A 57,062-nucleotide genomic window follows, 5' to 3' on the forward strand; every position below is an offset into this window, starting at 1 on the left:
CGGCGGCCAGCGCGCCGGCCGCCGGCCTGCCGGCCACGACCGTGCGTCTGCCGTTCGCGTCGCTCGGCGCGTTCGATCCGCTGCGCCTGCGCGGCGCCGACGACGCCCGCACGATCAACGCCGGCGTGCGGCTCGACCGCGTGGTCACGGGCGCGCGGCTGCGCCTGACCTACGCGTATTCGCCGTCGCTGATATTCCCGATGTCGCACCTGAAGGTGTCGGTGAACGGCGAGGTGATCGCGACCGTCCCGTTCGACGCCGCGCGCGCGGGCCGCACGGTCACGCAAGAGATCCCGATCGATCCGCGCTACTTCTCGGATTTCAACCAGCTCGGCTTGCGCCTGATCGCCCATTACACGCTCGACCATTGCGAGGATCCGGCGAACTCGGCGCTGTGGGCCGACGTGAGCCCGACGAGCGAACTGATCCTCGACGAATCGCCGGTGCGCCTGCCGAACGATCTCGCGCTGCTGCCTGCGCCATTCTTCGACCGGCGCGACAACGGCCGCGTGCGGCTGCCGTTCGTGCTGCCGGCCACGCCCGATTCGGCGACGCTGCGCAGCGCGGGCGTGCTCGCGTCGTGGTTCGGCGCGCTGGCCGACTATCGGCATGCGCGCTTCCCGGTGTCGTCCGGGCTGCCGGCCGACGATCAGGCGGTGGTGGTCGGCACGGCCGCGACGCTGCCGGCCGGCCTCGCGCTGCCGTCGGTCAACGGCCCGCTGCTCGCGGTCGCCGACAACCCGGCCGCACCGGGGCGCAAGCTGCTGGTGGTCACGGGCCGCACGGCGGCCGAAGTCGACGACGCGGTGGCGGCACTCGTGCTCGGCCGCGCGGCGCTGTCGGGGCCGGCGGCCACGGTCGCGCACGTCGATCTCGGCGCGCCGCGCAAGCCGTACGACGCGCCGCGCTGGCTGCCGGTGAACCGGCCGATCACGTTCCGCGAGCTCGTGAACGATCCGCGTCAGCTGGAAGTGCGCGGCACGACGCCCGATGCGATCCGGCTGAACCTGCGCGTGCCGGCCGACCTTCACTCGTGGAACGGCGCGGGCGTGCCGATCACGCTGCGCTACCGCTACACGGCGCCGACCGTTCAGGACAACTCGACGCTCGCCGTCGAGATCAACGATCAGCTCGTGAAGTCGTACCGGCTCGGGCCGGCCCAGGCCGAGGACGCGCGCGGCCGCATGCAGCTGCCGCTGCTGTCGGTGCCGGAAGGGCGCGTGACGAGCGATGTCGACATTCCTGCGTTCCGCGTCGGCAGCGGCAACCAGCTGCAGTTCCGCTTCACGCTCGATTCGCAGAAGACGGGCCTGTGTTCGAGCACGGCCACCGAGCCGCAGCGCGCGGCGATCGATCCCGATTCGACGATCGACTTCTCGCACTTCGTCCATTACGCGCAACTGCCGAACCTCGCGTTTTTCGCGAACAGCGGCTTCCCGTTCACGCGCTTCGCGGACCTGTCGCAGACAGCCGTCGTGCTGCCCGACCGGCCGTCGCCGCAGGAGCTCGAGGCCTACCTGACGATGCTCGGCCACATGGGCGAATGGACCGGCTTCCCGGCGCTGCGCGTGCAGGTCGCGCGCCCCGGCGACGTTGCCGCGTTGGCGGGCAGCAAGGACCTGCTCGTGATCGACGGCTCGCCTGCGTCGCCGCTGCTTGCGCACTGGCGCTCGGCGCTGCCGCTCGCGATCGGCGAGCAGGGCGGCGCGGGCGGCGGCGCGACGCGCGTCGCGTTCACGGTGAAGGAGCGCTGGCGCAACGGCGTCGGGCTTGCCGACGGCGGCGCGCATATCGAACAGAGCGGCCCGCTCGCGGCGCTCGCCGGTTTCGAGCTGCCGGGCAGCCGTGGCCGCAGCGTCGTCGCGCTGACGGCGACCGACCAGCCGCGCCTCGGCGATCTGCTCGACGTGTTCGAGAACGCCGGGCTCGTGTCGCAGCTGCAGGGCGACCTCGCGGTGGTGCGGCCGGGGCAGGTCGACAGCCTGCGGGTCGGCGAGCCGTACGTGGTCGGCTTCGTGCCGTGGTATGCGCGCGTATGGACGCATGCGGCGCGGCATCCGGTCGCGCTCGGCGCGGTCGGCGTCGTCGCGGGGCTGCTGCTCGCGCTCGGCGTGTTCAGCGTGCTGCAGAGAATCGCTGCGCGTCGACGGGGGATGTAACGGATGGCGCGGGCAATGACGAAGCGACGGGCAGCGCAGCCGGCGCGGCGTGTCGGCGCGACACTCGCGCTCGCGGTCGCGGTGACGTGCGCGGCGGCCGGCGTGGCCACGCGCGCGCACGCCGCGGGCGCCGCCGCGCCCGATGCGGGATGCAGCGCGGCGTGGCCGCGCTGGGACGCGTTCAAGCGCGATTTCATCTCGGCCGACGGCCGCGTGATCGACGTCGGTTCGGCCGATTCGCGCACGGTGTCGGAGGGGCAGGCGTATGGGCTTTTCTTCGCGCTGGTCGCGAACGACCGGCGCATGTTCGACACGATCCTCGCATGGACCGAGAACAACCTCGCGCAGGGCGACCTGAGCGCGCACCTGCCCGCGTGGCTGTGGGGCCGCGCGCCCGACGGCGCGTGGCGCGTGCTCGACGCGAACGCGGCATCGGACGCCGATCTGTGGATCGCGTATGCGCTCGTCGAGGCCGGGCGGTTGTGGCGCGAGCGCAGCTATACGGCACGCGGCGCGCTGCTCGCGAAGCGCGTGCTCGACGACGAGACGGCGGCCGTGCCGGGCCTCGGCCTCACGCTGTTGCCGGGGCCGACCGGGTTCAAGCTCGCCAACGGCCAGTTCCGCGTGAATCCGAGCTATTCGCCGCCGCAGGTGATTCGCGCGCTCGGCGCGCGCCTGCCCGACGACCGGCGCTGGGCCGCGCTGGTCGCCAGCACCGGGCGCGTGCTGCTCGACACCGCGCCGAAGGGTTTTTCTCCCGACTGGGCGCTGTATCGCGCGGGCACGGGCTTCGGGCCCGATCCCGAAACGCATGCGGAGAGCGCGTACAACGCGATCCGCGTGTACCTGTGGGCCGGCATGCTCGATCGCACCGAACCGCTTGCCGCGCCGCTGCTCGCACGCTTCGCCCCGTTCGCCGACTACATTGCCGCGCATGGCGCACCGCCGGAGAAAGTCGATACGACGACGGGCGTCGCGGGGCCGAACGACGGCAATGGCGGGTTTTCGGCGGCGGCCGTGCCGTTCCTCGACGCGCGCGGCCAGCGTGCGCTCGCGGATGCGCAGGCGGCCCGCGTCGAGACGCTCGCGCGCCAGTCGGCGCCCGGCTATTACACGAGCGTGCTGACGCTGTTCGGCCTCGGCTGGCGCGACGGGCGCTATACGTTCGGCGCGGACGGCACGCTCGACACGCGCTGGGGAGGCCGCTCGTGCGCCGCCCGCTGAAACGCGCCGTGCCGCACGTCGCGGGATTCGCGTGGCTCGCGTCGTCGGTGTGCGCGGCGGCGCCGGGCACCCCATCCGGCGGCACGGCGATGGCGAACCCCGCGGCGCCGGCGACCTCCGCTTCCGCCGACGCGCTGCGTCAGCTCGACACCGCGCGGATGTGGGGCACCAAGCATCGCGACGACCTTGCCCGCGATGCATTGCGCAAGGGGCTGCTGATCGCGCCGGGCGATCCCGAATTGCTGGCCGAACAGGTCCGCGTGCTGCTGCGGCTGGGCGACGCGAAAGGCGCGCAGGCATCGCTCGCGCTCCTGCAGGCGCAGTCGCCGAATGCGCCCGCCACGCGGCGGGTGGCCGACGAATACCGCGTCGCGACGAGCGGGCGCGGCGAGATGGCGCAGATCCGCCTGCTCGCGCGCAGCGGCCGTGCGGACGAGGCGGCCCGGCGGATCGTCGCGCTGTTTCCGAACGGCGCGCCGTCCGGTGCGCTCGGCGCCGAGTACTACCAGATCGTGTCGAATGGGCCGGGTGGCCGCGAGCCGGCGATCGCCGCGCTGCGTCGCGCGGTCGCGGCCGATCCGCAGGACACGAGCGCGTCGATGGCGCTCGCGCGGCTCTTGAACCAGCGCGCCGACACGCGCCCGGAAGCGAACCGGATCGCATGGTCGCTCGCGCAGCGCGCCGATGCCGACCATACGGAGTCGATGGCGCTGTGGCGCCGCGTGTTGCAGTCGGCCGGCAACGATCCCGCGTATCTCGATGCGTTGCGCGCGTATCTCGCGCTCGTGCCGGACGATACCGAATTCCGCGACCGCATCACGGCACTGGATCGGCAGCGCGATGCACAGCGCCGTCTTGAACGCGATCCCGACTACATTGCGCAGCAGCGCGGGTTGCAGGCGCTGTCGCGCGGCGACCTGGCCGCCGCCGATCCGCTGCTCACGCGGGCCGCGCGGACGCGCGCGGACGATGCCGATGCGGTCGGGGGGCTCGGCCTGCTGCGCCTGCGCGAAGGGCGGCACGACGAAGCGCGCACGCTGTTCGCGCGGGCCGCGACGCTCGCGACCGACCAGCGCGGCAAATGGCAAAGCCTCGCGCGTACCGCGCAGTTCTGGGGACTGCTCGCGCAAGGCCGCGAAGCGGCCAATGCGGGACGTCCGCAGGATGCCGAACGCGCAGCGCGGGCGGCGCTCGCGATGCAACCGGGCAGCCCGGACGCGAAGCTGCAGCTTGCCGATGCGCTGCTCGCCCAGCGCGACTGGGCGCACGCGGAGCCGTTGCTGCGCGAGTTGCTGGCCGCGCGTTCGCCGAACCTGTCGGCCATCCGCGGCACGGCCACGCTGTATGAAAACACCGGCCGCGCAGACAAGATCGGCCCGCTGCTCGACGCGCTGCAAGGGCGTGTGACCGGGCACGACGATCGCCGCGCACTCGACGGCCTGCGGGCCGACCTGCTCGCGAACCAGGCGCGCGCATTGGCCGACAAGGGCGAGCGCGGGCCCGCCGCGCAACGCTACGAAGCGGCCGTGCGCGCGGCGCCCGACGCGGCGTGGACGCGTTTCGCGCTCGCGCGCCTCTATCGCGACATGGGGCTGCCGCAGCTCGGCCGCACGGTGATGGACGACGGGCTGGCGCAGAGCGATACGCCCGAGATGCGCTACGCGACCGCGCTGTACCGTCATTCGCTCGACGATGTCGCGGGCGCGCAGGCTGCGCTTGCTCCCGTCGACGACGCGCATCGTTCGGACGGGATGCGGGCGCTTGCGCGCAAGCTCGAAGCCGAACGCGCGCTGGCCGACGCACGCGGCGCGCTCGCGCGCGGCGACCGCACGGCCTTTGCCGCGTCGCTCGCGCAGGCGCGGGCGAGCGCGCCGGACGATCCCGACATGCTCGCCGCGATTGGCACGCAGTGGATCGACGCGGGCGAACCCGATCGCGGTCTTGCACCGCTGCACGACTGGATCGCCGCGCATCCGCGCGAAGCCGATGCGGACGTGCGGCTGCGCTACGGCGACCTGCTCGGCAGCGCGGGGCGCGACGACGCGCTCGCCGCGTGGCTCGATACGCTGCGCCGCGACCCGTCGCTGACGCCTGCGCAGACGACGCGGCTCGAGGATCAGTCGCTGCGGCTCGTGCTGCGGCAGACCGACGACGCGATCGCCCAGCGGGACTATGCACGGGCGCGCACGCTGCTCGATCGCGCGAGCCCGGCCGGCCGCGCGGACAAGCGTTATGCGCTCGAACGGGCCGATCTCGAACGCGCGCAAGGCCATTACGGCGCGGCGCGCGACGCGCTCGCGCCGGTCGTTGCGCGCACGCCGGACGACGCCGATACCCAGCTCGCGCTTGCACGGATCGACGAGGACAGCGGCAACCGGGCCGCCGCGCTTGCACGTGTGCAGGCGGTCCTCGCACGCACGCCGGACGACGACGTCGACACACAACTGTCGGCCGTGCGCCGCCTGAACGCGCTGCGCCGCGCCGACGAAGCCGCGCAGGTGACCGACCGGCTGCACGCCGCTTATCCGGAGCGCGCTGACGTGACGGTTGCGGCCGGGCGCGTGGCCGAGGCGCGGGGCCGCTACGACGACGCGGCGTCGCTGTACCGGCTGTCGCAGTCGCAGGAACGCGCGACGGGCGTGAGCCCGGGCCGCGACGGGCTCACGCCCGCGCAGGCCGCGTTCGCGGATCTCGAGCAGCGCCGCAATCCCGAGATCGAAACCGGCTGGACGCCTGCGTACAAGTCGGGCGACGAAGGCATCTCGTCGTATCGCGCGCAGCAGGTGCCGATCTACCTGCAGATGCCGATCCGTTACGACGGGCACGTGTTCGCGCAGATCGACACCGTGCATCTCGATCCGGGCACGCTCGACACGAGCGACCCGAACGCGTATTCGCTGCAGACGTTCGGCACCTACGCAGCGCTCAAGGGGCTGAACGGGCTGCCGCCGCCATTCCAGCTGAATCAGCCGGCCGCCGCCCTGATTGCGAATCCGCCGGGCTCGCTGCACCAGTCGATGACGGGCGTCGCGCTCGGCGCGGGCTACCTGTCGGACGCATGGCGCTTCGATCTGGGCACGTCGCCGCTCGGGTTTCCCGTGCACTACCTCGTCGGCGGCGTGCGCTACCGCTTTGAAGCGGGCCCGGCGAGCTTCAGCGTGAATGCGTCGCGGCGACCGGAAACGAGCAGCGTGCTGTCGTATGCGGGGATGCGCGACCCGTGGTCGGGCGCGGTCTGGGGCGGCGTGCGCCGCGACGGCGTGAACCTGCGCGCGTCGGTCGACGTCGGCCGCACGAACCTGTTCGCGGAACTCGGCGCGGGCGTGCTGTCTGGCCGGAACGTCGAACGCAACGCGGAAGTCACGCTGCGCACCGGCTTCACGGTGCCCGTGTACGAGCGCGCGACGATGAAGGTCAGCACCGGGCTCGTCGGCAACGCGTGGCACTACGCGCAGAACCTGCGCTATTACACGTACGGGCAGGGCGGTTATTACAGCCCGCAGCGCTACCTGTCGCTCGGCGTGCCGATCGAATGGGCGGGGCGCCACGATGCGCTGTCGTGGGACCTGACTTTCACGGGCGGGATCTCGAACAGCTACGAGAAGGATTCGCTGTATTACCCGACGTTCAAGGACCTGCGGGCCGAGCAGGTCGCGGCCGGGTTCGTGTACGCGGGCAGCTCGACGCGCGGCGTGTCGTTCTCGTACGGCTTCAACGGCATCGTCGAGTACCGCGTGAATCCGCACCTGAGTGTCGGCGCGCAGTTGCATATCGACCGGTCGCACGACTATGCGCCGAGCTCGGCGCTCGTGTACCTGCGCTATGCGTTCGAGGCGCGCGCGCAGCGCAGCTGGCTCGTCACGCCGACGCCGGTGCGGCTTTATTCGGATTACTAGGGGCTGTTTCCGTATGGAACACACATGCGAATGCCCGAAATCGCTCGTCCCGCAACGGGACTTCCGGCGGGGCGTAGGGCAGGAAGTGAGGCGCGCCGGTTGGCCGCGCCAAACAAGCGACGAGCGCCGCCGCCATACGGGCGATTTCGGGCCTTCCCGCGGAATGAATTTTTTGATCAGGGGTTGCCGCGAGAACGGCTGCTCGTCGCGTTGCGCGCCTTGCGAATACGTCGGTATTCGTGGCGTCACGCGCCGCGCGAGCGGCCGTTTTCGCGGCAACGCATGGGTGTTCCAGATGGAAACAGACCCTAGGGGAACGTCGTGAATACGGAAATCGATGCCACCCGTCCCGCGCTCGGCGCCGCCGGCTTGCTGGGCCGCCTGCGCGCGCTGCTGCGCATGGGGCCGGCCGGCGGCCGCATCGGCACGCTGAGCCGGCTCGCGATCGACGGCCTGCCCGACACCTGGACGCAACTGGAGGCGGGCGGCCTGTACGCGATCTATGCGGCCGGCGGCACGCCGGCGTGCGATGCGCTCGTCTGGGAAAGCGCGCGGCAGGCGCGCACGCGCGACGTGACGGTCGTGCTCGCGCGCGATGCGGCACGCGTGGCCGACCAGATGGAAGCGCTCGGATTCGCGGGCGGCGCGCAGCCGGCCGGCTGGCCGCGCAACCTGAACGTGCTGGCGATGCCGCCGGCGGAGGAGCCGGCCGACGATGGCGCCGGCACGACCGGCGCCGCGCCGCGCCGCGCGGCACCGGGCCCGTTCGCGCGGTTGACCGGCGGCCTGCGCGCGATGAAGCGCTACGGTTTTCGCGCGCGTTCGCTGTATTTCGTGGAAGGGGCCCAGCGCTGGTTCAGCTGGGACGATCCGGTCGCACTCGCGGAAGAAGCACACGCGCTGGCCGACTGGTGCCGCACGCGCCGGATCGCGCTCGTGCTGCTGCTCGACCCCGAAGCGGCGCGTGCGGGCGACGACGCGCGCACCGACGATGCGCCGCTCGTGCGCGATGCGGACCGGACGCCGCGCAGCGGCTTCCACGGCATCTGCTCGGGCGTCGCACAGTTGCAGCGCACGCACGGCGAACTGCTGTGGATCGTCGATTTCTGGCGGGCGGGCGACACGCTCGCGGCCGGCGAAGTGCGGCCGCTGCGCTTTGCGCCGGGCGGCCGGTTGTCGGCGAGCATCGACGGCGGTGCGACCGAACCGGCGCACCGGATGAAGCTCGCGAGTGACGAGGATCGTGTCATCGTCAGCCGCGCGGTACTCGACGGCACGAATCGCATGCCCGGCGACTGGGAAGTCGTCGAAGACAACGCAGCCGTCGTCGCGGCCTGCGCGCACGCCCAGGCCGCAACCGCGGTGCTCGCGTTCCGCTCGCATGCGCAGCTCGAGGCGTTGTGCGCGGACGTGCATGCGCTGCGCCGGCAGTGCGGCGGTGCGCTGAAGATCGCGGTCGTCGAGCGCGGCGAAGTGCTGCGCCAGCAGTTCGAGATGCTCGTGCTGAGCGTCGGCGCGAATCGCGTCGTCGCGCGCGATTTGCCGGTCTCGCGAATGCAGGCCGCCGTGCATGCGCTGCGTGGCCAGCTCTACGCGCGGCCTGTCGCACCCGACTATCGCGCGGCGCTCGCGGCCGCGCTCGGTGACTCGGTGCTCGGCTATCTGCCGGTCGGCGCGTTCTGCCTGCGCATTCGCGCGGTGCTCGATCGCGGCGCCGTGCTCGCGTTGCCGCACACGCTCGCGAAGATCACGCTGCTGCCGGGCGTGTCGCACGTCGACGCGTTGCGGCACTGCCGCCCGCGCCGCGCGGGCGACGTCGTGACGGCCGATCCCGGGCACCTGTTCGTGTTCCTGTTCGCGTGCGAACCGGTCGACGCGGAAGACGCGCTCGCGCGGATCTTCGACGTGCCGGTCGATACGCTGTCCGACCGCGTCGTGTGTCTTGGGCAGGGCAGCATCAACTCCGAGCTCGATGCGTTGAAGGCCGAGAACCGGCGTGCGCCGATCGCCGACTACAGCGACCTGTTCGCGGCGCCGCACCCGGCGGGCAGCGTGCGCAAGCCGCCCGCGGGCGCCGATCTCGGCGTGACGCCGGCAGAAGCAAGCGAGGCGATCGAAGCAATCGATGCCATCGTCGCGCTCGAGGCGATCGGTGAGACGCCGGCGCCCGAAGCCGTCGACGCACCGACGCCGCATCCCGTCATTCCCGCCGCGCGTGCGCGCGGCGCCACCCGCAGCGTGATGCCGCTGCGCAAGCAGGAGCGCGCATGATTGCCGTACTCGTCACCGGTTTCATCGTCGGCATCGTGGTTGCGGTGCCGGTGTGGATCGTCGCGCAGCACCTCGGCATCGGCCGCGGTTTCCATGCCCCGCGCGGGATCGACCGGCACGGCGCGGTGCCGTGCGAACTCGTGCCGGTCGCGCTGCGCGGCCGGTTGCTGCCCGGCGCCGGCGCCGACAAGGCGGCGCGATGAAGACGATTGCCATTACGTCGACGACCGGCGGCGCGGGCCGCACGACGCTTGCGGCCGCGCTCGCGGTGCTGCTCGCGCGCCGTGGCCGGCCGGTCGTCGCCGTCGAACTCGATCCACAGAACCTGATGGGCGCGACGCTCGGCCTCGACACGCTGGCCGAACACGGCCTCGCGCAGAGCGTGCTCGGCGGCGCCGAGCCGTGGCATGCGCATACGTGGCGTAATGCCGACGGCGTGCTGTTCGTGCCGTACGGGCACGTCGATGCCGCCGGTGCGGCCGCATGCGATGCGCGGCTCGTGGCCGATCCCGCATGGCTGTCGCGTGCGCTGGACGAGATCGGGCTGCCGGCCGACGGCGTCGTGCTGGTCGACACCGCGCGCTATCCGTCGCCGCAGGCCGAGCAGGCGATTCGCTGCGCGGACCTGACGCTCGTCGTCGTGCCGCCGGAGCCGATCGCCTGCGCGACGACGGCCGCGCGGCTCGGTGCGCTCCGGGCCGGCGCGGGTGAGCTGCAGATCGTCGTGAACCGGCTGAACCCGGCGCGCGACATGCAGCGCGACGCGCTCGCGATGCTGCGCGCGGTCGCGGGGCCGGCATCGATGCTCGAGCAGCGCATCCACGTCGATGCGGCGGTGCCCGAAGCACTAGCGCGCGGCAGCTGGATCTTCGACGACGCCCCGTATTCGCAGGTGTCGCACGACCTGAACGGCATCGCGAACTGGGTCCATGCGTGGCTGACGGCCGTCGCCGCGGGCCGCACCGGAGCGGTGCGATGAAGGCCGCGTTCGCGTCGCGACTGCGCACGCTCGGCCGCCGTGCGGCCGACTGGTGCGCGCGCGGCATCGGGCTGCCGGCGGAACGTACGCTGGTCGACTGGCTCGTGCGGCTGTTCTTCCACGCACCGCCGCCCGGCCGGCCCGATCACGTGCGCCGCTGGGTGCGCGTCGGGTTCCTGCGGCTCGCGCACGACTGGGGCGTGCTGCAGCCGCTCAGCGTGCGCGAATGGCTGTGGCGTGCGATCGTGCGTGCGCCGCGCGCGGCCGACGGCCGGCCCGCGCGCGATCCGCTCGCGTGGTTCGACAAATACGTGGTGCCCGTCTACGTGGCCGGGCGCGCGGTCGCCCGGCGCATCAACGCGCTGCTCGAACGTTTGCCGTGGGTGCGCTGGGGCGAGTGGCTCGATGCGCGCGCGAACGGCGTCGGCCGGCACCGCTGGCTCGCGCCGCTGCTGCTCGTGGCCGGTGCGGTGCTGTGGGCCGCGGCCGGGATGTCGCCGCTGATGCCCGGTGCGCAGTTCGCCTTCTTCGCGATCGTCGCCGTGCTGGCGCTCGCGCTGCGCCGCCTGCCGGGCCACCTGCCGACGCTCGCGCTCGCGTCGCTCGCGCTGCTCGCGACGGTGCGCTACGTATGGTGGCGCACGACGCAGACGCTCGATTTCCGCAGCCCGGTCGAGGCCGTCGCGGGCTACCTGCTGTACGGCGCCGAAGCCTATACGTGGATGATCCTGCTGCTCGGCTTCGTGCAGACCGCGTGGCCGCTCGACCGGCCGATCGTGCCGCTGCCCGACGATCCCGACACCTGGCCGACCGTCGACATCTATATCCCGACCTACAACGAACCGCTGTCGGTCGTGAAGCCGACGGTGTTCGCCGCGCAGAGCATCGACTGGCCGACGGCGAAGCTGCGCGTGTACCTGCTCGACGATGGCCGGCGCCCCGAGTTCGCGGCGTTCGCGGCCGAGGCGGGCATCGATTACCTGACGCGCGACGACAACCGCCACGCGAAGGCCGGCAACATCAACCGCGCGCTGCCGAAGACGCACGGCGAATACATCGCGATTTTCGACTGCGATCACGTGCCGACGCGCTCGTTCCTGCAGACGACGATGGGCGTGTTCCTGCGCGACCCGAAGTGCGCGCTCGTGCAGACGCCGCACCATTTCTTCTCGCCCGATCCGTTCGAGCGCAACCTCGGCACGTTCCGCGAGATCCCGAACGAGGGCAACCTGTTCTACGGCCTCGTGCAGTCGGGCAACGACCTGTGGAACGCGACGTTCTTCTGCGGCTCGTGCGCGGTGCTCAAGCGTACCGCGCTGGAGGAGGTCGGCGGCGTCGCGGTCGAGACCGTGACCGAGGACGCGCACACGGCGCTCAAGCTGCACCGGCGCGGCTATACGTCGGCGTACCTGCCGACCGTGCAGGCGGCCGGCCTCGCGACCGAAAGCCTCGCGGGCCACGTGAAGCAGCGCACCCGCTGGGCGCGCGGGATGGCGCAGATCTTCCGCATCGACAACCCGTTCTTCGGGCGCGGGCTCGGCCTGATCCAGCGGATCTGCTACGGCAACGCGATGCTGCACTTCTTCTACGGGATTCCGCGGCTGGTGTTCCTGACGATCCCGCTCGCGTACCTGTTCTTCCACCTGTATTTCATCAACGCGTCGTCGCTCGCGCTCGCGAGCTACGTGATCCCGTACCTCGTGCTCGCGAACGTCGCGAACTCGCGGATGCAGGGACGCTACCGACATTCGTTCTGGGCCGAGGTTTACGAATCGGTGCTCGCGTGGTACATCGCGCTGCCGACCACCGTTGCGTTCTTCAGCCCGAAGCATGGCAAGTTCAACGTGACCGACAAGGGCGGCAAGATCGACGAAGGCTATGTGGACTGGTCGACGTCGAAACCGTATCTGGTGCTGTTCGGGCTGAACGTGCTCGCGATCCTCGCCGGCCTGTGGCGGCTGGTGGCCGACCAGGGCGACGAGGCGTCGACGATCCTGATCACGCTCGGCTGGACCGTGTACAACCTCGCGATGCTCGGCGCGGCGCTGGCCGTCGCGCGCGAGACCAAGCAGGTGCGCGTCACGCACCGGATCGCGATGCGCGTGCCGGCCATGCTGGTGCTCGCCGACGGGTCGACCGCCGCGTGCTTCACGAGCGACTATTCGACCGGTGGCCTCGGCCTCGAAGCGGTGCCGGGGCTGCCGCTCGCCGTCGGCGACACGGTGACGGTGTGCGTGACGCGCGGCGACCGGGCGTTCCCGTTCCCGGTCCGCGTGACCCGTGTGACACCGACCCATGTCGGCGTGAGCTTCGAGGAACTGACGCTCGAACAGGAACGCCAGCTCGTGCAGTGCACGTTCGGCCGCGCGGATGCGTGGCTCGACTGGCACGAAGGAGAGCGTCTCGACACGCCGCTCGGCGGGCTGAAGGAAGTGCTGCGGATCGGGCTCGACGGTTACGTACGGATGTGGAAGGGTGCGGCGCGCGGCGTGCAGGCGATGCTCGCGCCGAAACTCGATCGGGCGCGCGACTGACGCGGCGCTCATCATGGAGCGGTTTAGATGACATTCTGGAATCTGTATTTCATCCTGAAGTTCGCGCTGTTCGCGACCGGGCACCTGCAGCCGTTCTGGCTCGCAAACCTCGCGTTCGCGGTGGCGCTCGTGGCAAGCGCGCCGATCCGGCAGCGCGCGTGGCGCATCGTCCGGCAGGTCGTGGCGATCGCGATCGCGGTGCCGCTGCTCGCGCGCGAAATGCATGCGCCGCCGCTGGCCCGTCTCGTCGATGCCGCGCGCGAAGTGAGCACGTTCCGCCTCGACTACTGGATGGAACTGCTGCCGCGTCTGCTGCCGCCGTTGCTGGTACTCACGGTCGTCGGCGCGCTGATCGTCTATTTCATCGTCAACCGCTGGCTGCGCGTCGCGACGTTCGTGCTGGCCGTGCTGATCGTGATGCCGCTGTGGCAGGCCGGCAGCGGGTTGATGGCACGCGTCGTCGCGCCGGCCCAGCAGCAGGCGAACGCAACGGGCGCCACGCGCGCCGACCAGCCCGAGGATCACAACGCGGCGCTCGCGACATTCCGTGCACAGGAGTCGCAGCGGCAGGTTGCGTTCGGTCATCTCGGCGACGATCCGGCCGCGCAGTTCGACGTGATCGTGCTGCACATCTGCTCGCTGTCGTGGGACGACCTCGATGCGGCCAAGGTGCGCAACCACCCGATGCTGAGCCACTTCGACTACCTGTTCACGAACTTCAGCACGGCGGCGAGCTACAGCGGCCCGGCAGCGATCCGCGTGCTGCGCGCGAGCTGCGGGCAGGAAGCGCACGCGGACCTGTACAAGCCCGCGCCGCAGCAGTGCTATCTCTTCTCGCAACTGGCGCGCGCCGGCTACTCGGTGCAGTCGCTGCTGAACCACGACGGTCATTTCGACAACTTCCTGCAGGTGATCCACGACAACATCGGCGTGCCCGATGCGCCGTTGATCTCGAACGCGGCCGCGCCCGTCGCGATGCACGCATTCGACGGCTCGGCGATCAAGGACGATTACTCGACGCTCGCGAACTGGTACGCGCAGCGCGCGTCGGTGCCGGGGCCCGTCGCGCTGTACTACAACACGATCAGCCTGCACGACGGCAACCGTGTCGTCGGCAGCTCGCTGACGAGTATCGACTCGTATCCGCAGCGCGCGACGAAGCTGATGAGCGACTTCGACCATCTTGCCGACCTGATCGCGCAATCGGGCCGTCGTGCGGTGATCGTGTTCGTGCCCGAGCACGGTGCCGCGCTGCGCGGCGACAAGAACCAGGTCGCGGGGCTGCGGGAGATCCCGACGCCGCGCGTCGTGCACGGGCCGGTCGGCGTGCGGCTCGTCGGCTTTGCGGGCAACCACGGCGCGACGACCGTGATCGACCAGCCGACCAGCTTCCTCGCGCTGTCGCAGTTGCTGTCGAACCTGGTATCGAACAGTCCGTTCAAGCCGGGCACGACCCTCGCGCAATACGCGGCGGACCTGCCGCGCACGCGGATGGTCGGTGAGAACGAGGGCACGGTGACGATGCAGACGGCCGCGGGCTACGCGGTGAAAACTCCGGACGGCGTATGGATCGACGAACAGTAATCCTTCCCGGCGACGGCGACCTCGATCGCCTGTCGCAACCGAACGACGTGATCGGTCTCGCGCGGCATCTGCCCGCGCTCGATCCCGAGCGTTATGTCGACGAGCAGGCGCGCCGCGCATTCGTCGAGTCGCTCGACCGCTGGCCGACGCTCGCGAAGCTGATGGGGTTGACGCCGTAAGCGAACGACGGCCGGCGTGGGTGCCGGCCGTCTTCGGTGGGGCGGGCGACCCCGCTTACTGCGCCTTGCGTTCCGGCTGGCGGGTCCATTCGTTTTCTTCGCCCGGTACCTTGCCGAACGTCTGAGCGGCCCAGGCAGCACGCGCCGCGTCGATCTTGGCACGCTCGCTCGAGACGAAATTCCACTCGATGAACCGCTCGCCCGGCAGGTGTGCACCACCGAGCAGCATCACGCGCGCGCCGTTCGCGCTCGCCAGCGCCACGGTCGCGCCCGGTTCGAGCACGGCCATCGTCGCGGGGGCGAGCGGCGTGCCGTCGATGCTCAGATCGCCGTCGACGAGATAGATGCCGCGTTCGTCGTGCTCCGCATCGAGCGCGAGTTGCCCGCCCGACGCAAATTCCGCATAGGCGTAGAGGGTCGGCGAGAACACGGCGACCGGCGACGTGAGCCCGAACGCGGTGCCCGCGATCACGCGCACGTTTACGCCGTTGCGCGTGAACGACGGCAGCGTGTCGGCGGCATGATGAACGAACGCGGGCGTCGTGTCCTCATGCTCGACCGGCAGTGCCACCCAGGTCTGGATCCCGTGCACCGGCTGATCGTGCGGCCGGTCTTCGTCGGGCGAGCGTTCCGAATGCACGATGCCGCGACCGGCCGTCATCCAGTTCACGTCGCCCGGCACGATTTTCTGCCGGAAACCGAGGCTGTCGTGATGCATCAGCGAGCCGTCGAACAGGTAGGTGACGGTCGCGAGCCCGATGTGCGGATGCGGCAGCACGTCGATGCCGCGGCCGGCCGGCAGCACGGCCGGGCCCATTTCGTCGAAGAAGATGAACGGGCCGACGAGGCGCGCGGCGCGTGCGGGCAGCACGCGGCGCACGACGAGGTTGCCGATGTCGCTGTCGCGCGGCGTGAGCAGGGTCTTGATCGAGGCGGACATGATGGGGACTTTGTGGTCGGTGCGGAAAGCGTCAGGCGATCGCCGTGTCGATCGTGATCGGGTGCGTGAGGATCTTGTGCACCGGGCATGCGTTGGCGATCTGCAGCAGACGCTCGCGTTGCTCGTCGGTCAGGTCGCCGTCGAGCGTGATGCGGCGCACGATCGTGCTGCCCGCGCTGCCCGATTCGTGTGCGAGCTTCACGTGCACTTCGGCGAGCGGCCAGCCTTTTCGTTGCGCATACATCTTCAGCGTGATCGCGGTGCATGCGCCGAGGCTCGACAGCAGCAGCGCGACGGGCGTCGGTGCGGCATCGCCGCCGCCGAGCGACGCCGGTTCGTCGGCGCGCCACTGGTGGACGCCATCGCTGAAGTGGACGAGGTAATCGACCGAGCCGATGCTCGCTTCGACGGACAGTTCGCTCATTGCAGTTCCAGGTGGGGAAAGGGGGCGGGGCCGGCGGCGTGGCCGGCCGGGCGTTACGGTTCGAGCAGCCGCTGCAGCCGCAGTTCCTCGAAATCGAGTTCCGATTCTATGCGGTGCAGCGTCGCGTCGTCGACCTTGCCGTCGCGATGCAGGTCGAGCAGCGCGCGCCGCGACACGCCGACGAGTTCGAGCTCGACGCGCAGCATGCGGGCCCGCACGCCGGCGGGCTCGGCGCCTTGCCGGTGCGCGCGTTCGTTGAACGTGACGCGGTTGCGGTATTCGGCGAGCAGGCGGTCGAGCGACTGGCGTTCGAGATCCGACCCGCGCTGCTCGCGCGCGTCGAGTTCGGCGAGCGCCGCGCCGAACGTGTGCGCACGCACCGCATGCTCGGACATCGTGTGGCGCGCGGCCGGGCGCAGCTTCAGCACGCGGATCAGCGGCGCGAGCGTGCCGCCCTGCACGACGAGCGTCGCGATGATCAACAGGAACGTGCTGAACAGGATCAGGTCGCGACCGGGGAAGTTGCCCGGCAGCGCGATCGCGGCCGCGAGGCTCACGACGCCGCGCATGCCCGACCAGCCGAGCACGACGGCTTCGCGCCACGACCACGGCGTGTGACCCGCGCGCGGCGCGCGCAGGCGGCCCGGCAGCCACATCGCGACGAATACCCACACGACACGCGCGCCGATCGCGGCGGCGGTGGCGGGCAGCGCGACGCGCAGGCCGGCCATCAGCACCGCGCCTTCGTGGTTCACGCGCGCGAGGATCGCGTGCAGTGCGAGACCGATCAGGATGAACACGAGGGCGTCGAGCACGAACACGATCGCTTCCCACGTCGCTTTCGCCTTGATCCGCATGTCGGCGTCGAACACGCGATGCTGGCGCACGCCGAGCACGAGGCCGCAGGTGACGACCGACAGCACGCCCGAGCCGTCGACGGCCTCCGCGATCCCGTAGCTGCCCCACGCCATCGCGAAGGTGACGACGATGCCAAGCATCGGGTCGCGCAAGCGCGGTAGCACCCAGCTCATCGCATGGCCGCACGCCAGGCCGACCGCGATGCCGATCAGCGTGAGCGAGAAGAACAGGCCGGTGGCGCTCGCGGCCGTGATCGACACCGCGAGCGCGGCCGATACGGCCATCTGGTAAAGCAGCAGGCCCGATGCGTCGTTGACGAGGCTTTCGCCTTCGAGCACCGCGACGAGCCGTGCGGGCAGCGGGTGGCGTTGCAGGATCGCCTTCGCGGCGACCGCATCGGGCGGCGACACGATCGCGCCGAGCGTGAAGCACGCGGCCCACGGCAACGCCGGGTTCGCCGCATGCACCGCGAGGGCGACCGCGACGGTCGTGAACGCCACCGCGCCGAGCGCGAGCGACGCGATCGATGCCAGTTGCTCCCGGAATTCCTTCCACGCGGTGTAGAACCCGCTCGACATCAGCAGCGGCGGCAGCACGGCCGCGAGCAGCAGCGCCGGGTCCATGTCGGGCACGCGCTTGCCGGCGATCGCGATCACGCAACCGCCGAGCAGCAGGACGACGGCCGGCGGAATCGAAATCCGTTCGGCGAGCCACGTGAGCGCGCCCGCGCCGCAAATCAACAACAGCAGGTAATGGAACAGTTCGACGTTGGTCATGCGCGGCGGGTCGTGAAAGAGGGCATCACGACGGCTTGCGGTCGTTCGTCGTGCCGCCCGGCAGCGCGCCGAACATGTGCTGGCTGCACTGCGCGTCGCGCCATGCGGTATTCAGCCGGTGGCCCGACAGCATCCGGCGCGCGACCGGCAGGATCTGTTCGCCGGCCAGCATGCCGAGCAGGCCGGTGAGCGCGATGATCGGCGGCGCCGGCGAGTTCACGCCGAGTGCGCCGTAGATGACGCCGGCGAGGATGCCGGCGAGCAGCGACAGGAAATACGGTTTCATGGTGAGCCTCCCGTGATGGCGGACGAGCGGCGCAGTGCACGTCGTCAAGGTCTTGAAAGCGTATCGGGTTTGCGTGAAGAAAAAAAGGGCGGGGCGCCCCGATCGGGCATCGATTCCGGAATCGGATCGATTCCGTTTCTTGGGTGTTCGCGCCGCGCGTTTGCGGATTAAATATTTCGAGCCGGATGACGATCCGGCGCCGACGTACCCCGGCTCCTCCCGTTTTCACGGTCGAGGCAGGCCCCCCTTTTTTCGTTCACAGGACACCTTGCGCCATGAGCAATCCGAAACTTGAAGTACTGACGCCGCAGAACAGCCAGCTGATCTTCATCGACCAGCAGCCGCAGATGGCGTTCGGCGTGCAGTCGATCGATCGCCAGACGCTGAAGAACAACGTCGTCGGGCTCGCGAAAGCCGCGAAGGCGTTCAACATTCCGACCACGATCACGACGGTCGAGACCGAGAGCTTCTCGGGCCATACGTTCCCCGAGCTGCTCGACGTGTTCCCGAACCAGAAGCTGCTCGAACGCACGTCGATGAACTCGTGGGACGACCAGAAGGTCCGTGATGCGCTCGCCGCGAACGGCCGCAAGAAGGTGATCGTCTCGGGCCTGTGGACCGAGGTCTGCAATACGACGTTCGCGCTGTGCGCGATGCTCGAAGGCGGCTACGAGATCTACATGGTGGCCGACGCATCGGGCGGCACGTCGCAGGCCGCGCACGATTTCGCAATGCAGCGGATGGTGCAGGCCGGTGTCGTGCCCGTCACGTGGCAGCAGGTCGTGCTCGAGTGGCAGCGCGACTGGGCGCGCCGCGATACGTACGACGCGGTGATGTCGCTCGTGCGCGAGCACTCGGGTGCGTACGGGATGGGGGTCGACTACGCATACACGATGGTCCACAAGGCAGCGCAGCGCACCGCGACGCCGCACGAGTCGCTCGCGGCAGTCCCGGCGAAGTAACGCCGCCGGCTGCGATCGTCGCGCGGGATGCGGCGATCGCCTGCCATCGGCCATCGCGCGATCAGGTGTTGGGCAGCGCCCACGGCGCGTGCGCGAAGTGCTCCGCGAGGAAGTCGAGCAACACCGTCACGCGCGCGGCGCGCAGCATGCCGGGCGGCGTGACGAGGTTCACGTTGATGTCGGCGATCTTCCAGTCGTTCATCACTTCCTCGAGCTCGCCGCGCTGCATCGCATCCCACACGAGGAATTCGGGCTGCAGTGCCAGGCCGTGACCGGCGACGAGCGCGGGAAGGATCACGTCCGCGTTGTTGGTGCGAATCCGTCCGTGGACGGACACGCCGACTTCGTCACCCGAGGCCGGGTGACGGAAGCGCCAGTGCTCGGGTGTCGGCAGGTTCGTGTAGGTGAGGCACACGTGCTGTTCGATGTCGCGCGGGTGCGCGGGGCGGCCGCGCCGGTCGAGGTAAGCCGGGGCCGCGACGAGCGGCCGGCGTACTGCGCAGAGGCGGCGCGAGCGCAGCGACGAATCGTTGAGTTCGGCGATGCGGATCGCGACGTCGAAGCCGCCGGACACGATGTCGACGATGTGGTCGGTGAGCACGAGGTCGATGTCGATGCGCGGATAGCGTTCGAGAAACGCGGGCAGCACCGGCGACAGGTGGCGTAGCCCGAACGACATCGGCGCGTTCACGCGCACGAGGCCGTGCGGTTCGAGCGCCTGCGCGGACGCTTCGTTCTCGATCAGCTCCGCGTCGGCGAGCAGGCGGATCGCGCGGTCGCGCAGCAGTTCGCCGGTCGGCGTGAGCGACAGCTTGCGCGACGTGCGGTACAGCAGCATCGCGCCGAGACGCTTTTCGAGGCGCGCGATCGCCTTCGACACGGTCGGTTGCGACACGCCGAGCAGGTCGGCGGCTTTCGCGAACGAACCGGTCTCCGCGACGCGCGCAAAGATGGCCCAGGCTTCGAGATCAGGAAGGAGTTGCATGGTCGGAATGAATGGCAGGGAAGCGAAACGGATGCGACGTGCCGCGAAGGCGGGCGCGCGATGCAGGTGATTCTAATCCGGCCGGGAGAAAAATCGTTATGGAATCGTATCTACTTTCGTTGGGCGCCGGCGTGTTGATCGGCGTCGTATACAGCGTGATCAAGGTGCGCTCGCCGGCACCGCCGCTGATCGCACTGGTGGGCCTGGCCGGCATGCTGGTCGGCGCGCAGGCGATTGCGCCGGTCCGTCACTGGCTCGGCTTCTGACCGCATCGAGGACACTTCATGAGCGCAACCGATACTCAACCCGATCTCATCCTGCACAACGGGCGCATCACGACGCTCGATCGTGCGAACCCGGTCGCGACGGCCGTCGCGATCAAGGACGGCCGCTTCGTCGCGGTCGGCGGCAACGCGGACATCGTACCGCTCGCAGGCCGCGCGACGCAGGTCGTCGACCTCGATGGCCGTACCGTGCTGCCGGGCCTGATCGACAACCACACGCACGTGATTCGCGGCGGCCTGAACTACAACCTCGAACTGCGCTGGGACGGCGTGCGTTCGCTCGCGGTCGCGATGGAGATGCTGAAGCGCCAGGTCGCGATCACGCCCGCGCCGCAGTGGGTGCGCGTGGTCGGCGGCTTCACCGAGCACCAGTTCGCCGAGAAGCGCCTGCCGACGATCGACGAACTCAACGCGGTGGCACTCGATACGCCCGTGTTCATCCTGCACCTGTACGACCGCGCGCTGCTGAATGCGGCCGCGCTGCGGGTGGTCGGCTATACGAAGGACACGCCCGAGCCGCCGGGCGGCACGATCCTGCGCGACGCAGCAGGCAACCCGACCGGGCTGCTGCTCGCGAACCCGAACGCGACGATCCTCTACGCGACGCTCGCGAAAGGACCGAAGCTGCCGTTCGACTATCAGTACAACTCGACGCGCCACTTCATGCGCGAGCTGAACCGGCTCGGCGTGACGGGCGTGATCGATGCGGGCGGCGGCTCGCAGAATTATCCCGACGATTACGAAGTGATCCGCAAGCTGCACGACGCGGGCGAGATGACGGTGCGGATCGCGTACAACCTGTTCACGCAGAAGCCGAACGCGGAGAAGGAAGACTTCGTGAACTGGACGAAGAGCGTCACGTATCACGACGGCACCGACTACTTCCGCCACAACGGCGCGGGCGAGATGCTGGTGTTCTCGGCGGCCGACTTCGAGGATTTCCGTGTCGCGCGGCCGGATCTGCCCGCGCAGATGGAAGACGATCTCGAAGGCGTCGTGCGCGTGCTCGCCCAGAACCGCTGGCCGTGGCGCATGCATGCGACGTACGACGAAACGATCAGCCGCGCGCTCGACGTGTTCGAGAAGGTGAACCGCGATATTCCGCTCGACGGACTGAACTGGTTCTTCGATCATGCGGAGACGGTCTCCGATCAATCGATGGACCGGATCGCCGCGCTCGGCGGCGGCATTGCCGTGCAGCACCGGATGGCATACCAGGGCGAATACTTCGTCGAGCGTTACGGCGCGCAGGCGGCCGAGGCGACGCCGCCCGTCGCGAAGATGCTCGACAAGGGGCTCAAGGTGTCGGCCGGCACCGACGCGACGCGTGTCGCGTCGTACAACCCGTGGGTGTCGCTCGCGTGGCTCGTGACGGGCAAGACGGTCGGGGGCTTGCGGATGTATCCGCGGCGCAACCTGCTCGATCGCGAGACCGCGCTGCGCATGTGGACCGAGTACGTGACGTGGTTCTCGAACGAGGAGGGGAAGAAAGGGCGGATCGCGGTCGGTCAGCTTGCCGACCTGATGGTCCCGGATCGCGATTTCTTCACATGCGCGGAGGACGATATCGTGGACACGTCCGCGCTGCTGACGGTGGTCGGCGGCAAGATCGTGTGGGGCGCGGGGCCGTTCGCATCGCACGACGCGCCGATTCCGCCCGCGATGCCCGACTGGTCGCCGGTGCGCGAGTATGGCGGTTACGGCGGTTGGGGGGCGACGCGGCGCAACGGCGCACCGCTGCAGCGTGCAGCAGCGGCGGCCGCCGCGTGCGGCTGTTCGAGCGCGTGCAACGTGCACGGCCATGCGCATGCCGGTGCGTGGGGGCGTGCGTTGCCGACGTCGGATGCAAAGGGCTTCTGGGGCGCGTTCGGCTGTTCGTGCTGGGCGGTCTGACATGGCGACTCCGACCCATTCCGTCGGCGTCGGCAACCCGGCGTGGGTGCGCATGCTGCTGGCGCGGCCGGCGGTCCTGCCGCTCGTGCGTCTGGCGCTGGTGTCCGCGTACCTGATCGGCGGCGTCGCGAAGGCGCTGGACTTCGACGGCGCGGTTGCGGAGCAGGCGCATTTCGGTCTGCATCCGGCCGCGCTGTGGGCGGCGCTCGCGATCGCGGTCGAGATCGCCGGCTCGCTGTGCGTGGTGTTCAACCGCTTCACGTGGCTCGGCGCCGGCAGCCTCGGCATGTTGACGCTGGTCGCGATGGCGGTGGCGAACGACTTCTGGAACCGCACGGGCGCCGAGCACTTCATGGCGCTCAACAGCTTTTTCGAGCATCTCGGACTGATCGCGGCACTCGTGCTCGCGACGCTGCTTGCCGATACGAAGCACGCGGCCGGCGACGGCCGCACCACTCGATGACGATAAAACAACCAGGAAACCCCTTCATGAAAATCATTCGTTCCGTGTTGCTCGCCGCGATGATCGCGGGCGGTCTCGCCGTCGCGCCTGTCGCATTCGCGAAGACGCCGGTCGCAAAGGCCGTCACGACACCGGCCGTCGCGGTCGGCCCGCAGTACGACACGACGCACGTGTGCGTGTCGCCCGACGATTTCGACCGTTTCACCGACAGCTTCGTCGCGACGTTCGGCGGCAAGAAATCGAAGCAGGGCGTATTCCAGGTCACGCCGACGCCGAGCCAGACGATGTCGCAGCTCGTGCTCACGCCGGTCGGCACGATCTCGGTGTTCGGTTTCAAGACGCCGATCCCGTATCCGTTCTGTGCGGAGCGCACCGGCTATCTCGTCACCGATCTCGACGTCGCGGTGAAGTCGGCGCGCGCGCACGGCGCGGACGTGGTCGTCGACACGTTCCCCGATCCGATCGGGCGTGACGCGATCATCCGCTGGCCGGGCGGCGTGAACATGCAGCTGTACTGGCATACCGAAGCGCCGCACTACGACGCGCTGGAGACGGTGCCCGAGAACCGCGTGTATGTGTCGCCGGAAAGCGCCGACACGCTCGTGCGCGACTTCGTCGCGTTCTCGCACGGCAAGGTCGTGTCCGACGTGCGCAACGCGCCGGGTGTCGAGATCGGCCGGCCGAACGACACGTACCGACGCATCCGCATCGAATCGGGCTTCGGCAAGATGACCGTGCTCGCCACCGACGGCCATCTGCCTTACCCGTTCGGCCGCGATATGACGGGGTACGAAGTGCCCGATCTCGCCGCGACGCTGAAGAAGGCGCAGGCCGCGGGCGTGACCGTGCTCGTGCCGGCGTTCACGTCGGCCGGCCGCGACGCGGCGCTCGTCCAGTTCCCGGGCGGCTACGTCGCCGAGATCCACGCGGGCGCAGCGCGATGAAGCACGAGGACACGATCCTTGCGGCGGTGGCCGGATTCGTCGACACGCTGAGCTTCGTCGCGCTGTTCGGGTTGTTCACCGCGCACGTGACGGGCAACTTCGTGCTGATCGGCGCAGGCATCGCGGGCTTCGGCCAGGGTGTCGTGCTGAAGCTCAGCGTGTTTCCCGCATTCGTGTGCGGCGTGATCGCGAGCAGTCTGATCGCGCGGTCGATGTCCGCGCGGCCTGCGTGGCAGGGCACACGTGCGCTGCATGCGGTGCAGGCCGTGCTGCTGCTCGGTTTCTGCGCGGCCGGCGTGTGGGCGACGCCCGTCACGCAGCCCGACAGCCTGCCGGCGCTCGTGGCCGGTATCGTCGGCACGTTCGCGATGGGCGTGCAGAACGCGCATCCGCGCGTGATCCCGCGTGCCGGCGTGCCGAACACCGTGATGACCGGCAACGTCACGCAGGCGATCCTCGACGTCGTCGACATGCTGTCCGCCGGCACGGCCGACAACGTGCGCGCGGCCGCACGCGCGCGCTTCGCGAAGATGCTGCCGGCGATCGTCGCGTTCGCGCTCGGCGCGGCGTGCGGTGCGCTCGGGTTCCGCTACGTCGGGTTTCTGGCGCTGCTCGCGCCGGTCTGCGCGCTGGCGGCGCTCGCGCTGTGCGCGTCGCAAGGAGCCGGCACCGTCAAGCAGGAGCGCGCATGAGCCGGTGGCGGGAACGGAATCGCCGCGCGCGCCGCTTCGGCCGTGCGGCACGTGCGTCGGTCGTCGCAGGTCTGCTGATCGCGGGGGCCGATGCTGTGTTCGCGGCCACCGCAACGGCAACGGCAACGGCAACGGCAACGACAGCGGCACCGGCACCGGCACCGGCCTCTGACGGCACCGCGTCGACGTGTACGGCCAAGCGGCCGACCGTACTGTTCAACCGCTGGCAGGAAGACTGGTCGGTGCTCGCGAATCCATGCGTGCCGCGCGCGCCGCTCGACGGGTTGAAGTACATTCCGCTCGGCAACGATCCGGCCTCCTATCTGTCGCTCGGCGTGAACCTGCGCGAGCGCCTCGAAACGAACGACGCGCCGCTGTTCGGCATCGGCTCCGCTCAATCGGATACGTACCTGATCCAGCGCGTCGAAGTGCATGCCGATGCGCATCTCGGCCAGCACTGGCAGTTCTTCGTGCAGTTGCAGGACGATCGCGCGTACGGCAAGAACACCATCTCGCCGGTCGACAGGAATCCGCTCGATCTCGAACAGGCGTTCGCGACCTACACGGGCGCGCTCGGCGGCGGCACGTTCAAGTTCCGCGTCGGCCGTCAGGAGATGGCGTTCGACCTGCAGCGCTTCATCGCCGCGCGCGACGGCCCGAACGTGCGGCAGGCGTTCGATGCGGTGTGGGCGGACTACGAGTACCAGAAGTGGCGTTTCATCGCGTATGCGACGCAGCCGGTGCAGAACCGCACCGTGTCCGCATTCGACGACGTGTCGAACCGCGACCTCACGTTCAGCGGCGTGCGTTTCGAGCGGCAGTCGGTCGGGCCCGGCGACCTGTCGGGCTACTGGTCGCGCTACAACCGCGGCAACGCGCGCTTTCTCGACGCGAGCGGTGCCGAGCGGCGCGACGTATGGGACGTGCGTTACACCGGTACGCAGGGCCGCTTCGACTGGGACTTCGAAACGATGCTGCAGACGGGCACGGTCGGCAGCAGCTCGATCCGCGCGTGGGCAGTGGGCTCGATCGCCGGCTACCGGCTCGACGCGCCGTGGTCGCCGCGCGTCGCGCTGCAGGTCGATGCGGCGTCGGGTGACCGCAATCCGCACGACGGCCGCGTCGGCACGTTCAACCCGCTGTTTCCGAACGGCTATTACTTCACGCTGGCGGGCTTCACGGGCTACTCGAACCTGATCCACGTGAAGCCGTCCGTGACGCTGAAGCCGTCGCCGAACCTGTCGCTGCTCGGCGCGCTCGGCTTCCAGTGGCGCGAGACGACCGGCGACGCCGTCTACCAGCAAGGCAACGTGGTGGTGCCGGGCACGGCAGGCAAGGGCGGGTTGTGGACGGGGATGTACGTGCAGCTGCGCGCGGACTGGACGATCGCCGCGAACCTGATCGGTGCGATCGAGGCCGTGCATTTCCAGGTCGGCGATGCGATCCGGCAGGCGGGCGGGCACAATGCCGATTACGTCGGTGTCGAGCTCAAGTACGGCTGGTAACCGGCACGCGTGCGCATGAAAAAGGGCGGCCCGGAGGCCGCCCTTCGTGCGCTCGGGCCGGCGATGCCGCCGGCCCGTTCGTCGCGATGCCGTTACAGGTTCGGCGACAGCGCGAGCGCGTTCGTCAGGTCGCCCATCGGCTGGCCGCCGTTCGCCTTCAGCGCGTCGTCGCGCTGCTGCAGGCCCGCGAGGCGCGGCAGCGAGAAGCGGCGCGTGATGAAGCGCAGGATCGACGCGGTGTCGTACTGCGTGTGGTCGACGAAACCCTTCTTCGAGAACGGCGACACGATCAGCGCCGGAATACGCGTGCCCGGGCCCCAGCGATCGCCCTTCGGCGGCGACACGTGATCCCAGAAGCCGCCGTTTTCGTCGTACGTGACGACCACGACCATGTTCTTCCACTGCGGGCTTGCCTGCAGGTGGGCGATCAGGTTCGCGATGTGCTGGTCGCCGCTCGACACGTCCGTGTAGCCCGCGTGTTCGTTCAGGTTGCCCTGCGGCTTGTAGAACGCGACTTGCGGCAGCGTGCCCGCGTCGATCGCCTTGATGAACTCGCTGCCGTCGGTGCCGCCGTCGAGCAAGTGCTGCGCGCGGCTCGTGCTGCCCGGCGCCTGATTCGCGTAGTAGTTGAACGGCTGGTGGTGCGGCTGGAAGTTCGGCGCCGTCATGTTCGGGCCGTAGATCACGTTGGCCGTGCCGCTTTGCGCGGCCTGCAGTGCCTGGTTCCATGCACCGCCGTACCATGCCCACGACACGCCGGCGTTGGTCATCAGGTCACCGATGTTCTGCTGCGACTGCGGCGGCAGCGTCGACGCGGCCGACGGATCGGCGAGGTTCGGATTGCCGCCGGAAGCCGCCTTGTTGCCGCTCGGCTGATACGGCGGCTGCATCGTGTTGATCGCGTAGAAGTCCGGCGTCAGGTTGCCCGAGTTCACGAACTTCGGAATGCCGTCGAGTGCGGACGCCGGCGAGTTGGTCGCGAGCTGCAGCGACTTGCCGTCGGCGGCGACGGCCGAGATCGACCCCGCGGCCGGGCTCTTGTCCGCATTCGCGTAGAACGGCGCGCAGGCGCAGATCAGGTACTGGTGGTTCAGGAACGAGCCGCCGAACGCGCCCATGAAGAAGTTGTCGGCCAGCGTGAACTGCTGCGCGATCTTCCACAGCGGCAGCTTCGTCGCGTCGGGCGTGTAGTGGCCCATCACGAGGCCGCCGGAGTCGGCCCAGGCGGCGAACATGTCGTTCTTGCCGCCGTTGATCTGCATCTGGTTCTCGTAGAAGCGGTGATACAGGTCGCGCGTCGTCACGCTCATCGGCGTGTTGAAGCCGCTCGGATCGTCGATCGCGAACGGTGCGTTCGGCAGGTTCGCCGTCATCGCTTCCGTCACGGCCGGCGTCACGCCCTTCGCGGTCAGGCCGCCCCAGACCTTCGGCAGCGTCGCGAGCGGCTGGCCGTTGCGGTCCTTCTGCTGCGCGCTGGCCGCGGTCACGTTCTGCAGACCGTTCGCGCCCGGGAAGTTGCCGTACAGGTTGTCGAAGCTGCGGTTTTCCGCGTAGATGACGACGACGTTCTTCACCGTCGACAGGCCCTGCTGCTGCACGTCGTCTCCGCCGCAGGCGGTGAGGGCGGCGGCCGCGGCTACGGCGATCGGTGTAAAGCGAATCCAGGCGTGGTTTTTCATCCGTTGTACTCTCTATCTCTCTCTTGTCGCGTGGGGAACCGGCGCATTCGTGTACCGCCGGTTCGCGAGGTGACCGTGGCATGTCCGGCTGCACGCATTTTGAGGGTGCGATTTGACAGGCGGGTGTAGGCGTCCTTTCGATTAGCTGTCGGCGAGGCGTCATGTAACGGTCATGCGGCTGACATAAACTCCGGCCGCTCATGAACCCACTTTCCGACGAATCGATGAAGCCTCGCCAACCGACAGCCGGCGCGTTCGCGCGTTCGTGGCTGCATCTCGCCGGCGCATTCGCGCTGGCCACCACGCTCGTCACCCTTGCCGGCTGTGACGGACAGCCCGGTGCCGGCACGCCGTCCGCGCAAGCCGCCAGCGCGGCGAGTGCGCCGGGCGCTGCGAGCCTGGTTGCGTCCGCAACGGTTGCCGCGAGCGGCGCCGTGGTCGCGACGAACCAGCCGCAGACGCGGGCACAAGTTTACGAAGGCGTGCGCCGGATGACGGCGCTCGGCAAGCAACTTTTCTTTGACCCTACGCTGTCAGGTTCCGGCAAGCTGGCGTGTGCGTCCTGCCACAGCCCCGATCACGCGTTCGGGCCGCCCAATGCGCTCGCCGTGCAGTTCGGCGGCGACGACATGAAGCGGCCGGGCTTTCGTGCGGTGCCGTCGCTGAAGTACCTGCAGGGCGTGCCGCAGTTCACCGAGCACTTCCACGATTCCGACGACGAAGGCGACGAGAGCGTCGACGCGGGCCCGACGGGCGGCCTCACGTGGGATGGTCGCGTCGATACGGGCGCCGAGCAGGCGCGCATTCCGCTCACGTCGCCGTTCGAGATGAACAGCTCGCCCGCGAAGGTCGTGCAGGCCGTGAAGGCTGCGCCGTATGCGGACGAGTTCCGGGCGGTGTTCGGCGTGAAGGTGCTCGACGACGACGCGGCCACGTTCAAGGCCGTGTTGCGCGCGCTCGAAACGTTCGAGCAGACGCCCGAGCTGTTCTCGCCGTATACGAGCAAGTACGACGCGTATCTCGCGGGCCGTGCGCAGCTCACGCCGGCCGAGCTGCGCGGGCTGCAGCTGTTCAACGACGAGAAGAAGGGCAATTGCGCGAGCTGCCACATCAGCCAGCGCGCGCTCGACGGCACGCCGCCGCAGTTCAGCGATTTCGGGCTGATCGCGATCGCGGTGCCGCGCAACCGCGCGCTGCCCGTCAACCGCGACCCGCGCTTCTTCGATCTCGGCGCGTGCGGCCCCGAGCGCACCGACCTGAAGGGCCGCGACGAATTCTGCGGACTGTTCCGCACGCCGTCGCTGCGCAACGTCGCGCTGCGCAAGACCTTCTTCCACAATGGCGTGTATCACACGCTCGAGGACGTGATGCGCTTCTACGTCGAGCGCGACATCCATCCGGAGAAGTTCTACCCGGTCGTGCACGGCAAGGTGCAGATCTACGACGATCTGCCGAAGCGCTACTGGTCGAACATCAACCGCGAAGCGCCGTTCGACCGCAAGCGCGGCGAGCCGCCGGCGCTGAACGCGGCCGAGATCAAGGACGTGATCGCGTTCCTCGGCACGCTGACTGACGGATATCCGCAAACGGCCGCGCCGGCCGGGCACTAGACATTGCAGCACGCATGCTATGCTCGCTCGCTGACGGGCGCGGTGCGTGCCGGTTCGCCGGCCTGCACCGCGCCGTTCGACCGAACATCCAAGGAGAACAACATGTCGATGCGTGCATCCCTTTCCGTCGTCACGCGTGTGCTGGCCGGCGCCGCGTGCGCAGCCGCGATGCTGCCTGCCCATGCGCAGAACAACCTGAACTTCCTGAACGACACGCCGATCAGCTATTTCAGCAAGACCGACCGTGCGTCGCTTTCGAAGGCAGTCGTGCAGGCGCGCGACGAGGGCAAGGACGGCGAAGTCACGACGTGGCAGAGCAGCGGCCGCGGCACGCAGATCGACGCGAAGCTCACGCCGGCCACGACCGAGACGGATGGCAAGACCTGCCGCGAAATCACCACCGAAGTCACCGCGAAGGGCCAGACGATGACCCTCAAGCCCGTCTACTGCAAGACGGGCGCGGGCAAGTGGCAGCTGCAGAAGCGCTGAGCACGCGTGCGATGAAGCGGGGCGGCGCGCCGCGCACGGTGTCGTGCGGCGTCGTGATCCTCGACGCGGCGGGTCGCGTGTTCCTCGCGCACGCGACGGATACCACGCACTGGGATATCCCGAAGGGGCAGGGCGAGCCCGGCGAGACGCCGGCCGACGCCGCGCTGCGCGAACTGCTCGAGGAAACCGGCATCGAGTTCGCGCCCGCGCGGCTGCTCGATCTCGGCCGCTTCGCGTACCGGCACGACAAGGATCTGCACCTGTTCGCGGTGCAGGTGGCCGAAGGCGAGATCGATCCCGCGCAGTGCACGTGCACGTCGCTGTTTCCGAGCCGTCGCGACGGCTCGATGATTCCCGAGATGGACGCGTACCGCTGGACCGTGCTGGCCGACATCGACGCGTATGCGAGCCGCAGCCTCGCGCGGCTGTTTCGCACGAAGCTGTCGCTGGCGGACCTGCATCGGCGGTTGTCGGGCGGGTGAATGTTCCGCTTCGATGCACGCAATGAAAAACCGGCCCTTGGGCCGGTTTTTTATTGGTCGCGCGACGGCGGCTGTCGAAGCCGCCCGCCGCCGTGCGGAGCAGGCCGTCAGGCCGGCTTGCCCCAGCTGTCGCGCAGCCCGACGATCCGGTTGAACACCGGCTTGCCCGGCTTCGAATCGACCCGGTCGGCAACGAAGTAGCCGTGGCGCTCGAACTGCAGGCGCGTTTCCGGCGCAATGTCGCCGTTGCCCGGCTCGACGTACGCCTGCACGATCTTCTTCGAATCGGGGTTCAACGCCTCGAGGAAGTTCGCGCCGCCCGCGTCCGGATGCGGCTCCTTGAACAGGCGGTCGTAGATCCGCACTTCGGCCGGCTGCGCATGCTTCGCGCTGACCCAGTGGATGTTGCCCTTGACCTTGTACGTGTTCGCGCCTTCCGTGCCCGACTTGCTGTCCGGGAAGTAGTTGCAGTGCACGGCCGTCACGTTGCCTTCGGCGTCCTTGTCGAAGCCCGTGCACTCGATCACGTAGCCGTAGCGCAGGCGCACCTTGTTGCCCGGGAACAGGCGGAAATAGCCCTTCGGCGGGTTTTCGACGAAATCCTCGCGCTCGATCCACAGCTCGCGCGAGATCGGGAACGTACGCACGCCGCGATCCGGGTGGTGCGGGTGCACGGGCGCCGTGCACGCTTCCTCGAGGTCTTCCGGATAATTGTCGATCACGAGCTTCAGCGGATCGAGCACCGCGACCGTACGCGCGGCCTTGTCGTCGAGGTCGTCGCGCAGCGCGCCTTCGAAGATGCTCATGTCGATCCACGAATCGATCTTCGTCACGCCGATCCGTTCGCAGAACAGGTGGATGCTCTCCGGCGTGAAGCCGCGGCGGCGCACGCCGACGATCGTCGGCATCCGCGGGTCGTCCCAGCCGTCGACGTGGCCTTCGGTGACGAGCTGCAGCAGCTTGCGCTTGCTGGTGATCGCGTACGTGAGGTTCAGGCGCGAGAATTCGATCTGTTGCGGCAGCGGGCGCGTGAACATGCCGGCTTCCGCGAGTTCGTTCAGCACCCAGTCGTACAGCGGGCGGTGATCCTCGAATTCGAGCGTGCACAGCGAATGCGTGATGCCTTCCAGCGCATCCGAGATGCAGTGCGTGTAGTCGTACATCGGATACACGCACCATGCGTCGCCGGTGCGGTAGTGGTGCGCGTAGCGGATCCGGTAGATCACCGGGTCGCGCATGTTCATGTTCGGCGAAGCCATGTCGATCTTCGCGCGCAGCACGTGCTCGCCTTCCTTGAACTCGCCGGCCTTCATGCGGCGGAACAGGTCGAGGTTTTCTTCCGGCGTGCGCCCGCGGAACGGCGACGGCTTGCCGCCTTCGGTGAGCGAGCCGCGGTTCGCGCGCATTTCATCGGCGCTCTGGCTGTCGACATACGCCTTGCCGCGCTTGATCAGCAGCTCGGCGAACTCGTACAGCTTGTCGTAGTAGTCGCTCGCGAAATACTGATGATCGACCGCGTCCTTGCGCCAGTCGAAGCCGAGCCAGCGCACCGCGTCGACGATCGAGTCGACGTACTCGACGCTTTCCTTTTCCGGGTTCGTGTCGTCGAAGCGCAGGTGGCACACGCCGCCGTAGTCGCGCGCGACGCTGAAGTTCAGGCAGATGCTCTTCGCATGGCCGATGTGCAGATAGCCGTTCGGCTCCGGCGGGAAGCGCGTCTCGACGCGGCCGCCCCATTTGCCGGTGCGGTTGTCGTCGTCGATGATGTTGCGGATGAAATTGGAAGCCGCGGGGGCGTCGTTGCGTTCGGTGCTCATGCGGTTGGCGTCAGGTTGTGTCGGCGCGTCGCGCCGGTTTAATCCTGTAATTCTACCTGACCGGGGTCCGTCCCGCGCGGGTTGCGGGTCCGGCACCCTGCGTTCGCAATGCGTAACGCAATATATCGAGTCTGTGTCGGCTGTAACACGACGTAAATCGGATTGCCCGCGCCGTTCGGGTTTTCCTATGATGGCTTTACCGATACAACGCCGCCAGTCGTATTTTTTTCCGGGCGGAAGGAAGCCAATAACCATGATGAAGAAGACCACTTTTCTCGTTCGTACCGCAGTGATCGTCGCGGCCCTGTCGCAACTCGGCGCATGCGCGATGACGCATACGCAACGTAATGCCGGTATCGGCGCGGCCGCGGGCGGCGCGCTCGGCTACCTGATCACGGGTGGCCCGGTCGGCACGGTCGCCGGTGCGGCGGCAGGCGGCCTGGTCGGCGCCGGCGTACGCTGATCCCGGCCGGCGGATGCCCGCGACGCGGGCGCCGCTGAACGCCGGCCGGTCGTGACGCCGGTCTGAACGCGTCACGGCCCGCATGAATTTCACGCACATCCCCGGATTTTGACAGGCAGCATCAGGGAGAGGAGGGTGTGCGACACTTCGTCGACGCTACATCACGATTCCATTCGTCGACGAACCCTCCATGAGCGACCCCTTCGTTTTCGTCCTGCCGGGCTACGGCAATTCCGGCCCGCTTCACTGGCAAAGCCGCTGGGAGCGCGCCGATGCGCGCTTTTCGCGTGTCTCGATGCCCGACTGGGACCGCGCGTTCCGCAACGGCTGGTGTCTCGCGCTCGACCGCGCGGTCGAAGCCGCGCGCGGGCCGGTACTGATTGCCGGCCACAGCCTCGGCACGCTGACCGCCGCATGGTGGGCGACGCGCTATGCGCGCCCGGCCGCGCTCGCGAAAGTGCGCGGCGCGCTGCTCGTCGCGTTGCCCGATCCCGCCGGGCCGGCGTTTCCGGCCGGCGCGCACGGTTTCGGCCCGGTGCCGCACGAGCGGCTGCCGTTTCCGACCTGCGTCGTCGCGAGCAGCGACGATCCGTACGGTTCGCTCGCGTTCGCGCGCGGCTGCGCGCACGCGTGGGGCAGTGAATTCCGTGAAATCGGCCCGCGCGGCCACATCAACGCGGACAGCGGGCTCGGCGACTGGCCGGCCGCGCGCGGCTGGCTCGACGCGCTCGCGCGGTAGGCGGGCCGTCCGCCACCGCGCGAGCCTGGCACCTCAGATCGCCTGCTTCGCCTTCAGCGCGGCAATCTGCGCGTCGTCGTAGCCGAGCATGTCGCGCAGCACGTCGCCGGTCTGCGCGCCGAGCAGCGGCGGGGCCGTGCGCGCGTCCGGCGGCGTCGCGCTCATCCGGATCGGGTTGCGCACGAGCTTCACGTCGGCGCCGCACGGGTGCGGCAGCGACACCTGCATCCCGCGCGCGATCACCTGCTCGTTGTCGAACACTTCGTCGAGATCGTTGATCGGCCCGCACGGCACGCCGGCCGCTTCGAGCACGGCGATCCAGTCGGCCTTGCCGCGCGTCTTCACCATCTCCGCGAGGATCGGCACCAGCGTGTCGCGATGGCGCACGCGCGACGGGTTCGTCGCGAAGCGCTCGTCGTCGGCCAGTTCGGGCCGGCCGCCGGCCTCGACGAACTTGCGGAACTGCCCGTCGTTGCCGACCGCGACGATGATCCAGCCGTCGCTCGTCTGGAACGTCTGGTACGGCACGATGTTCGGATGCGCGTTGCCCCAGCGCACCGGCGGGTTGCCGCTCGCGAGGAAGTTGGTGTTCATGTTCGCGAGCAGCGCGACCTGAACGTCGAGCAGCGCCATGTCGATGTACTGGCCTTCGCCGGTCCGGTCGCGGTGCGCGAGCGCGGCGAGCACGGCGATCGTCGAATAGAGGCCGGTCCCGAGATCGGCGATCGCGACGCCTGCCTTCTGCGGGCCGCCGCCCGGCTCGCCGTCGCGCTCGCCGGTGATGCTCATGAAGCCGCCGATTCCCTGCACGATGAAGTCGTAGCCCGCGCGGTGCGCGTACGGGCCCGTCTGGCCGAAGCCGGTGACCGAGCAGTAGACGAGATCGGGCTTCACCGCGCGCAGCGAGTCGTAATCGAGCCCGTATTTCTTCAACTGGCCGACCTTGTAGTTCTCGAGCACGACGTCGCTTTGCGCGGCGAGTTCGCGCACGATCTGCTGGCCCTCGGGCGTCGCGATGTCGATCGTCACCGAGCGCTTGTTGCGGTTCGCCGCGAGATAGTAGGCGGCCTCGGCGGTATCCGCGCCGTCCGCGTCCTTCAGGTACGGCGGCCCCCAGTGGCGCGTGTCGTCGCCGGCGCCCGGGCGCTCGACCTTGATCACGTCCGCACCGAAATCGGCAAGCGTCTGCGCGCACCACGGGCCCGCGAGCACGCGGGTGAGGTCCAGCACGCGGATATGGCTCAGGGCACCCATCGTCGAATCGTCTCCTTTCATGGCTGGCCTGCCTTGTCGGGCAGGGCCGATTGGCATGCCGAGCATCTTAAGGCGAATCGGCCATCCGGGTGGCCCAGCCGGGCCGTCCGGATGGCCGAGCCGCTTTGCCGGCGCTTTGCCCGGAAGCCGGCCCCGATCCCGTATAATCGATCGTTTCCGAATCCATGCCGTCGAGCGCCCACCAAGGGCGCCGGCGTTTGAAGCCGTCTTTGCCAGACTGTCCCCGCACGCCATGAAAGCTGCCGAAATCCGCGAGAAATTCCTCAAATTCTTCGAATCGAAGGGCCACACGATCGTCCGCTCGTCGAGCCTCGTGCCCGGTAACGACCCCACGCTGATGTTCACGAACTCGGGCATGGTCCAGTTCAAGGACGTCTTCCTCGGCACGGACCCGCGCCCGTACTCGCGCGCCACGACGGCGCAGCGCAGCGTGCGCGCGGGCGGCAAGCACAACGATCTCGAGAACGTCGGCTACACGGCGCGCCACCACACGTTCTTCGAGATGCTCGGCAACTTCTCGTTCGGCGACTACTTCAAGCACGACGCGATCAAGTTCGCGTGGGAGCTGCTGACCACGGTCTACCAGCTGCCGAAGGACAAGCTGTGGGTCACCGTCTACCAGGAAGACGACGAGGCATACGACATCTGGGCGAAGGAAGTCGGCGTGCCGACCGAGCGCATCATCCGCATCGGCGACAACAAGGGCGCGCGCTACGCGTCGGACAACTTCTGGACGATGGGCGACACCGGCCCGTGCGGCCCGTGTACCGAAATCTTCTACGACCACGGCCCGGACGTGTGGGGCGGCCCGCCGGGATCGCCTGAAGAAGACGGCGACCGCTACATCGAGATCTGGAACCTCGTGTTCATGCAGTTCAACCGCGACGCGCAGGGCAACATGACGCGCCTGCCGAAGCAGTCGGTCGACACCGGCATGGGCCTCGAGCGCCTCGCCGCGGTACTGCAGCACGTGCACAGCAACTACGAGATCGACCTGTTCCAGAACCTGATCAAGGCCGCCGCGCGCGTGACCGAGATCAGCGACCTCACGAACAACTCGCTGAAGGTGATCGCCGATCACATCCGCGCATGCTCGTTCCTGATCGTCGACGGCGTGATTCCCGGCAACGAAGGCCGCGGCTACGTGCTGCGCCGGATCGTGCGCCGCGCGATCCGCCACGGCTACAAGCTCGGCCGCAAGGGGTCGTTCTTCCACAAGCTGGTGGCCGACCTCGTCGCCGAGATGGGCGTCGCGTATCCGGAGCTGAAGGAAGCCGAACAACGCGTGACCGACGTGCTGCGCCAGGAAGAAGAGCGCTTCTTCGAGACGATCGAGCACGGGATGTCGATCCTCGAAGGCGCGCTGGCCGACGTCGAGGCGAAGGGCGGCAAGGTGCTCGACGGCGAACTCGCGTTCAAGCTGCACGACACGTACGGCTTCCCGCTCGACCTCACGGCCGACGTGTGCCGCGAGCGCGGGATGACGGTCGACGAGCCGGCATTCGACGACGCGATGGCGCGTCAGCGCGAGCAGGCGCGCGCGGCCGGCAAGTTCAAGGCCGCACAGGGCCTCGAATACACGGGCGCGAAGACCACCTTCCACGGTTACGAGGAAATCGCGTTCGACGACGCGAAGGTCGTCGCGCTGTACGTCGACGGCTCGTCGGTCAACGAGGTGAAGACCGGCCAGGATGCGGTCGTCGTGCTCGACCACACGCCGTTCTACGCGGAATCGGGCGGCCAGGTCGGCGACCAGGGCGTGCTCGCGAACGCCGCGACGCGCTTCGCGGTGGCCGACACGCTGAAGGTGCAGGCCGACGTGATCGGCCATCACGGCACGCTGGAGCAGGGCGCGCTGAAGGTCGGCGACGTGCTGCGCGCGGAAATCGACGCGCATCGCCGCGCCCGCACGCAGCGCAACCACTCGGCCACCCACCTGATGCACAAGGCGCTGCGCGAAGTGCTCGGCGCGCACGTGCAGCAGAAGGGGTCGCTGGTTGACGCGGAGAAGACCCGCTTCGACTTCGCGCACAACGCACCGATGACCGACGACGAAATCCGTCGTGTCGAGCAGATCGTCAACAACGAGATCCTGGCCAACGCGCCGGGCATCGTGCGCGTGATGCCGTACGACGAAGCGGTGAAGGGCGGCGCGATGGCGCTGTTCGGCGAGAAATACGGCGACGAAGTGCGCGTGCTCGACCTCGGCTTTTCGCGTGAACTGTGCGGCGGCACGCACGTGCATCGCAGCGGCGACATCGGCTTCTTCAAGATCGTCGTCGAAGGCGGCGTCGCGGCCGGCATCCGCCGCGTCGAGGCGATCACCGGCGACAACGCGGTGCGCTACGTGCAGGAACTCGACGCGCGCGTGAACGAAGCGGCGGCCGCGCTGAAGGCGCAGCCGTCGGAACTCACGCAGCGCATCGCGCAGGTGCAGGACCAGGTGAAGTCGCTCGAGAAGGAGCTGGGCGCGCTGAAGTCGAAGCTCGCCTCGAGCCAGGGCGACGAGCTCGCACAGCAGGCAGTCGACGTGGCCGGCGTGTACGTGCTGGCCGCGACGCTCGACGGCGCCGACGCGAAGACGCTGCGCGAAACGGTCGACAAGCTGAAGGACAAGCTGAAGAGCGCGGCGATCGTGCTGGCGGCCGTCGAAGGCGGCAAGGTCAGCCTGATCGCGGGCGTCACGCCGGATGCGAGCAAGAAGGTCAAGGCCGGCGAGCTCGTGAACTTCGTCGCGCAGCAGGTCGGCGGCAAGGGCGGCGGCCGTCCGGACATGGCGCAGGCAGGCGGCACCGAGCCGGCAAACCTGCCGGGCGCGCTCGCTGGCGTGAAGGGCTGGGTCGAAGAGCGGCTCTGATCGTGACGCGATCGATGCGATGCCGTGTCACTGACGGCATCGCCTGAATGGAAAAACGACCCGATCGGCAGGCGCCGGTCGGGTCGTTTTGTTTGTGCGCGTCGATCGGTGCGGCGACGCGCGAACACGGGTCAGGCCGTCACGGTCGCCGGCGGCTTCGTCGCGTCGCCAGGCGGCCGCGCGGCTTCCGTGAGCGCATCGCGCAGCGCGGCGAGCGCCGCCGACGCGTAGCCCTGCCGCCACGCGAGCAGTGTGTCGATGCCTTCGAGGTCGGGGATCGTGTGCGCGGTGATGTTGCCGGTCTCGGGTTGCAGATCGAGCACCGAACGCGGCGCGACCGCGATGCCCGCGCCGGCCGCGACGCACGCGACGATCGCGTGATACGAGCCGAGTTCGAGCACGCGCGCCGGCTTCACGCCGTGTGCCGCATACCACTGTTCGACGTACTTGCGATACGTGCAGCCGCGCTCGAACGCGATCAGCGTCGGCAGGATCACGTCGCGCGGCGTGCGCACCGGCGGATGGCCGCGCGGCGTCAGCAACACGAGGTTCTCGCGGAAGATCGGCACCGTCTCGAACGTGTCGGGCAGTGACGCCGGCTCGGGCGGGCGCGCGAACAGCGCGGCGTCGATCTCGAAGTCGCGCACCCGGTCGATCAGCCAGCCCGTCGTGCCGGTCAGCAGTTCGAGCGATACGTCGGGCCACGCGTGGTGATAGTGCGCAAGTATGGTCGGCAGCCGGCTGGCCGCCGTGCTTTCCATCGTGCCGAGCCGCAGGCGGCCACGCGGCGTGTCTTCGCGCACCGCGTCGCGCGCTTCGTCGGCGAGCGCGAGCAGGCGCTCCGCGTACGGCAGCAGCGTGTGGCCGGCCGGCGTCAGCACGAGCCGGCGGCCGTCGCGCACGAACAGCGCCGCGCCGAGTTCTTCCTCCAGCTGCTTGATGCGCGTCGTGACGTTCGACTGCACGCGATTGAGCTTGGCCGCCGCACGCGTCACGCCGTTCTCGCGCACGACCGCCCGGAATATCGCCAGCGCGGCCAGATCCATGATTCTCTCCAGGGGATGGGTCGATTCTTAATTATTCATTTTTCGAGAACGTTTGGTCAAGCTACGATGCAAACATTCCGATTTCCGATCCGGCCGGCGCGCTGAGTGCCGGCCGCTGCCGCCATGTCCCGCTTCGATGCCCCGACCGCCGCTGCCGGCGTGCTTTCGTCCGATCAGGCCGACCGCCGTGCCCGCGCGGCCGCGCTGGCCTGCATGATCGGCCTCGCCGTCGTACTCGGCGTCGGCCGCTTCGCGTTCACGCCGCTGTTGCCGCTGATGCTTGCGGACGGCTCGATCGGCCTGAAGGCCGGAAGCTGGCTCGCGTCGGCGAACTATGCGGGCTACTTCGCCGGCGCGGTCAGTTGCGCGGCGTTGCGCGTCGCGCCCGCGCGGATGGTGCGCTTCGGGCTCGCGGCCACCGTGCTGCTGACCGCCGCGATGGGCGTCGGCCACCTGCTGCCGGTGTGGCTCGCGGTGCGTTTCGTCGCGGGCGTCGTCAGTGCGTGGACGTTCGTGTTCATGTCGCAATGGGGATTGCGGCGTCTGGCCGAGCTGTATGCGCCGGAGTGGAGCGGGGTGATCTACGCGGGGCCGGGCGTCGGCATCGTCGTGACGGGGCTGCTCGGCAGTGCGCTGGCCGGCCAGCGCGCGGCGGCGGGCTGGCTGGGTTTCGCGGCGCTGTCGGCGGTGCTGTCGGTCGCGATCTGGCGCACGTTCGGCACGACGCGGGCGAACGCGGCGCCGCCGGCGGCCGCCGCGCCGCATGCGGCCGCCGGAGCGACGGCAGCTGCGACGGTACCTTCAACGCCACCTGCCGCCGGCAGGCGAAGCCATCGCGCGGACGCCGCGTGGCTCGTCGGGCTGTACGGCGCACCGGGCTTCGGTTACATCATCACCGCGACGTTCCTGCCGGTGATCGCGCGCGCCGCACTGCCGGCCGGTTCGCCGTGGCCCGACCTGTTCTGGCCGATGTTCGGCGCGGCGCTGATCGTCGGCGCGATCACCGCCGCGCGGCTGCCCGGGCACTGGGACAACCGGTTGTTGTTGGCGGCTGGTTGCGCGACGCAGGCGCTCGGCATCGCTGCCGGAATCGTGTGGCCGAATGCGGCCGGCTTTTCGGTCGGCAGCGCGCTGCTCGGCCTGCCGTTCACCGCGATCACGCTGTTCGCGATGCGCGAGGCGCGGCGCCTGCACGGCGAGCGCGCGGCCGGGCTGATGGGTTATGCGACCGCCTCGTACGGTGTCGGGCAGATCCTCGGGCCGCTCGTCGCAGCGCCGCTGGCCGCGCATTTCGGGTCGTTTACGCCCGCGCTGTGGGTCGCGGTGGCCGCGTTGCTGATCGGCGCGGCCGGCTTCGCGGCCACCGCCGCACGCGGGCGCCGGCAATTCTGACGCCGGCGGGGCCGGATCGTCTGCGGCGCGGGCAAACTCGCTAGAATGAAGCCTTTCCCGCGCCGAGCGGGTGCGCGGGCAGCCGGCTGGCGGCCGTCCGGCGCTCGCCAGATCCCCATCGATGACCACCGCCGACTACCGCTTTTGCCCGCGCTGCGCGAGCCCGCTGACCGAGCGCGCCGATCCCGAACATGAAGGCGGCCGCATTCGCCAGGCATGCCCCGACGACACCTGCGGCTATGTGCACTGGAACAACCCGCTGCCCGTCGTCGCGGCGATCGTCGAGCTCGACGGCAAGATCCTGCTCGCACGCAACGCGGCCTGGCCCGAAGGGATGTTCGCGCTGATCACCGGTTTCCTCGAAAACGGCGAAACGCCCGAGGACGGCATCGCGCGCGAGGTGTTCGAGGAAACCGCGCTGAAGGCCGAGCACGTGTCGCTCGTCGGCGTGTACGAATTCATCCGCAAGAACGAGCTGATCATCGCGTACCACGTGCGTGCGTCGGGCTCGGTGTCGCTGTCGCCGGAATTGCTCGAATACAAGCTCGTCGATCCGCCGTTGCTGCGCCCGTGGCGTGCCGGGACGGGTATCGCGCTCGCCGACTGGATGCGCGCGCGCGGCCTCGATTTCGAGTTCGTCGACCGGCCGGGCCAGTGACGGGCCGGCCTGCCCGCAAGGTTTCATCCGCCGCACCGCGAGCGATCGCGGCACGGCGGCGCGTTTCCCGCCGCCGTGCCGCGCCTTACGGCCGCCGCGCGTCGTCCTCATCGCTCCCATCGTCCTGACCGCCATCGCCATGTCCGACAAGCCGCAGCCGCGTCCGCGCGACGCCTATCGCCACTTCCTGCCGATCACGACCCGCTGGATGGACAACGACGTCTACGGGCACGTGAACAACGTCGTCTACTACAGCTACTTCGACACGGTCGTGAACGCGTACCTGATCCGCGCGGGCGTACTCGATGTCGAGCACGGGCAGACGATCGGGCTGGTGGTCGAGACGCAGTGCAACTATTTCGCGCCGCTCGTGTTCCCGCAGTCGGTCGACGCGGGGCTGCGCGTCGTGAAGCTCGGCACGTCGAGCGTGCGCTACGAGGTCGGGCTGTTCGCGCAAGGCGATGCGTCGCCCGCCGCGCAAGGGCATTTCGTGCACGTGTACGTCGATCGCGCGACGCGCCGCCCCGTGCCGCTGCCCGATGCGTTGCGCGCCGCGCTCGAGCCGCTCACGGTCTGACGGCTCGCGGTGCACGCGTTCGCGCTCCAGGCCTTCAACGGCCTCAGCTACGGCTTGCTGCTGTTCATGCTGTCGGCCGGCCTCACGCTGATCTTCAGCGTGCAGGGCGTGCTGAACTTCGCGCATGCGAGCTTCTACATGCTCGGCGCGTATGTCGGTTACAGCATCGCAGCCCACGCGGGCTTCTGGCCCGCGCTCGTGCTCGCGCCGCTCGCGGTCGGGCTGCTCGGCGCCGGCTGCGAACGCGCGCTGCTGCGCCGCGTGCAGGCGCGCGGTCATACGAGCGAGCTGCTGCTGACCTTCGGTCTCGCGTACCTGATCGGCGAGGGCGCGAAGCTCGTCTGGGGCCTCGCGCCGCTGCCGGCGCCCGTGCCGCGGTTGTTCGACGGCGCACCCGTGACCGTCTTCGGCCTCGCATTGCCGCGTTACCGGCTCTTCATGATGGCGATGTCCGCGACGATGCTGGTCGCGCTCGGCGCGCTGCTGCGCGTGTCGCGCATCGGGCTCGTCGTGCGTGCGTCGCTCACGCATCGCTCGGCCGTCGAGGCGCTCGGCTACGACGTGCCGCGCGTGATGACGGCGTTGTTCGGCGCGGGCACCGCGCTCGCCGCGCTGGCCGGGGTGATCGGCGCGCCGCTCGCGGTGATCGAACCCGCGCTGGCCGAGACCGTCGGGTCGGTCGTGTTCGCGGTCGTCGTGATCGGCGGGCTCGGCTCGCTCGGCGGCGCGTTCGTCGCGTCGCTCGCGGTCGGTTTCGCGCAGACCTTCGCGGCCGCGAGCGACACGTCGCTGCGCGACCTCGCGCAATGGGCCGGCATCGCGCTGCCTGACAGCGTGGCCGCGGTGTCGATCGCGCAACTCGCGCCGCTGGTACCGTACCTGCTGCTCGTCGCGGTGCTGGTCGCGCGGCCGCGCGGACTGTTCGGAGAACGTGCCGATGCGTAGCCGCATGCTGGCCGGATGCGTGCGCTGGGCGCTGTTCGCCGCGTGCTTCGCGCTGCCCGCGTGGCTGTGGCCGCATGGCGCGGTGCTCGGCTATCTCGCGCAGACGGCCGCGCTCGTCGTGCTCGCGCTGTCGTACAACCTGCAGCTCGGCACGACCGGGCTGCTGTCGTTCGGTCACGCGGCGTTCGCGGGCCTCGGCGCGTTCGCGGCCGCGCACTGGTTCAACCATCTGGGCGGCCCGTTGCCGCTGCTGCCGCTCGTCGGCGGTGTGGCCGGCGCGGGATTCGGGTTCGTCGCGGGGCTGCTCGCGACGCGCCGTTCCGGCACCGCGTTCGCGATGATCACGCTCGGGCTCGGCGAATGCGTCGCGGCGGCCGCGTGGAGCGTACCGGCGTGGTTCGGCGGTCTCGGCGGCGTGCCGATCGACCGCGCGAGCGGCACGCCGTGGGGCAACTGGCATTTCGGCGCGCCGGCGCACGCGTATGCGGTGATCGCCGCGTGGTGCGTCGTGTCGGCGTGGGCCATGCACGCGCTGACGCGCACGCCGCTCGCGCGGCTCGCGAACGCGGTGCGCGACAACCCGGCGCGCGTCGCCGCGCTCGGCACCGATCCGCGCCGCGTGCGGCTTGCGATGGTCACGTGCGCATCGTTCTTCGCGGGCATCGCCGGCACGCTGACGTTGATCGACATCGAGATCGCGACGCCCGACAGCGTGTCGATGGCGCGCTCGGCAACCGTGCTGATCGCCGCGGTGATCGGCGGCACCGGCGCGTTCTTCGGGCCGGCCGCCGGCGCGGCGGTGCTGACCGCGCTGAGCATCGGCGTCGCGGGCGTGTCGCGGGCGTGGGCGCTGTATCTCGGCGTGCTGTTCGTCGCGATCGTCGTGGCCGCGCCGCGCGGGCTCGCGGGCATCGCGCAGGCGCTCGCGCGGGCGATGCGGCGCGATGCCCCGGCGCCCGAGCGGTGGCGGATGCTGTGCGCGGTCGGCGCGTGCGTGTTCTGGGCCGTCGCGATCGTCTGCGCGGCCGAACTCGGCTATGCGTGGCGCTTCGCGCAGGACGACGGCACGGGCCTCGCATTCGGCGCATGGGGCATCGACGCCGATACGCCGGCCGGCTGGGCCGTCGCGTGCTCGGCGGCCGGCATCGGCACGCTGCTGTGGGGCTGGCGCGCCCGGTTCGTGCAGGACGGGCAGGCCGGCAAGCGGGAGGATGCGCGATGAACGGCAACGCGATCGCGCTGCATGGCGTCGTGCAGCGCTTCGGCGCGCAGACCGTGCTCGACGGTGTCGAGCTGAGCATCGCGGCCGGCGAGCGTCATGCGCTGATCGGGCCGAACGGCGCGGGCAAGTCGACGCTGTTCGGCGTGATTGCGGGGGCGACGCGGCCGACGCGCGGGCGCGTCGTGCTGCATGGCGTCGAGCTGCGCGGACGCGGGCCGGTCGTCGCGAGCCGCCTCGGCATCGGCCGCAGTTTCCAGCAGACCAGCGCGTTCGCGCGGCTGACGGTATTCGACAACCTGCGTTGCGCGGCGCTGCATGCGCCGGCCGAACGGCGGCGCTGGTGGAACCGGCTGCGCGAATCGGCGTCGGTCGATCTCGCGGCCGCGCGCGTGCTGCACGACATCGGTCTCGACGCGCGGCGCGACACGCCGGCCGCCGAACTGAGCTATGCGGAACAGCGCGCGCTCGATCTCGGGATCGCGCTCGCGAGCGGCGCGCGCACGCTGTTGCTCGACGAGCCCACGGCCGGCATGAGCCGCGCGCAGGCGGCGCGGATGATCGCGCTGATCCGCGCGACGACGCAGGGTCGCACGGTGCTGATGATCGAGCACGACATGGACGCGGTGTTCGGCTTCGCGGAACGCATCACGGTGCTCGTGCGCGGCACGGTGGTCGCGACCGGTGCGCCCGATGCGATCCGTGCCGATCCGCGCGTGCGGGCCGCGTATCTGGGCGAGGGCCGCGCATGAGCGCGCTGCTCGACATTCGCGGCCTGCGTGCGTGGTACGGATTGCAGCCCGTCCTCGACGGGGTCGATCTCGCGCTCGCGCCGGGCGAGACGCTCGCGCTGCTCGGCCGCAACGGCTCGGGGCGTTCGACGCTCGCGAAGGCCGTGATGGGGCTCGTGCGCACGGCCGGCTCGGTGCGCGTCGCCGGTGCGGAATGCGCGGGCGCGAGGACGTTCGAGATCGCGCGGCGCGGCGTTGCTTACGTGGCCGAAAGCCGCGACGTGTTCCCGCTGCTGACGGTCCGTGACAACCTGCGGCTCGGGTTGCGCGGCGCTAGCGGCCTGGCCGAACGCGCGGCGCTCGACCGCCTGTTCGACCGCTTTCCGCTGCTGGCCGCGCGCGCGGACGTGAAAGCCGGGCGGTTGTCGGGCGGCGAGCAGCAGGTGCTCGCACTGGTGCGCGCCCTGGCCGGCAGCCCGCGCGTGCTGATCGTCGACGAGCCGGCCGAAGGGCTCGCGCCGCTCGCGGTCGACGAAGTCGGCGCGTGCCTCGCCGCGCTGCAGGCCGACGGCGTCGCGATCCTGCTGATCGAGCAGCGGCTGCAGTTCGCGCCGCGGCTCGCGCGGCGCGTCGCGGTGATGGGGCGCGGACGGATCGTCTACGACGGCGCGCTCGACGGCCTGGGCGGCGAAGTCGCCAATGCCTGGCTGAGCGCCGGGTGACGGCGCGCGACCGATTGTTCGGCAAACTCCGCCAGTCAATTCGCTTCGGGCCGCTTTATCGCTGCGGTGCCGCAAAGTAAATTTCCAGTCAGGCCGGTTGCCATGGCGCCGCATCAGCGCGGCAGCCGGCGCCAACCATCGAACGTCTTCTGACCGAGGAATGAAATCATGAGCAAGCTGGCAGGCAAGGTAGCGATCGTCACGGGCGCATCGAAGGGCATCGGCGCGGCGATCGCGAAGGCACTGGCCGTCGAAGGCGCGTCGGTCGTCGTCAACTACGCGAGCAGCAAGGCGGGCGCCGATGCGGTCGTGAGCGCGATCGTCGAAGCGGGCGGCCGCGCAGTCGCGGTCGGCGGCGACGTGTCGAAGGCGGCCGACGCGCAACGCATCGTCGATACGGCGATCGACACGTACGGCCGTCTCGACGTGCTCGTCAACAATTCCGGCGTGTACGAATTCGCGCCGATCGAAGCGATCACCGAAGAGCACTATCGCCGTCAGTTCGACACGAACGTGTTCGGCGTGCTGCTGACCACTCAGGCGGCCGTCAAGCATCTCGGCGAAGGCGCGAGCATCATCAACATCAGCTCGGTGGTGACCAGCATCACGCCGCCGGCCAGCGCCGTGTACAGCGGCACGAAGGGCGCGGTCGACGCGATCACCGGCGTGCTCGCGCTCGAACTCGGCCCGCGCAAGATCCGCGTGAACGCGATCAACCCCGGCATGATCGTGACCGAAGGCACGCACAGCGCGGGCTTCATCGGCTCGGATCTCGACAAGCAGGTGCGCAGCGAGACGCCGCTCGGCCGCCTCGGCGAACCGGACGACATCGCGTCGGTGGCCGTGTTCCTCGCATCGGACGATGCCCGCTGGCTGACCGGCGAGCACCTCGTCGTGAGCGGCGGGCTGAACTGATCCGGCGGGATTGCGCGATCGGCGCGCGTGCGCCGATTGCGCCGTTACGCGAGCATCGCCAGCGCGTTCGCGCCGACGTGCCACTGCAGGCTCTCGACGACGAGCGCGTGATTGTCTTCGGAATCGAGCCCTGCGATCGTCATCGCGCCGACGATGCCTGCGCTGGCGATCCGCAACGGTACGCTGCCGCCGTCGAGCGCATAGTCGTCGTCCGACAAGCCCTGCGATTGCAGCGACCAGCCGGCGCGGCGAAAGCGCGCGCCGACCGCGAGCGAACTCAGGCCGAAACGCAGCACCGTGTTCTGCCGGCGGCGGATCGCGTCGCTGTCGTTTGCATCGCTGCCGTCGAGCGCGCAGTAGAACAGCGGCGCCTCCTCGCCGACGATGCTCACCGCGATCGGCAGCCCGCGCCGCGTCGCGAGGTTGACCGCGATTTCCCCGATCTGGCGTGCGACGGCCGCATTGAAGCGCGGCAGCGCCGGATTCGACGCGTCGTCGTCGAAGGGATGGGGTTCGAGGCGAAAGAGGGTCGTCACCATGGCGGCTCCGTGGCGTCGCCGGCTCAGTGTGCGCGTGCCGGGCGTCGCATCGTCGCGGGCCGCGCGCGGGCCCGTCGTCCGTTCAGTGCTGCGGCATGTCAGCGTTTTGGCGCCGCGTCGAGCATCCACTCGTGCGCGGGGTCGTTCTTGAACGCCCACGCGCGGCTCGGCCCGGCCATCACGTTCAGGTAGTACAGGTTGTAGCCGTGCGGCGCGACGACCGGATGGTAGCCGCGCGGCACCATCACGACGTCGTGGTTCTCGACCGCGCATGCTTCGTCGAGGCTGCGGTCGTCCGTGTACACGCGCTGGAATGCGAAGCCCTGCGGCGGGTCGATCCGGTGATAGTAGGTTTCCTCGAGCGAGGTTTCGTCGGGCGCGGCGTCGCGGTCGTGCTTGTGCGGCGGATAGCTGCTCGAATGGCTGGCCGGCGTCACGACTTCGACCACGAGCAGCCGGTCGGCGGCCGGGTTGTCGCCCATCAGGATGTCGCACACGTAGCGCGTGTTGGTGCCTTGCCCGCGCACCGAGCGGCGCATCCGTTCGCCGTCGAGGCGCCGCACGGGCTTGTCGCCGCTCGCGTACGGCGCGGTGCACAGCGCGATTTCCGCATCGCGCGTCGCGATCAGCGTGACGCGCTTGCCGCCCGGCACGTACAGCGCGTCCGGCGAGACCTCCTCGAACACGCTGTCGCGCTTGCCGAGCGCATCGTAGGTTGCGCCGTCGACTTCGGCACGCACGGTGCCCGTCAGCACGACGACGCACAGCTCGCGCGTGCCGGTGTCGAGCGTTTCGGCGTCGCCGGCCTTCAGGCGCAGCGCGCGAAAGCCGACATGCTTCCAGCCGGCCGATTCGGGCGTGACGTTGCAGATTTCGCGGTCGGCGGATGCCTTGACCAGCAGGGGAGAAATCGTCATGGGGAGGGGCTCCGCAATAGGGTAGGGCTCACGCGCTCACGCGCTCAACCGGTCGACGATCGCACGCAGCGACTCGTAGCCCTTTTTCGCATAGGCATAGCTCGGCGCGACGGCCGGATCCTGCTCGGCCTCGACGACGAGCCAGCCTTCGTAGCCGGCGTCCTTCAGCGTGCGCAGCGTCGCGTCGTAATCGAGCGCACCGTCGCCCGGCACGGTGAACGTGCCGTTGATCACGCCGTTCAGGAAGCTCCAGCCGTCGTTGCGCGCCTGCGTGACGACCTGCGGCCGCACGTCCTTGCAGTGCACGTGCGCGACACGCGACACGTGCTTCTTCAGCAGCGTCACCGGATCGGTCGCACCGCCGAAATACGCATGGCCCGTGTCGAACAGCAGGAACACCTTCGCCGGGTCGGTCAACGCCATCAGCCGGTCGACGTCGTCCGGCGACTCGACGTATGCGCCCATGTGGTGATGGTAGGCGAGCTTGATCCCGTATGTGTCGAGCAGGTGCGCGCCGAACGCATCGAGGCGCGCCGCGTAGCGCTGCCAGGCTGCGTCGTCGACGAAACGCGGCCGTTTCGCGACCGGCGTCTCGATGTTGCCCTGGATCGTGCCCGCGCATTCGCCGTAGACGACGACCTTCACGTCGTTGAACTGCAGCTTCGTCATGTGCGCGCGGCAGCGCTCGATCTCTGCCGCGACCGCGTCGGCGTCGCTCATGCCCGGCGCGACTTCCGCGAGGAAGCCCGAATACCAGCCGGACACGCACACGAGGCCGAACTCGGCGAGCTTCGCCTTCAGCTCGGGGCCCGTCTTCGGAAACTTGTTGCCGAGCTCGAAGCCCGCATAGCCGATTTCGGCGCCTTCCTTCAGTGCCGTTTCGAGCGGCGTCTCGCCGCCGAGCGACGGCAGGTCGTCGTTCATCCACGACAGGGGATTGATGCCGATGCGGACGTTCCAGCTCATGACGTGCTTCCTTGGTTCGAATGATGGGGGGTGCGGGGCGGGTTCGTGGACAGCGTTCGTAGTCAACGCCGCTGCCGGGTCTTCGCGTCGAGATACGCGCGGTGTGCGGCGTCGACGCCGGTGCGTTCGGACACCTGCGGCACCGCGACTTCCCACCACGCGCCGCCGTCGTCGGTCGTGCGCCGGTGCGTGGTGTCGATCACGAGCACCTGGCTCTTCTTCGCTGCGCGGGCGCGCGTCATTTCCCGGCGTAGCTCGGCGATGTCGCGCACGTGCACGGCTTCGGCGCCCATCGCGCGGGCATGCATCGCGAAGTCGATCGTCGAGCGCTCGCCGCCCTCCGGCACGCAGTCGTCGAGCATGTTGTTGAAGCTCGCCCCGCCGCAGTTCAGCTGCAGCCGCTCGATGCAGCCGTAGCCGCGGTTGTCGAGGATCACGACGATCAGCTTGCGGCCGAGCATCACGGACGTCGCGAGTTCGGCGTTGAGCATCATGTACGAGCCGTCGCCGACGATCACGATCACTTCGCGTTCGGGCCGCGCGAGTTTCGCGCCGAGGCCGCCTGCGACTTCGTAGCCCATGCACGAGTACGCATAGTCCATGTGATAGTTGCCCGGCACGCCGCTGCGCCACAGCTTGTGCAATTCGGCCGGCAGCGTGCCGGCCGCGCAGACGACGAGATCGTCGCGTGCGCTGTCGCGTCCCGCGTCGGCCGCGGAGTCGCGCACCGCGCCGATCACTTCCGCGTCGTACGGCAGCGTGTCCGCCGGAATGCGCGTCGTCAGCTCGGTGACGCGCGCGTTCCACGCGGCGGCCTGGTCGCGATTCGAGGCCGTCCACGCGGGGTCGGCATGCCAGCCGGCCAGCGCGGCCGACAGCTGGCCGAGGCCCGTGCGTGCGTCGGCGATCAATTGCCGGCCGCGTTTCTTGCCGGCGTCGAACGGCTGCACGTTCAGGCTCAGCAGCGTCGCGTTGCCAAACAGCGCATGCGAGCCGGTCGTGAAATCCTGCAGCCGCGTGCCGACCGCGAACACGACGTCGGCCTGCGCGGCCGCGCGGTTCGCGGCGGGCGAACCCGTTACGCCGATCGAGCCGAGGTTCAGCGGGTGATTCCACGTGAGGCTGCCCTTGCCGGCCTGCGATTCGGCGACCGGCACGCCGTGCGTGTCGGCGAACGCGCGCAGTGCGTCCCACGCCTGGCTGTACAGCACGCCGCCGCCAGCGACGATCAGCGGCTTCTTCGCGGCTTTCAGCACGTCGAGCGCGTCGGCGAGTTCGAGCGCGTCGGCCGGCGGCCGGCGCATCCGGATCACCGGCGGCGCGAAGAAATCCTCGGGCCAGTCGTATGCGAAGGTCTGCACGTCCTGCGGCAGCGCGAGGCACACCGGGCCGCACTGCGCGGGGTCGGTCATCACCTGGATCGCGCGCGGCAGCGCGACGAGCAGCTGCTCGGGCGACGTGATGCGGTCGAAGTAGCGCGTCACGGGCCGGAAGCAGTCGTTCGCGCTGACGTCGCCCTGTTCGAAATCCTCGACCTGCTGCAGCACCGGGTCGGGCAGCCGCGACACGAACACGTCGCCGGGCAGCAGCAACAGCGGCAGCCGGCCGACGTGCGCCAGCGCGGCCGACGTCAGCATGTTGGTTGCGCCGGGGCCGATGCTCGACGTCGCGGCCATCATCCGCTGGCGGAAATTCGCTTTCGCGAACGCGACGGCCGCGTTGGCCATCCCTTGCTCGTTGTGTGCGCGGAACGTCGGCAGCCGGTCCTGCTCGGCATGCAGCGCTTCGCCGAGCCCGGCCACGTTGCCGTGGCCGAAGATCGCGAACACGCCGCCGCAGTACGGCAGGATTTCGGTCCGGCCGTCGGGCTGGACGACTTCGGCGCGCAGGGCGGCCAGGTAGCGCACGAGCGCCTGGCTGACGGTCAGTCTCACGGTGGTGGTCATCGTCGGTCGATAGAGAGGAATCGGGTGGTCGTCACGGGCACGGTCATCAGGCTGCTGCGGCGGCGCGCGCGGCGGCGCGGCGGCCGAGCCACGCGTCGACCAGTTGCGCGAAATTGCCGGCCACTTCGTCGATCAGCGCCTGGTCGTCGATGCGGCCGGCGAACCAGTTCAGCGACGCATCGGCCCACAGCGTGCGCCCGACCATGAAGCCCTTGACGATCGGGTTGGTCGCCGAGCGGAAACTGTCGACGAGGTATTGCAGCGGCTGGTTCAGGCCGAGGATCACCGCGCCGCGGCAGTGCGGGTCGCGCTCCGCGATCAGCGCGGCGAGCCGTGTCCAGCCGTCCGCGCTCAGCGGCGTGAGCTTCCACCATTCGGGCTTCACGCCGAGGTTGTAGAAGCGCGCGACCGTGCGCAGCACCGCGTCGTCCTCGGTGCCGGCCGGCGTGACCGCGCGCGGCGGAATCATTTCCAGCAGCAGTTCGTTGCCGCTGGCCCGCGTGGCTTCCCACAGTTCCAGCACGCGCTGTTCCTGTTCGACGCGCAGGTCGACGTCGTCGTCGGGGTGATAGTGGACGAGGCACTTCACGACCTGTTCGGTCGGCCAGTGCGTGAGCGACGAGCCGACCGAGCGCGTTTCGTCGAACCGCAGCGGTCTCGAGCCCGGCAGCTCGACCGGGCGGCCGACCCACCAGCCGCGCCCGGTGGCCGACGCGAGTGCGTCGCTGCCGTAGGCGCCGCCGTCGATCAGCACGCCGACGTGGCCTTCGATATGACGATCGCGCTCGACCTGCTCGACCGCACGCACGAGCAGCCGCTTCAGCGTCTTGACCCGCGCTTCGTCCGCGCCGGCCTGCACCGCGAGTTCGTAGAACTGGCTGCGATGGTCGAATGCCATCACGCACAGGTCGTCCCATTCGCGGCGCGGCACCGTCACGCGATGCAGGTGCGCGAGCGTGCGGTCGGCGTCGACCACCGGATTGCGGCTGCCGTCGAACCAGTGCGCGAGTTCGGCCGGCGTCGGCATCGCGGCCGAGCACGCATGGCGCGACACGACGATCGCGCCGCACGCGTTCGCGATGCGCGTCGATTCGCCCCAGTCGCGCCCGCGCAGCAGCCCCGACAGCAGGCCCGACAGGAACGCGTCGCCCGCGCCGAGCACGTTGAGCACCTCGACACGTTCGCCGAGGAAGGTCGGCGCGTCGTCGATGCTGGCCGGAATGCCGCCTTCGATCACGCAGCAGCCGAGCGCGCCGCGCTTGACGACCAGCGTCGCGTTCGTGATCGCGCGCACCGCTCGCAACGACCCGGTCAGGTCGTGCGGCACGCCGCCCGCGATCAGGAATTCCTCTTCGGTGCCGACCAGCAGGTCGAATTCGCCGAGCACCTGCTGCAGTTGCCGCGTCACCTGCGCGTCCGGCACGTAGCGGTTTTCGCCCGCGCCGCGCGCGGTCAGGCCCCACAGCACGGGGCGGTAGTCGATGTCGAGGATCCGCACGACGCCGTGGCGGCGCGCATAGCCGAGCGCGGTCAGCGACGCTTCGCGCGTGGCCGGTGTCGACAGGTGCGTGCCGGTGATCGCCAGCGCGCGGCAACCGGCGATGAAATCCTCGCTGATCTCGTCGGCGCGCACGGCCATGTCCGCGCAGTTTTCGCGCACGAACAGCAGCGGAAACGTGTCGCGATCCTTCAGCCCGAGCAGCACCAGCGCGGTGAGGCGCTCGCGGTCGGTCTGCAGCTGGCTCGTGTCGCAGCCTTCGCGCTCGAGCGTTTCGCGCAGGAAGCGGCCCATCTGCTCGTCGCCGACGCGCGAAATCATCGCGGTCTTCAGCCCGAGCCGGGCGACGCCGAACGCGACGTTGCCCGACGAGCCGCCGAGATACATCTGGAAGCTGCGCGCGTCTTCGAGGCGGCTGCCGTACTGCTGCGCATAGAGATCCACGGCCACGCGGCCGAGGCAGGCGAGATCGATGGGGCGGTCACTCGGAAAGTTCAGCAGGCTCATATCACGTGTCACGCTCGCGGCCGGCGTTCGGCGCTGCCGGCAGATTAGGGGACCGATCCTGTGGCCACGGTCCGCAACGTGCGCTGCACGACGCGGGACTGCCTGCCGCAGGAAATCGGGCTACGAACGCAGTCTAGACTTTTTGGAAATCCAGTTCCCTAGGTGAAATCACGTAGAAATAAATTTCCAAATTTTCGAGGAAGTGATCTACAGTTTCATCCGGATGCTTCAGTCCGTATCGGACTCGGCCCGGCGGCGCGCAACGCGCCGTCTTCCGCCCCCCGGAGATGAGGAGACAGATTGATCATGAAGACCAAGCTGATGGCCGTCGCGGCCGCCGCGATCCTGGCTGCGCCGCTCGCGCATGCCGAGAAGATCGGCGTGACGATGGCATCGTTCGACGACACGTTCCTGACCATCCTGCGCAACAGCATCGCCGATTCGGCGAAGAAGGACGGCGCGACGGTGCAGATCGAGGACGGCGGCAATGACGTCGGCAAGCAGTTGAGCCAGGTCCAGAACATGATCGCGCAGAAGGTCGACGCGATCATCGTGAACGCGGTCGATACCGACGCGACGCCGAAGATCACGAAGATGGTGACCGCCGCGAAGATTCCGCTCGTCTACGTGAACCGCAAGCCGGTCGACTTCGACAAGCTGCCGGCGGGTGTCGCGGTCGTCGCGTCCGACGAGAAGCAGTCGGGCACGCTGCAGGCGCGCCAGGTGTGCAAGCTGCTCGGCGGCAAGGGCGACCTCCTCGTGCTGATGGGCGAGCTGTCCAACGAATCGGCGCGCGCCCGCACCAAGGACATCGAGGACGTGATCGCGACGAAGGATTGCTCGGGCATGAAGATCGTCGACAAGCGCGAAGGCAAGTGGAGCCGCACGCAGGGCCAGGACATCACGATGAACTGGCTGAGCTCCGGGACGAAGTTCGACGCGATCGTGTCGAACAACGACGAAATGGCGATCGGCGCGATCAATGCGCTGAAGGCCGCGCGCAAGTTGACGCCGAAAACCGTCGTCGCGGGTATCGACGCGACGCCGGACGGTCTCGCGTCGATGAAGGCCGGCGAGCTGAAGGTGTCGGTCTACCAGAATGCGGCCGGGCAGGGTGCGCAGGCGGTGGCCGCCGCGCTCAAGCTCGCGAAGAAGCAGCCGGTCGACCGCTACGTGAACGTGCCGTTCGAGCTCGTGACGCCCGAGAACATGAGCCAGTACGCGAAGCACTGACCGGTGATCCGTTGAACTGCGCGGGCCCGGCACGGCCGGGTTCGCGCGCGACTTGTCGAGGAACGTCCATGTTTACAGCCAGAGTCGCGCGCCCGATGGCCGGCGGCGACGCGCCGGCCGCTTCGTCCGGCGCGGCCGGCCAGTCCGGTGCGCCGGCTTCTTCCGCGGCCGACTGCGTGCTCGAGGTGCGCGGCGTCGGCAAGTCCTTTCCCGGCGTCGTCGCGCTCGACGGCGTGCAGTTTCGCGTGCGCCGCGGCACCGTTCATGCGCTGATGGGCGAGAACGGTGCCGGCAAGTCCACGCTGATGAAGATCATCGCGGGCGTCTACACGCCCGACCAGGGCGAGATCCTGATCAACGGCGAACCGGTCGTGCTGAACGGCCCGCTCGATGCGCTCGACCGCGGGATCGCGATGATCCACCAGGAACTCAACCTGATGCCGTACATGACGGTCGCGGAGAACATCTGGATCCGCCGCGAACCGAAGAACCGCTTCGGCCTGATCGATCACGCCGAATTGCGCCGCCGCACGGCCGCGCTGTTCGAGCGGCTGTCGATCGACATCGATCCGGAAACCGACGTGCGCACGCTGACGGTCGCGAGCCGCCAGATGGTGGAGATCGCGAAGGCCGTGTCGTTCGACTCCGACGTGCTGATCATGGACGAGCCGACCTCCGCGCTGACCGACAAGGAAGTCACGCACCTGTTCCGGATCATTCGCCAGCTGCGCGAGCAGGGCAAGGGCATCGTCTACATCACGCACAAGATGAACGAGCTGTTCGAGATCGCCGACGAGTTCTCGGTGTTCCGCGACGGCAAGTACATCGGCACGCATGCCTCGAGCGACGTCACGCGCGACGACATCATTCGCATGATGGTCGGGCGCGAAATCACGCAGATGTTCCCGAAGGAAGAAGTGCCGATCGGCGATGTCGTGCTGTCGGTGAAGGATCTCGGCGTCGACGGCGTGTTCCGCGACGTGAGCTTCGAGCTGCGCGCCGGAGAAATCCTCGGCGTCGCGGGCCTCGTCGGCTCCGGGCGCTCGAACGTCGCGGAGGCGCTGTTCGGCGTCGTGCCGGCCACGTCGGGCGAGATTCGCATCGACGGCAAGCCGGTGCGGATCGCGACGCCCGCACAGGCGATGAAGCATGGGATGGCGTTCCTCACCGAGGATCGCAAGGACAGCGGCTGCTTCCTGAATCTCGACCTGCTCGCGAACATGGAAGCGGCCGTGCTCAGCAGCCGCTACGTGAAATTCAACTTCGTGCAGCAGGCGCAACTGAAGCGCGACTGCGAGGAAATGAGCCGGACGCTGCGCGTGAAGTCGCCGGGGCTGCACGAGGAAATCCAGAACCTGTCGGGCGGCAACCAGCAGAAGGTGCTGATCGGCCGCTGGCTGCTCACGCAGCCGCGCATCCTGATCCTCGACGAACCGACGCGCGGCATCGACGTCGGCGCGAAGGCCGAGATCCACCGGCTCGTCAGCGCGCTCGCCGGCAAGGGCGTCGCGGTGCTGATGATCTCGTCGGAGATGCCGGAAGTGCTGGGGATGAGCGATCGCGTGATGGTGATGCACGAAGGGCGCATGACCGGCATCGTCGATCGCAAGGACGCCGACCAGGTCCGCATCATGGATCTCGCGTCGCGCTGAGCCGTAACAAGATTGGAGACAACTGAAATGGGCAACCTGAACCCGGTCGCGGATGCGCAGACCATGACACTCAAGTCGCGGCACACGAAGTGGCCGCCCGAGCTGAGCATCTTCCTCGTGCTGGTCGGCATCAGCCTGTTCTTCGAGATCGTCGGCTGGATCGTCGTCGGCCAGAGCTTCCTGTTCAACGCCGAGCGGCTCGAGATCATCGTGCTGCAGATGGCCGTGATCGGCATCATCGCGGTTGGCGTGAACCTCGTGATCATCACCAGCGGGATCGACCTGTCGTCGGGATCGGTCGTTGCCGCCGCTGCCGTCGTATCGGCGAGTCTCGCGCAGGTGTCGGATTTCCCGCGCGCGGTGTTTCCGCACCTGACCGACCTGCCGATCATCTGGCCGGTGCTAGCCGGCGTGTGCGTCGGGCTGCTGGTCGGCCTGCTGAACGGCACGCTGATCGCGATGACGGGGATCCCGCCGTTCATCGCGACGCTCGGCACGATGGTTGCCGCGCGCGGCTTCGCGAAGTGGTTCACCAACGGGATGCCGGTGTCGATGCTGACCGACCCGTTCGCGGCGATCGGCGCGGGCGCCAATCCGGTGATCATCTTCCTCGTGATCGCCGCGATCTTCCACGTCGTGCTGCGCTACACGCGCTTCGGCAAGTACACCTATGCGATCGGCGCGAACCGCCACGCGGCCGTCGTGTCGGGCATCAACGTCACGCGGCACCTGATCTTCGTCTATGCGATCGCGGGCCTCCTGAGCGGTATCGCAGGCACCGTGACCGCGGCACGCGCGATCTCCGGCCAGTCGGGCATGGGCGTGATGTACGAGCTCGATGCGATTGCGGCTGTCGTGATCGGCGGCACGTCGCTGTCGGGCGGCCTCGGCCGCGTGACGGGCACCGTGATCGGCGTGCTGATCCTCGGCGTGATGACGTCGGGCTTCACGTTCATCCGCATCGACGCGTATTACCAGGAGATGGTGAAGGGCGCGATCATCGTCGCGGCCGTGATCGCCGACCAGTACCGCAACAAGAAGACGCGCCGCTGAGCGGACGCACGCGTCGAGCCGGTAACCGCATTCGCGAAGGAAGCCTGATGAAGATCGCGCTGGACCCTTACATGATTCGTCACCTGCCGCTCGACCGGCTGCCGCACGCGGTGGCCGAGCTCGGCTACGACCAGATCGAATTGTCGCCGCGCAGCGACTTTCTCGACTGGTGGGTGATGCCGCGCGCGACGCGCGAGCGCATGGCCGCGTTCCGTCAGGCGATGCGTGCGAGCGGCGTCGGCCTTGCGTCGCTGCAGCCGATGTACCGCTGGGCGAGCCCGTTCGAGGACGAGCGGCAATGGGCCGTGCGGTGCTGGAAGAAGGCGATCGAAGTGGCGGTCGAGATGGAGTGCGCGCTGATGGTGTCGGAGTTCGGGCGCGGCGCGTCGCCCGAGCGTTCGGTCGGCGAGCGGCCGGGCGCGAACCCGAAGGAGCTGTGCGAGGCCGCGTGGTTCCGGTCGATGGACGAGCTGCTGCCGATCCTCGAGCGCGAACGCATCGTGCTGTCGGTCGAGCCGCATCCGGAGGACTGGATCGAGCAGCTGCAGCCGGCGATCGACATCGTCACGAATCTCGCTTCGCCGTCGCTGAAGCTGTCGTACATCGCGCCGCACACGTTCTACTACGGCGACGACATGGCCGTGATGATCGCGCAGGCCGCGCCGATCCTGGCGCACGTGCGCGTGGCCGATACCTTCGACCACCGCAAGAGCAGCCAGCTGCGCTACATCGTGAACCCGCCCGGCTCGACCCAGATCCGCGTGCACCAGCATCTCGACATCGGGCAGGGCGAGATCGACTGGGACCTGTTTTTCGGCGCCCTCGGCGCGGCAGGCTTCGACGGCGTGATGTCGTCGTGCGTGTTCGCGTGGGAGGACCGCGCGGAAGTGTCGTCGCGTTACATGCGCGACACGATCCAGCGCTACGTCGATCGTCATTTCGATCGCACCGCGCGCTGACCCAATGCTGACCGGCGCGGCACGGGCCGCGCCGCTGATGAACGACTGGAGACTCGTAGATGACCTTGCAAATCGGCGTGATCGGCTGCGGCGCGATCGGCCAGGACCATATCCGCAGACTGACCCGCACGCTGTCCGGTGCACGCGTCGTGGCCGTCAACGACATCGATCCGCAGCAGGCGCGCGACGCGGTGTCGAAATACGGCCTCGATGCCGAGATCTACGGCGACGGCCATGAAGTGGTCGCGGCTGCCGACGTGCAGGCCGTGCTCGTCACGTCGTGGGGGCCGACGCACGAAGCGTTCGTGCTCGACGCGATCGCGCACGGCAAGCCCGTG

At 69.2% G+C, this 57,062-nt stretch carries 49 protein-coding genes (1 of these 49 running past the window's edge); 35 read left to right on the forward strand and 14 right to left on the reverse strand.

Going from position 1 to position 57,062, the window contains the following annotated elements; all coding sequences use genetic code 11:
• The 9 genes from bcsB to BLA15945_RS33785 form a co-directional block, all read left to right on the forward strand.
• On the forward strand, positions 1-2,159 hold a 2,159-nt coding region (gene bcsB, locus BLA15945_RS33745; protein ID WP_174994389.1), incomplete at its 5' end, for a cellulose biosynthesis cyclic di-GMP-binding regulatory protein BcsB.
• A 3-nt stretch (positions 2,160-2,162) separates the two neighbouring features.
• Complete coding sequence (gene bcsZ, locus BLA15945_RS33750) at positions 2,163-3,383, forward strand: cellulose synthase complex periplasmic endoglucanase BcsZ (RefSeq protein WP_174994390.1); 1,221 nt, start codon at positions 2,163-2,165, stop codon at positions 3,381-3,383.
• The gene (locus tag BLA15945_RS33755; protein WP_174994391.1) at positions 3,368-7,279 is read left to right on the forward strand and encodes a cellulose synthase subunit BcsC-related outer membrane protein; all 3,912 of its coding nucleotides are present in this window, start codon (positions 3,368-3,370) and stop codon (positions 7,277-7,279) included. The genes bcsZ and BLA15945_RS33755 overlap by 16 nt, the downstream gene beginning before the upstream one ends.
• Before the next feature lie 321 nt (positions 7,280-7,600).
• A complete protein-coding gene (gene bcsE / locus BLA15945_RS33760) occupies positions 7,601-9,550 on the forward strand; it encodes a cellulose biosynthesis protein BcsE (RefSeq protein WP_174994392.1) in 1,950 nt (649 codons plus the stop codon).
• Positions 9,547-9,753 carry a hypothetical protein gene (locus BLA15945_RS33765; protein ID WP_059234863.1) on the forward strand — a complete coding sequence of 69 codons (207 nt, stop codon included), beginning with the start codon at positions 9,547-9,549 and terminating at the stop codon, positions 9,751-9,753. The genes bcsE and BLA15945_RS33765 overlap by 4 nt, the downstream gene beginning before the upstream one ends.
• Complete coding sequence (gene bcsQ, locus BLA15945_RS33770) at positions 9,750-10,529, forward strand: cellulose biosynthesis protein BcsQ (protein WP_059234861.1); 780 nt, start codon at positions 9,750-9,752, stop codon at positions 10,527-10,529. The genes BLA15945_RS33765 and bcsQ overlap by 4 nt, the downstream gene beginning before the upstream one ends.
• Positions 10,526-13,063 carry a UDP-forming cellulose synthase catalytic subunit gene (gene bcsA, locus BLA15945_RS33775; protein ID WP_174994393.1) on the forward strand — a complete coding sequence of 846 codons (2,538 nt, stop codon included), beginning with the start codon at positions 10,526-10,528 and terminating at the stop codon, positions 13,061-13,063. The genes bcsQ and bcsA overlap by 4 nt, the downstream gene beginning before the upstream one ends.
• Positions 13,064-13,090: 27 nt before the next feature.
• A complete protein-coding gene (gene bcsG, locus BLA15945_RS33780; protein WP_059234859.1) occupies positions 13,091-14,647 on the forward strand; it encodes a cellulose biosynthesis protein BcsG in 1,557 nt (518 codons plus the stop codon).
• The gene (locus BLA15945_RS33785) at positions 14,629-14,826 is read left to right on the forward strand and encodes a hypothetical protein (protein ID WP_059234857.1); all 198 of its coding nucleotides are present in this window, start codon (positions 14,629-14,631) and stop codon (positions 14,824-14,826) included. The genes bcsG and BLA15945_RS33785 overlap by 19 nt, the downstream gene beginning before the upstream one ends.
• A 55-nt stretch (positions 14,827-14,881) precedes the next feature.
• Here BLA15945_RS33785 and BLA15945_RS33790 read toward each other — a convergent pair whose 3' ends face one another.
• Genes BLA15945_RS33790 through BLA15945_RS33805 form a run of 4 tightly spaced genes read right to left on the reverse strand, consistent with a single transcriptional unit; the run spans position 14,882 to position 18,110 of the window.
• On the reverse strand, positions 14,882-15,766 hold the full coding sequence (locus tag BLA15945_RS33790) for a pirin family protein (RefSeq protein ID WP_174994394.1): 885 nt from the start codon (positions 15,764-15,766) through the stop codon (positions 14,882-14,884).
• Positions 15,767-15,797: 31 nt separating this feature from the next.
• Positions 15,798-16,190, reverse strand: a complete 393-nt coding sequence (locus BLA15945_RS33795; protein ID WP_059234854.1) for an OsmC family protein — start codon at positions 16,188-16,190, stop codon at positions 15,798-15,800.
• Between the two features lie 53 nt (positions 16,191-16,243).
• A complete protein-coding gene (locus tag BLA15945_RS33800; protein ID WP_174994395.1) occupies positions 16,244-17,824 on the reverse strand; it encodes a cation:proton antiporter in 1,581 nt (526 codons plus the stop codon).
• A 25-nt stretch (positions 17,825-17,849) separates the two neighbouring features.
• Positions 17,850-18,110, reverse strand: coding sequence for a XapX domain-containing protein (locus BLA15945_RS33805; RefSeq protein WP_034186741.1), 261 nt, complete (start codon positions 18,108-18,110; stop codon positions 17,850-17,852).
• A gap of 275 nt (positions 18,111-18,385) precedes the next feature.
• Here BLA15945_RS33805 and BLA15945_RS33810 point away from each other — a divergent pair, with 275 nt between their 5' ends.
• The gene (locus tag BLA15945_RS33810) at positions 18,386-19,072 is read left to right on the forward strand and encodes a hydrolase (protein WP_174994396.1); all 687 of its coding nucleotides are present in this window, start codon (positions 18,386-18,388) and stop codon (positions 19,070-19,072) included.
• Between the two features lie 61 nt (positions 19,073-19,133).
• On the opposite strand, the gene BLA15945_RS33815 is transcribed toward BLA15945_RS33810, so the two are convergent.
• A complete protein-coding gene (locus BLA15945_RS33815; RefSeq protein ID WP_174994397.1) occupies positions 19,134-20,057 on the reverse strand; it encodes a LysR family transcriptional regulator in 924 nt (307 codons plus the stop codon).
• Positions 20,058-20,155: 98 nt separating this feature from the next.
• On the opposite strand from BLA15945_RS33815, the gene BLA15945_RS33820 reads away from it, so the two are divergent.
• Genes BLA15945_RS33820 through BLA15945_RS33845 form a run of 6 tightly spaced genes read left to right on the forward strand, consistent with a single transcriptional unit; the run spans position 20,156 to position 25,838 of the window.
• On the forward strand, positions 20,156-20,323 hold the full coding sequence (locus BLA15945_RS33820) for a DUF1427 family protein (RefSeq protein ID WP_048244185.1): 168 nt from the start codon (positions 20,156-20,158) through the stop codon (positions 20,321-20,323).
• 18 nt (positions 20,324-20,341) lie between these two features.
• The gene (locus BLA15945_RS33825; RefSeq protein ID WP_174994398.1) at positions 20,342-22,234 is read left to right on the forward strand and encodes an amidohydrolase; all 1,893 of its coding nucleotides are present in this window, start codon (positions 20,342-20,344) and stop codon (positions 22,232-22,234) included.
• Between the two features lies 1 nt (position 22,235).
• The gene (locus tag BLA15945_RS33830; protein ID WP_174994399.1) at positions 22,236-22,697 is read left to right on the forward strand and encodes a DoxX family protein; all 462 of its coding nucleotides are present in this window, start codon (positions 22,236-22,238) and stop codon (positions 22,695-22,697) included.
• Between the two features lie 26 nt (positions 22,698-22,723).
• The gene (locus BLA15945_RS33835) at positions 22,724-23,641 is read left to right on the forward strand and encodes a glyoxalase (protein ID WP_059234842.1); all 918 of its coding nucleotides are present in this window, start codon (positions 22,724-22,726) and stop codon (positions 23,639-23,641) included.
• Complete coding sequence (locus BLA15945_RS33840) at positions 23,638-24,333, forward strand: YoaK family protein (RefSeq protein ID WP_174994400.1); 696 nt, start codon at positions 23,638-23,640, stop codon at positions 24,331-24,333. The genes BLA15945_RS33835 and BLA15945_RS33840 overlap by 4 nt, the downstream gene beginning before the upstream one ends.
• A complete protein-coding gene (locus BLA15945_RS33845) occupies positions 24,330-25,838 on the forward strand; it encodes an alginate export family protein (protein ID WP_174994401.1) in 1,509 nt (502 codons plus the stop codon). The genes BLA15945_RS33840 and BLA15945_RS33845 overlap by 4 nt, the downstream gene beginning before the upstream one ends.
• Positions 25,839-25,930: 92 nt before the next feature.
• Here BLA15945_RS33845 and BLA15945_RS33850 read toward each other — a convergent pair whose 3' ends face one another.
• Positions 25,931-27,517, reverse strand: a complete 1,587-nt coding sequence (locus BLA15945_RS33850; protein WP_174994402.1) for an acid phosphatase — start codon at positions 27,515-27,517, stop codon at positions 25,931-25,933.
• Positions 27,518-27,741: 224 nt separating this feature from the next.
• Here BLA15945_RS33850 and BLA15945_RS33855 point away from each other — a divergent pair, with 224 nt between their 5' ends.
• The 3 genes from BLA15945_RS33855 (at position 27,742) to BLA15945_RS33865 (ending at position 30,098) form a co-directional block, all read left to right on the forward strand.
• The gene (locus tag BLA15945_RS33855) at positions 27,742-29,127 is read left to right on the forward strand and encodes a cytochrome-c peroxidase (protein WP_174994403.1); all 1,386 of its coding nucleotides are present in this window, start codon (positions 27,742-27,744) and stop codon (positions 29,125-29,127) included.
• Between the two features lie 102 nt (positions 29,128-29,229).
• A complete protein-coding gene (locus BLA15945_RS33860; protein ID WP_059236811.1) occupies positions 29,230-29,616 on the forward strand; it encodes a hypothetical protein in 387 nt (128 codons plus the stop codon).
• A gap of 11 nt (positions 29,617-29,627) precedes the next feature.
• Entirely contained in the window at positions 29,628-30,098 is a 471-nt protein-coding gene (locus BLA15945_RS33865) for an NUDIX hydrolase (RefSeq protein ID WP_174994416.1), read from the forward strand.
• 107 nt (positions 30,099-30,205) lie between these two features.
• On the opposite strand, the gene BLA15945_RS33870 is transcribed toward BLA15945_RS33865, so the two are convergent.
• Complete coding sequence (locus tag BLA15945_RS33870) at positions 30,206-31,915, reverse strand: glutamine--tRNA ligase/YqeY domain fusion protein (protein WP_059234830.1); 1,710 nt, start codon at positions 31,913-31,915, stop codon at positions 30,206-30,208.
• A 253-nt stretch (positions 31,916-32,168) separates the two neighbouring features.
• Here BLA15945_RS33870 and BLA15945_RS33875 point away from each other — a divergent pair, with 253 nt between their 5' ends.
• Positions 32,169-32,378 carry an ornithine acetyltransferase gene (locus BLA15945_RS33875; RefSeq protein ID WP_006497729.1) on the forward strand — a complete coding sequence of 70 codons (210 nt, stop codon included), beginning with the start codon at positions 32,169-32,171 and terminating at the stop codon, positions 32,376-32,378.
• A gap of 190 nt (positions 32,379-32,568) precedes the next feature.
• Positions 32,569-33,117: an RBBP9/YdeN family alpha/beta hydrolase gene (locus tag BLA15945_RS33880; protein ID WP_059234828.1), complete on the forward strand. Its 549-nt coding sequence runs from the start codon at positions 32,569-32,571 to the stop codon at positions 33,115-33,117.
• 33 nt (positions 33,118-33,150) lie between these two features.
• On the opposite strand, the gene BLA15945_RS33885 is transcribed toward BLA15945_RS33880, so the two are convergent.
• Positions 33,151-34,371: a CaiB/BaiF CoA transferase family protein gene (locus BLA15945_RS33885; protein ID WP_174994404.1), complete on the reverse strand. Its 1,221-nt coding sequence runs from the start codon at positions 34,369-34,371 to the stop codon at positions 33,151-33,153.
• Between the two features lie 253 nt (positions 34,372-34,624).
• Here BLA15945_RS33885 and alaS point away from each other — a divergent pair, with 253 nt between their 5' ends.
• Positions 34,625-37,249 (forward strand): alanine--tRNA ligase, encoded by a 2,625-nt coding sequence (gene alaS, locus BLA15945_RS33890; protein WP_174994405.1) that lies wholly within the window; start codon positions 34,625-34,627, stop codon positions 37,247-37,249.
• A gap of 131 nt (positions 37,250-37,380) precedes the next feature.
• On the opposite strand, the gene BLA15945_RS33895 is transcribed toward alaS, so the two are convergent.
• The gene (locus BLA15945_RS33895; protein ID WP_174994406.1) at positions 37,381-38,295 is read right to left on the reverse strand and encodes a LysR family transcriptional regulator; all 915 of its coding nucleotides are present in this window, start codon (positions 38,293-38,295) and stop codon (positions 37,381-37,383) included.
• A gap of 123 nt (positions 38,296-38,418) precedes the next feature.
• Between BLA15945_RS33895 and BLA15945_RS33900 the strand changes: the two genes are divergently transcribed.
• The 8 genes from BLA15945_RS33900 (at position 38,419) to BLA15945_RS33935 (ending at position 45,454) form a co-directional block, all read left to right on the forward strand.
• The gene (locus BLA15945_RS33900; protein WP_174994407.1) at positions 38,419-39,687 is read left to right on the forward strand and encodes a YbfB/YjiJ family MFS transporter; all 1,269 of its coding nucleotides are present in this window, start codon (positions 38,419-38,421) and stop codon (positions 39,685-39,687) included.
• Between the two features lie 121 nt (positions 39,688-39,808).
• Positions 39,809-40,345, forward strand: a complete 537-nt coding sequence (locus tag BLA15945_RS33905; protein WP_059234819.1) for an NUDIX domain-containing protein — start codon at positions 39,809-39,811, stop codon at positions 40,343-40,345.
• Between the two features lie 139 nt (positions 40,346-40,484).
• The gene (locus tag BLA15945_RS33910; protein ID WP_059234817.1) at positions 40,485-40,922 is read left to right on the forward strand and encodes an acyl-CoA thioesterase; all 438 of its coding nucleotides are present in this window, start codon (positions 40,485-40,487) and stop codon (positions 40,920-40,922) included.
• A 9-nt stretch (positions 40,923-40,931) separates the two neighbouring features.
• Positions 40,932-41,867 (forward strand): branched-chain amino acid ABC transporter permease, encoded by a 936-nt coding sequence (locus BLA15945_RS33915; protein WP_174994408.1) that lies wholly within the window; start codon positions 40,932-40,934, stop codon positions 41,865-41,867.
• Positions 41,860-43,089 (forward strand): branched-chain amino acid ABC transporter permease, encoded by a 1,230-nt coding sequence (locus tag BLA15945_RS33920; RefSeq protein WP_174994409.1) that lies wholly within the window; start codon positions 41,860-41,862, stop codon positions 43,087-43,089. Before BLA15945_RS33915 ends, BLA15945_RS33920 begins: the two co-directional genes overlap by 8 nt.
• Complete coding sequence (locus BLA15945_RS33925) at positions 43,086-43,838, forward strand: ABC transporter ATP-binding protein (protein WP_059234811.1); 753 nt, start codon at positions 43,086-43,088, stop codon at positions 43,836-43,838. The genes BLA15945_RS33920 and BLA15945_RS33925 overlap by 4 nt, the downstream gene beginning before the upstream one ends.
• Positions 43,835-44,539 carry an ABC transporter ATP-binding protein gene (locus BLA15945_RS33930; RefSeq protein ID WP_174994410.1) on the forward strand — a complete coding sequence of 235 codons (705 nt, stop codon included), beginning with the start codon at positions 43,835-43,837 and terminating at the stop codon, positions 44,537-44,539. The genes BLA15945_RS33925 and BLA15945_RS33930 overlap by 4 nt, the downstream gene beginning before the upstream one ends.
• A gap of 168 nt (positions 44,540-44,707) precedes the next feature.
• Positions 44,708-45,454, forward strand: a complete 747-nt coding sequence (locus tag BLA15945_RS33935) for an SDR family NAD(P)-dependent oxidoreductase (protein WP_059234807.1) — start codon at positions 44,708-44,710, stop codon at positions 45,452-45,454.
• Positions 45,455-45,498: 44 nt separating this feature from the next.
• Here BLA15945_RS33935 and BLA15945_RS33940 read toward each other — a convergent pair whose 3' ends face one another.
• The 5 genes from BLA15945_RS33940 to BLA15945_RS33960 all read right to left on the reverse strand — a co-directional run bounded on the left by BLA15945_RS33940 (position 45,499) and on the right by BLA15945_RS33960 (position 51,827).
• Entirely contained in the window at positions 45,499-45,993 is a 495-nt protein-coding gene (locus tag BLA15945_RS33940) for a heme-degrading domain-containing protein (RefSeq protein WP_174994411.1), read from the reverse strand.
• A gap of 98 nt (positions 45,994-46,091) precedes the next feature.
• Entirely contained in the window at positions 46,092-46,910 is an 819-nt protein-coding gene (gene iolB, locus BLA15945_RS33945; RefSeq protein WP_059234804.1) for a 5-deoxy-glucuronate isomerase, read from the reverse strand.
• Positions 46,911-46,946: 36 nt separating this feature from the next.
• A complete protein-coding gene (gene iolE, locus BLA15945_RS33950) occupies positions 46,947-47,876 on the reverse strand; it encodes a myo-inosose-2 dehydratase (protein ID WP_059234801.1) in 930 nt (309 codons plus the stop codon).
• A gap of 62 nt (positions 47,877-47,938) precedes the next feature.
• The gene (gene iolD, locus BLA15945_RS33955; protein WP_174994412.1) at positions 47,939-49,822 is read right to left on the reverse strand and encodes a 3D-(3,5/4)-trihydroxycyclohexane-1,2-dione acylhydrolase (decyclizing); all 1,884 of its coding nucleotides are present in this window, start codon (positions 49,820-49,822) and stop codon (positions 47,939-47,941) included.
• A gap of 46 nt (positions 49,823-49,868) precedes the next feature.
• A complete protein-coding gene (locus BLA15945_RS33960; RefSeq protein ID WP_059234798.1) occupies positions 49,869-51,827 on the reverse strand; it encodes a bifunctional 5-dehydro-2-deoxygluconokinase/5-dehydro-2-deoxyphosphogluconate aldolase in 1,959 nt (652 codons plus the stop codon).
• A gap of 306 nt (positions 51,828-52,133) precedes the next feature.
• On the opposite strand from BLA15945_RS33960, the gene BLA15945_RS33965 reads away from it, so the two are divergent.
• The 5 genes from BLA15945_RS33965 to BLA15945_RS33985 form a co-directional block, all read left to right on the forward strand.
• Complete coding sequence (locus BLA15945_RS33965) at positions 52,134-53,060, forward strand: sugar ABC transporter substrate-binding protein (RefSeq protein ID WP_059234796.1); 927 nt, start codon at positions 52,134-52,136, stop codon at positions 53,058-53,060.
• A 68-nt stretch (positions 53,061-53,128) separates the two neighbouring features.
• Complete coding sequence (locus BLA15945_RS33970; protein ID WP_174994413.1) at positions 53,129-54,712, forward strand: sugar ABC transporter ATP-binding protein; 1,584 nt, start codon at positions 53,129-53,131, stop codon at positions 54,710-54,712.
• A gap of 27 nt (positions 54,713-54,739) precedes the next feature.
• Positions 54,740-55,765: an ABC transporter permease gene (locus BLA15945_RS33975; RefSeq protein ID WP_059234792.1), complete on the forward strand. Its 1,026-nt coding sequence runs from the start codon at positions 54,740-54,742 to the stop codon at positions 55,763-55,765.
• 47 nt (positions 55,766-55,812) lie between these two features.
• On the forward strand, positions 55,813-56,724 hold the full coding sequence (locus tag BLA15945_RS33980) for a sugar phosphate isomerase/epimerase family protein (protein ID WP_174994414.1): 912 nt from the start codon (positions 55,813-55,815) through the stop codon (positions 56,722-56,724).
• A gap of 59 nt (positions 56,725-56,783) precedes the next feature.
• A protein-coding gene (locus BLA15945_RS33985; RefSeq protein ID WP_059234789.1) for a Gfo/Idh/MocA family oxidoreductase crosses the window boundary here: on the forward strand, positions 56,784-57,062 show its beginning. The gene runs 735 nt beyond the window's last position; the window shows 279 of its 1,014 coding nt (coding positions 1-279); it begins with the start codon at positions 56,784-56,786; its stop codon lies off the right edge, out of view.

This window comes from Burkholderia arboris, from assembly GCF_902499125.1.
In the GTDB taxonomy this organism is placed as follows: Bacteria; Pseudomonadota; Gammaproteobacteria; order Burkholderiales; family Burkholderiaceae; genus Burkholderia; species Burkholderia arboris.

Bases quoted from the DNA above. Each gene is read 5' to 3' on its own strand.
- bcsZ (WP_174994390.1), top strand. From the start codon at position 2,163: ATGGCGCGGGCAATGACGAAGCGACGGGCAGCGCAGCCGGCGCGGCGT.
- BLA15945_RS33765 (WP_059234863.1), top strand. From the start codon at position 9,547: ATGATTGCCGTACTCGTCACCGGTTTCATCGTCGGCATCGTGGTTGCG.
- bcsQ (WP_059234861.1), top strand. From the start codon at position 9,750: ATGAAGACGATTGCCATTACGTCGACGACCGGCGGCGCGGGCCGCACG.
- bcsA (WP_174994393.1), top strand. From the start codon at position 10,526: ATGAAGGCCGCGTTCGCGTCGCGACTGCGCACGCTCGGCCGCCGTGCG.
- bcsG (WP_059234859.1), top strand. From the start codon at position 13,091: ATGACATTCTGGAATCTGTATTTCATCCTGAAGTTCGCGCTGTTCGCG.
- BLA15945_RS33785 (WP_059234857.1), top strand. From the start codon at position 14,629: ATGGATCGACGAACAGTAATCCTTCCCGGCGACGGCGACCTCGATCGC.
- BLA15945_RS33790 (WP_174994394.1), bottom strand. From the start codon at position 15,766: ATGTCCGCCTCGATCAAGACCCTGCTCACGCCGCGCGACAGCGACATC.
- BLA15945_RS33795 (WP_059234854.1), bottom strand. From the start codon at position 16,190: ATGAGCGAACTGTCCGTCGAAGCGAGCATCGGCTCGGTCGATTACCTC.
- BLA15945_RS33800 (WP_174994395.1), bottom strand. From the start codon at position 17,824: ATGACCAACGTCGAACTGTTCCATTACCTGCTGTTGTTGATTTGCGGC.
- BLA15945_RS33805 (WP_034186741.1), bottom strand. From the start codon at position 18,110: ATGAAACCGTATTTCCTGTCGCTGCTCGCCGGCATCCTCGCCGGCGTC.
- BLA15945_RS33810 (WP_174994396.1), top strand. From the start codon at position 18,386: ATGAGCAATCCGAAACTTGAAGTACTGACGCCGCAGAACAGCCAGCTG.
- BLA15945_RS33815 (WP_174994397.1), bottom strand. From the start codon at position 20,057: ATGCAACTCCTTCCTGATCTCGAAGCCTGGGCCATCTTTGCGCGCGTC.
- BLA15945_RS33820 (WP_048244185.1), top strand. From the start codon at position 20,156: ATGGAATCGTATCTACTTTCGTTGGGCGCCGGCGTGTTGATCGGCGTC.
- BLA15945_RS33825 (WP_174994398.1), top strand. From the start codon at position 20,342: ATGAGCGCAACCGATACTCAACCCGATCTCATCCTGCACAACGGGCGC.
- BLA15945_RS33830 (WP_174994399.1), top strand. From the start codon at position 22,236: ATGGCGACTCCGACCCATTCCGTCGGCGTCGGCAACCCGGCGTGGGTG.
- BLA15945_RS33835 (WP_059234842.1), top strand. From the start codon at position 22,724: ATGAAAATCATTCGTTCCGTGTTGCTCGCCGCGATGATCGCGGGCGGT.
- BLA15945_RS33840 (WP_174994400.1), top strand. From the start codon at position 23,638: ATGAAGCACGAGGACACGATCCTTGCGGCGGTGGCCGGATTCGTCGAC.
- BLA15945_RS33845 (WP_174994401.1), top strand. From the start codon at position 24,330: ATGAGCCGGTGGCGGGAACGGAATCGCCGCGCGCGCCGCTTCGGCCGT.
- BLA15945_RS33850 (WP_174994402.1), bottom strand. From the start codon at position 27,517: ATGAAAAACCACGCCTGGATTCGCTTTACACCGATCGCCGTAGCCGCG.
- BLA15945_RS33855 (WP_174994403.1), top strand. From the start codon at position 27,742: ATGAAGCCTCGCCAACCGACAGCCGGCGCGTTCGCGCGTTCGTGGCTG.
- BLA15945_RS33860 (WP_059236811.1), top strand. From the start codon at position 29,230: ATGTCGATGCGTGCATCCCTTTCCGTCGTCACGCGTGTGCTGGCCGGC.
- BLA15945_RS33865 (WP_174994416.1), top strand. From the start codon at position 29,628: ATGAAGCGGGGCGGCGCGCCGCGCACGGTGTCGTGCGGCGTCGTGATC.
- BLA15945_RS33870 (WP_059234830.1), bottom strand. From the start codon at position 31,915: ATGAGCACCGAACGCAACGACGCCCCCGCGGCTTCCAATTTCATCCGC.
- BLA15945_RS33875 (WP_006497729.1), top strand. From the start codon at position 32,169: ATGATGAAGAAGACCACTTTTCTCGTTCGTACCGCAGTGATCGTCGCG.
- BLA15945_RS33880 (WP_059234828.1), top strand. From the start codon at position 32,569: ATGAGCGACCCCTTCGTTTTCGTCCTGCCGGGCTACGGCAATTCCGGC.
- BLA15945_RS33885 (WP_174994404.1), bottom strand. From the start codon at position 34,371: ATGGGTGCCCTGAGCCATATCCGCGTGCTGGACCTCACCCGCGTGCTC.
- alaS (WP_174994405.1), top strand. From the start codon at position 34,625: ATGAAAGCTGCCGAAATCCGCGAGAAATTCCTCAAATTCTTCGAATCG.
- BLA15945_RS33895 (WP_174994406.1), bottom strand. From the start codon at position 38,295: ATGGATCTGGCCGCGCTGGCGATATTCCGGGCGGTCGTGCGCGAGAAC.
- BLA15945_RS33900 (WP_174994407.1), top strand. From the start codon at position 38,419: ATGTCCCGCTTCGATGCCCCGACCGCCGCTGCCGGCGTGCTTTCGTCC.
- BLA15945_RS33905 (WP_059234819.1), top strand. From the start codon at position 39,809: ATGACCACCGCCGACTACCGCTTTTGCCCGCGCTGCGCGAGCCCGCTG.
- BLA15945_RS33910 (WP_059234817.1), top strand. From the start codon at position 40,485: ATGTCCGACAAGCCGCAGCCGCGTCCGCGCGACGCCTATCGCCACTTC.
- BLA15945_RS33920 (WP_174994409.1), top strand. From the start codon at position 41,860: ATGCGTAGCCGCATGCTGGCCGGATGCGTGCGCTGGGCGCTGTTCGCC.
- BLA15945_RS33925 (WP_059234811.1), top strand. From the start codon at position 43,086: ATGAACGGCAACGCGATCGCGCTGCATGGCGTCGTGCAGCGCTTCGGC.
- BLA15945_RS33930 (WP_174994410.1), top strand. From the start codon at position 43,835: ATGAGCGCGCTGCTCGACATTCGCGGCCTGCGTGCGTGGTACGGATTG.
- BLA15945_RS33935 (WP_059234807.1), top strand. From the start codon at position 44,708: ATGAGCAAGCTGGCAGGCAAGGTAGCGATCGTCACGGGCGCATCGAAG.
- BLA15945_RS33940 (WP_174994411.1), bottom strand. From the start codon at position 45,993: ATGGTGACGACCCTCTTTCGCCTCGAACCCCATCCCTTCGACGACGAC.
- iolB (WP_059234804.1), bottom strand. From the start codon at position 46,910: ATGACGATTTCTCCCCTGCTGGTCAAGGCATCCGCCGACCGCGAAATC.
- iolE (WP_059234801.1), bottom strand. From the start codon at position 47,876: ATGAGCTGGAACGTCCGCATCGGCATCAATCCCCTGTCGTGGATGAAC.
- iolD (WP_174994412.1), bottom strand. From the start codon at position 49,822: ATGACCACCACCGTGAGACTGACCGTCAGCCAGGCGCTCGTGCGCTAC.
- BLA15945_RS33960 (WP_059234798.1), bottom strand. From the start codon at position 51,827: ATGAGCCTGCTGAACTTTCCGAGTGACCGCCCCATCGATCTCGCCTGC.
- BLA15945_RS33965 (WP_059234796.1), top strand. From the start codon at position 52,134: ATGAAGACCAAGCTGATGGCCGTCGCGGCCGCCGCGATCCTGGCTGCG.
- BLA15945_RS33970 (WP_174994413.1), top strand. From the start codon at position 53,129: ATGTTTACAGCCAGAGTCGCGCGCCCGATGGCCGGCGGCGACGCGCCG.
- BLA15945_RS33975 (WP_059234792.1), top strand. From the start codon at position 54,740: ATGGGCAACCTGAACCCGGTCGCGGATGCGCAGACCATGACACTCAAG.
- BLA15945_RS33980 (WP_174994414.1), top strand. From the start codon at position 55,813: ATGAAGATCGCGCTGGACCCTTACATGATTCGTCACCTGCCGCTCGAC.